49 protein-coding genes and 2 pseudogenes (2 of these 51 running past the window's edge) are annotated in these 56,487 nt (G+C 73.6%); 30 read left to right on the forward strand and 21 right to left on the reverse strand.

Features of this window, described 5'->3' with window-relative positions; translation table 11 throughout:
- Window positions 1-447 carry the start of a chromosomal replication initiator protein DnaA gene (gene dnaA / locus ACIOHG_RS12270; protein WP_400948750.1) on the reverse strand. Its footprint begins 1,449 nt before the window's first position, so only the first 447 of its 1,896 coding nucleotides appear in the window; the start codon lies at window positions 445-447; its stop codon lies off the left edge, out of view.
- A 431-nt stretch (window positions 448-878) separates the two neighbouring features.
- Between dnaA and rpmH the strand changes: the two genes are divergently transcribed.
- The 9 genes from rpmH to ACIOHG_RS12315 all read left to right on the forward strand — a co-directional run bounded on the left by rpmH (window position 879) and on the right by ACIOHG_RS12315 (window position 7,513).
- Window positions 879-1,016 (forward strand): 50S ribosomal protein L34, encoded by a 138-nt coding sequence (rpmH, locus tag ACIOHG_RS12275; protein ID WP_030457638.1) that lies wholly within the window; start codon window positions 879-881, stop codon window positions 1,014-1,016.
- Window positions 1,017-1,035: 19 nt separating this feature from the next.
- Window positions 1,036-1,464 (forward strand): ribonuclease P protein component, encoded by a 429-nt coding sequence (gene rnpA, locus ACIOHG_RS12280; protein ID WP_400948752.1) that lies wholly within the window; start codon window positions 1,036-1,038, stop codon window positions 1,462-1,464.
- Window positions 1,461-1,775, forward strand: a complete 315-nt coding sequence (yidD, locus tag ACIOHG_RS12285) for a membrane protein insertion efficiency factor YidD (RefSeq protein WP_400706641.1) — start codon at window positions 1,461-1,463, stop codon at window positions 1,773-1,775. Before rnpA ends, yidD begins: the two co-directional genes overlap by 4 nt.
- A gap of 3 nt (window positions 1,776-1,778) precedes the next feature.
- Window positions 1,779-2,942 (forward strand): membrane protein insertase YidC, encoded by a 1,164-nt coding sequence (gene yidC / locus ACIOHG_RS12290; protein WP_400948754.1) that lies wholly within the window; start codon window positions 1,779-1,781, stop codon window positions 2,940-2,942.
- 62 nt (window positions 2,943-3,004) lie between these two features.
- Window positions 3,005-3,526, forward strand: coding sequence for a protein jag (locus ACIOHG_RS12295; RefSeq protein WP_400948757.1), 522 nt, complete (start codon window positions 3,005-3,007; stop codon window positions 3,524-3,526).
- A 140-nt stretch (window positions 3,527-3,666) separates the two neighbouring features.
- The gene (gene rsmG / locus ACIOHG_RS12300) at window positions 3,667-4,443 is read left to right on the forward strand and encodes a 16S rRNA (guanine(527)-N(7))-methyltransferase RsmG (protein WP_400948759.1); all 777 of its coding nucleotides are present in this window, start codon (window positions 3,667-3,669) and stop codon (window positions 4,441-4,443) included.
- A gap of 247 nt (window positions 4,444-4,690) precedes the next feature.
- The gene (locus ACIOHG_RS12305; protein WP_400948762.1) at window positions 4,691-5,725 is read left to right on the forward strand and encodes a ParA family protein; all 1,035 of its coding nucleotides are present in this window, start codon (window positions 4,691-4,693) and stop codon (window positions 5,723-5,725) included.
- Window positions 5,722-6,783, forward strand: a complete 1,062-nt coding sequence (locus tag ACIOHG_RS12310; RefSeq protein ID WP_400948764.1) for a ParB/RepB/Spo0J family partition protein — start codon at window positions 5,722-5,724, stop codon at window positions 6,781-6,783. Before ACIOHG_RS12305 ends, ACIOHG_RS12310 begins: the two co-directional genes overlap by 4 nt.
- A gap of 112 nt (window positions 6,784-6,895) precedes the next feature.
- Complete coding sequence (locus ACIOHG_RS12315; protein WP_400948766.1) at window positions 6,896-7,513, forward strand: GNAT family N-acetyltransferase; 618 nt, start codon at window positions 6,896-6,898, stop codon at window positions 7,511-7,513.
- Between the two features lie 306 nt (window positions 7,514-7,819).
- Here the strand turns inward: ACIOHG_RS12315 and trxA are convergent, their stop codons facing one another.
- The 7 genes from trxA to ACIOHG_RS12350 form a co-directional block, all read right to left on the reverse strand.
- The gene (gene trxA / locus ACIOHG_RS12320; RefSeq protein ID WP_400948769.1) at window positions 7,820-8,146 is read right to left on the reverse strand and encodes a thioredoxin; all 327 of its coding nucleotides are present in this window, start codon (window positions 8,144-8,146) and stop codon (window positions 7,820-7,822) included.
- A 95-nt stretch (window positions 8,147-8,241) separates the two neighbouring features.
- On the reverse strand, window positions 8,242-9,216 hold the full coding sequence (trxB, locus tag ACIOHG_RS12325) for a thioredoxin-disulfide reductase (RefSeq protein ID WP_400948772.1): 975 nt from the start codon (window positions 9,214-9,216) through the stop codon (window positions 8,242-8,244).
- Between the two features lie 153 nt (window positions 9,217-9,369).
- Window positions 9,370-10,284 carry a hypothetical protein gene (locus ACIOHG_RS12330; protein WP_400948775.1) on the reverse strand — a complete coding sequence of 305 codons (915 nt, stop codon included), beginning with the start codon at window positions 10,282-10,284 and terminating at the stop codon, window positions 9,370-9,372.
- Window positions 10,281-11,129 (reverse strand): RNA polymerase sigma factor SigM, encoded by an 849-nt coding sequence (sigM, locus tag ACIOHG_RS12335; RefSeq protein ID WP_400948777.1) that lies wholly within the window; start codon window positions 11,127-11,129, stop codon window positions 10,281-10,283. The genes ACIOHG_RS12330 and sigM overlap by 4 nt, the downstream gene beginning before the upstream one ends.
- Before the next feature lie 145 nt (window positions 11,130-11,274).
- Window positions 11,275-13,530, reverse strand: a complete 2,256-nt coding sequence (locus ACIOHG_RS12340) for a hypothetical protein (RefSeq protein ID WP_400948779.1) — start codon at window positions 13,528-13,530, stop codon at window positions 11,275-11,277.
- Between the two features lie 310 nt (window positions 13,531-13,840).
- Window positions 13,841-16,189, reverse strand: a complete 2,349-nt coding sequence (gene murJ / locus ACIOHG_RS12345; protein ID WP_400948782.1) for a murein biosynthesis integral membrane protein MurJ — start codon at window positions 16,187-16,189, stop codon at window positions 13,841-13,843.
- A gap of 54 nt (window positions 16,190-16,243) precedes the next feature.
- Window positions 16,244-18,586 carry a DUF6049 family protein gene (locus ACIOHG_RS12350; RefSeq protein ID WP_400948784.1) on the reverse strand — a complete coding sequence of 781 codons (2,343 nt, stop codon included), beginning with the start codon at window positions 18,584-18,586 and terminating at the stop codon, window positions 16,244-16,246.
- Between the two features lie 258 nt (window positions 18,587-18,844).
- Here ACIOHG_RS12350 and ACIOHG_RS12355 point away from each other — a divergent pair, with 258 nt between their 5' ends.
- Window positions 18,845-20,287 carry a CCA tRNA nucleotidyltransferase gene (locus ACIOHG_RS12355; protein ID WP_400949263.1) on the forward strand — a complete coding sequence of 481 codons (1,443 nt, stop codon included), beginning with the start codon at window positions 18,845-18,847 and terminating at the stop codon, window positions 20,285-20,287.
- A gap of 12 nt (window positions 20,288-20,299) precedes the next feature.
- Here ACIOHG_RS12355 and ACIOHG_RS12360 read toward each other — a convergent pair whose 3' ends face one another.
- Window positions 20,300-20,878 (reverse strand): hypothetical protein, encoded by a 579-nt coding sequence (locus ACIOHG_RS12360; protein ID WP_400948787.1) that lies wholly within the window; start codon window positions 20,876-20,878, stop codon window positions 20,300-20,302.
- A 109-nt stretch (window positions 20,879-20,987) separates the two neighbouring features.
- Window positions 20,988-22,289 carry an MFS transporter gene (locus ACIOHG_RS12365; RefSeq protein ID WP_400948790.1) on the reverse strand — a complete coding sequence of 434 codons (1,302 nt, stop codon included), beginning with the start codon at window positions 22,287-22,289 and terminating at the stop codon, window positions 20,988-20,990.
- A gap of 167 nt (window positions 22,290-22,456) precedes the next feature.
- Between ACIOHG_RS12365 and ACIOHG_RS12370 the strand changes: the two genes are divergently transcribed.
- The gene (locus ACIOHG_RS12370) at window positions 22,457-23,227 is read left to right on the forward strand and encodes a peptidoglycan-binding protein (RefSeq protein ID WP_400948793.1); all 771 of its coding nucleotides are present in this window, start codon (window positions 22,457-22,459) and stop codon (window positions 23,225-23,227) included.
- A gap of 187 nt (window positions 23,228-23,414) precedes the next feature.
- On the opposite strand, the gene ACIOHG_RS12375 is transcribed toward ACIOHG_RS12370, so the two are convergent.
- Together ACIOHG_RS12375 and ACIOHG_RS12380 are read right to left on the reverse strand one after the other, a co-directional pair.
- The gene (locus ACIOHG_RS12375; protein WP_014136999.1) at window positions 23,415-24,497 is read right to left on the reverse strand and encodes an inositol-3-phosphate synthase; all 1,083 of its coding nucleotides are present in this window, start codon (window positions 24,495-24,497) and stop codon (window positions 23,415-23,417) included.
- 142 nt (window positions 24,498-24,639) lie between these two features.
- On the reverse strand, window positions 24,640-25,302 hold the full coding sequence (locus ACIOHG_RS12380; protein WP_400948796.1) for a PadR family transcriptional regulator: 663 nt from the start codon (window positions 25,300-25,302) through the stop codon (window positions 24,640-24,642).
- 296 nt (window positions 25,303-25,598) lie between these two features.
- Between ACIOHG_RS12380 and ACIOHG_RS12385 the strand changes: the two genes are divergently transcribed.
- Both ACIOHG_RS12385 and ACIOHG_RS12390 read left to right on the forward strand, forming a co-directional pair.
- Window positions 25,599-28,196, forward strand: coding sequence for a transglycosylase domain-containing protein (locus ACIOHG_RS12385; protein ID WP_400948798.1), 2,598 nt, complete (start codon window positions 25,599-25,601; stop codon window positions 28,194-28,196).
- An 85-nt stretch (window positions 28,197-28,281) separates the two neighbouring features.
- The gene (locus ACIOHG_RS12390) at window positions 28,282-29,862 is read left to right on the forward strand and encodes a glycosyltransferase family 87 protein (RefSeq protein ID WP_400948800.1); all 1,581 of its coding nucleotides are present in this window, start codon (window positions 28,282-28,284) and stop codon (window positions 29,860-29,862) included.
- Between the two features lie 90 nt (window positions 29,863-29,952).
- On the opposite strand, the gene ACIOHG_RS12395 is transcribed toward ACIOHG_RS12390, so the two are convergent.
- The 3 genes from ACIOHG_RS12395 to ACIOHG_RS12405 form a co-directional block, all read right to left on the reverse strand.
- Window positions 29,953-30,984 carry an alanine racemase gene (locus ACIOHG_RS12395; protein WP_400948803.1) on the reverse strand — a complete coding sequence of 344 codons (1,032 nt, stop codon included), beginning with the start codon at window positions 30,982-30,984 and terminating at the stop codon, window positions 29,953-29,955.
- A gap of 46 nt (window positions 30,985-31,030) precedes the next feature.
- On the reverse strand, window positions 31,031-32,149 hold the full coding sequence (locus ACIOHG_RS12400) for a lipid II:glycine glycyltransferase FemX (protein WP_400948805.1): 1,119 nt from the start codon (window positions 32,147-32,149) through the stop codon (window positions 31,031-31,033).
- Between the two features lie 185 nt (window positions 32,150-32,334).
- A complete protein-coding gene (locus ACIOHG_RS12405; RefSeq protein WP_400948808.1) occupies window positions 32,335-32,640 on the reverse strand; it encodes a hypothetical protein in 306 nt (101 codons plus the stop codon).
- A 237-nt stretch (window positions 32,641-32,877) separates the two neighbouring features.
- Between ACIOHG_RS12405 and rpsF the strand changes: the two genes are divergently transcribed.
- The 4 genes from rpsF (at window position 32,878) to rplI (ending at window position 34,623) form a co-directional block, all read left to right on the forward strand.
- Window positions 32,878-33,168 (forward strand): 30S ribosomal protein S6, encoded by a 291-nt coding sequence (gene rpsF / locus ACIOHG_RS12410; RefSeq protein WP_400706710.1) that lies wholly within the window; start codon window positions 32,878-32,880, stop codon window positions 33,166-33,168.
- A 98-nt stretch (window positions 33,169-33,266) separates the two neighbouring features.
- Window positions 33,267-33,854: a single-stranded DNA-binding protein gene (locus tag ACIOHG_RS12415; RefSeq protein WP_400948810.1), complete on the forward strand. Its 588-nt coding sequence runs from the start codon at window positions 33,267-33,269 to the stop codon at window positions 33,852-33,854.
- A 68-nt stretch (window positions 33,855-33,922) separates the two neighbouring features.
- Window positions 33,923-34,159, forward strand: a complete 237-nt coding sequence (gene rpsR, locus ACIOHG_RS12420) for a 30S ribosomal protein S18 (RefSeq protein WP_014136990.1) — start codon at window positions 33,923-33,925, stop codon at window positions 34,157-34,159.
- 17 nt (window positions 34,160-34,176) lie between these two features.
- Window positions 34,177-34,623 carry a 50S ribosomal protein L9 gene (gene rplI / locus ACIOHG_RS12425; RefSeq protein WP_400948812.1) on the forward strand — a complete coding sequence of 149 codons (447 nt, stop codon included), beginning with the start codon at window positions 34,177-34,179 and terminating at the stop codon, window positions 34,621-34,623.
- A 73-nt stretch (window positions 34,624-34,696) separates the two neighbouring features.
- Here the strand turns inward: rplI and ACIOHG_RS12430 are convergent, their stop codons facing one another.
- A complete protein-coding gene (locus ACIOHG_RS12430; protein WP_400948813.1) occupies window positions 34,697-36,046 on the reverse strand; it encodes an MATE family efflux transporter in 1,350 nt (449 codons plus the stop codon).
- 441 nt (window positions 36,047-36,487) lie between these two features.
- Between ACIOHG_RS12430 and dnaB the strand changes: the two genes are divergently transcribed.
- A complete protein-coding gene (gene dnaB, locus ACIOHG_RS12435) occupies window positions 36,488-39,193 on the forward strand; it encodes a replicative DNA helicase (RefSeq protein WP_400948815.1) in 2,706 nt (901 codons plus the stop codon).
- 34 nt (window positions 39,194-39,227) lie between these two features.
- Here dnaB and ACIOHG_RS12440 read toward each other — a convergent pair whose 3' ends face one another.
- Entirely contained in the window at window positions 39,228-40,448 is a 1,221-nt protein-coding gene (locus ACIOHG_RS12440) for a GNAT family N-acetyltransferase (RefSeq protein ID WP_400949265.1), read from the reverse strand.
- 114 nt (window positions 40,449-40,562) lie between these two features.
- Here ACIOHG_RS12440 and ACIOHG_RS12445 point away from each other — a divergent pair, with 114 nt between their 5' ends.
- A complete protein-coding gene (locus tag ACIOHG_RS12445) occupies window positions 40,563-41,120 on the forward strand; it encodes an HD domain-containing protein (RefSeq protein WP_400948817.1) in 558 nt (185 codons plus the stop codon).
- Window positions 41,121-41,130: 10 nt separating this feature from the next.
- Here the strand turns inward: ACIOHG_RS12445 and manA are convergent, their stop codons facing one another.
- On the reverse strand, window positions 41,131-42,321 hold the full coding sequence (gene manA, locus ACIOHG_RS12450; RefSeq protein WP_400948819.1) for a mannose-6-phosphate isomerase, class I: 1,191 nt from the start codon (window positions 42,319-42,321) through the stop codon (window positions 41,131-41,133).
- A gap of 229 nt (window positions 42,322-42,550) precedes the next feature.
- Here manA and ACIOHG_RS12455 point away from each other — a divergent pair, with 229 nt between their 5' ends.
- From ACIOHG_RS12455 to ACIOHG_RS12470, 4 genes and pseudogenes are all read left to right on the forward strand, one after another.
- Window positions 42,551-43,480, forward strand: coding sequence for an MBL fold metallo-hydrolase (locus tag ACIOHG_RS12455; RefSeq protein ID WP_400948821.1), 930 nt, complete (start codon window positions 42,551-42,553; stop codon window positions 43,478-43,480).
- Window positions 43,452-44,141: pseudogene (locus tag ACIOHG_RS12460) on the forward strand (molybdenum cofactor guanylyltransferase); the annotation flags it as partial. The gene ACIOHG_RS12455 and the pseudogene ACIOHG_RS12460, both read left to right, overlap by 29 nt.
- Window positions 44,142-44,246: 105 nt before the next feature.
- Window positions 44,247-44,513 (forward strand): annotated as a pseudogene (locus ACIOHG_RS12465) (DUF6457 domain-containing protein); the annotation flags it as partial.
- On the forward strand, window positions 44,510-45,733 hold the full coding sequence (locus ACIOHG_RS12470; RefSeq protein WP_400948823.1) for a molybdopterin molybdotransferase MoeA: 1,224 nt from the start codon (window positions 44,510-44,512) through the stop codon (window positions 45,731-45,733). The pseudogene ACIOHG_RS12465 and the gene ACIOHG_RS12470, both read left to right, overlap by 4 nt.
- A 46-nt stretch (window positions 45,734-45,779) precedes the next feature.
- Here ACIOHG_RS12470 and ACIOHG_RS12475 read toward each other — a convergent pair whose 3' ends face one another.
- The gene (locus ACIOHG_RS12475; RefSeq protein WP_400949267.1) at window positions 45,780-46,838 is read right to left on the reverse strand and encodes a potassium channel family protein; all 1,059 of its coding nucleotides are present in this window, start codon (window positions 46,836-46,838) and stop codon (window positions 45,780-45,782) included.
- A gap of 203 nt (window positions 46,839-47,041) precedes the next feature.
- Between ACIOHG_RS12475 and ACIOHG_RS12480 the strand changes: the two genes are divergently transcribed.
- From ACIOHG_RS12480 to ACIOHG_RS12500, 5 genes are all read left to right on the forward strand, one after another.
- Window positions 47,042-48,010, forward strand: coding sequence for an NAD(P)H-quinone oxidoreductase (locus ACIOHG_RS12480; RefSeq protein ID WP_400948825.1), 969 nt, complete (start codon window positions 47,042-47,044; stop codon window positions 48,008-48,010).
- A 141-nt stretch (window positions 48,011-48,151) separates the two neighbouring features.
- Window positions 48,152-49,132: a hypothetical protein gene (locus tag ACIOHG_RS12485; protein WP_400948828.1), complete on the forward strand. Its 981-nt coding sequence runs from the start codon at window positions 48,152-48,154 to the stop codon at window positions 49,130-49,132.
- Window positions 49,133-49,223: 91 nt separating this feature from the next.
- Complete coding sequence (locus tag ACIOHG_RS12490; protein WP_400948831.1) at window positions 49,224-49,832, forward strand: bacterial proteasome activator family protein; 609 nt, start codon at window positions 49,224-49,226, stop codon at window positions 49,830-49,832.
- A gap of 111 nt (window positions 49,833-49,943) precedes the next feature.
- Window positions 49,944-51,335, forward strand: a complete 1,392-nt coding sequence (locus ACIOHG_RS12495; protein ID WP_400948833.1) for a protein kinase — start codon at window positions 49,944-49,946, stop codon at window positions 51,333-51,335.
- Window positions 51,336-51,492: 157 nt separating this feature from the next.
- Window positions 51,493-53,172, forward strand: a complete 1,680-nt coding sequence (locus ACIOHG_RS12500; protein WP_400948835.1) for a protein kinase — start codon at window positions 51,493-51,495, stop codon at window positions 53,170-53,172.
- A 14-nt stretch (window positions 53,173-53,186) separates the two neighbouring features.
- Here ACIOHG_RS12500 and ACIOHG_RS12505 read toward each other — a convergent pair whose 3' ends face one another.
- Together ACIOHG_RS12505 and ACIOHG_RS12510 are read right to left on the reverse strand one after the other, a co-directional pair.
- Window positions 53,187-54,272, reverse strand: a complete 1,086-nt coding sequence (locus ACIOHG_RS12505; RefSeq protein ID WP_400948838.1) for a phosphotransferase enzyme family protein — start codon at window positions 54,270-54,272, stop codon at window positions 53,187-53,189.
- 67 nt (window positions 54,273-54,339) lie between these two features.
- Complete coding sequence (locus tag ACIOHG_RS12510) at window positions 54,340-54,999, reverse strand: response regulator (protein WP_400948841.1); 660 nt, start codon at window positions 54,997-54,999, stop codon at window positions 54,340-54,342.
- A 169-nt stretch (window positions 55,000-55,168) separates the two neighbouring features.
- Between ACIOHG_RS12510 and pdhA the strand changes: the two genes are divergently transcribed.
- Together pdhA and ACIOHG_RS12520 are read left to right on the forward strand one after the other, a co-directional pair.
- On the forward strand, window positions 55,169-56,461 hold the full coding sequence (pdhA, locus tag ACIOHG_RS12515; protein WP_400949270.1) for a pyruvate dehydrogenase (acetyl-transferring) E1 component subunit alpha: 1,293 nt from the start codon (window positions 55,169-55,171) through the stop codon (window positions 56,459-56,461).
- A protein-coding gene (locus ACIOHG_RS12520) for an alpha-ketoacid dehydrogenase subunit beta (RefSeq protein WP_400948844.1) crosses the window boundary here: on the forward strand, window positions 56,461-56,487 show its 5' end (the start). It continues 948 nt past the right edge of the window; the window shows 27 of its 975 coding nt (coding positions 1-27); it begins with the start codon at window positions 56,461-56,463; its stop codon lies off the right edge, out of view. The genes pdhA and ACIOHG_RS12520 overlap by 1 nt, the downstream gene beginning before the upstream one ends.

The raw sequence follows: 56,487 nt of genomic DNA on the forward strand, positions 1-56,487 counted from the left end.
CTGCTGGTGCGGGGGCTGGTGCTGGGGGGGCTGGTGCGGCTGGTGCTGCGGGGAGAGCTGCTGCGGGTAGGCCGGCCCGGCCTGGTAGCCGTGCTCCTGCTGCCGGGGGTGCGGCCACTCCGGGACGGGCTCCGGCTCCGGCTCCGGGTCGAACTCCGGCTCCGGGTCGACCGAGGGGGCCGCGTTGGCGTCCACCATCACGGCGATCCGCACCTGGCGGCCGAACTCCTGCGAGATGGCGTCGGTCAGCTGCGGCAGCAGCCGGCCCTCCAGCACCTGCTTGGCGAACTCGTTCGGGGCCGCGAGCAGGGCGGTGTCGTGCATCATCCACATCGGCTGGGTGCGGCGGACCCAGTTCTTGTCCTTCTCCACGACGTCGCTGTCGCCCACCAGTCGCTCGACGACCCTCGACCACATCAGGACGAGGTCGCTGTTGACATCAGCCACTGGTACACGCTTTCTCGTTCCCCGGCGCGGGGGAGTCAGGCAGGTCGGTGAGGCGGGGGTCGAGGTGGCGCGGTACGGAGCGACCACGAGCACAGAACAAAAGAGACAAGTCCTGCAACGGTAGTCAGCGCGCAGAGCTGATTCAAGTTGTTGTCCACAGGCTGTGGGCAACGGGGCGGCCACCACCTGGTTTGACCCTCGGACCCGCTCCCGCGTACCGTAACCAGGTCGAGTTGTCGATGGCCGCTGCCGCATGTCCGCGGGTCCGCCCGCTTCCATGACGCGCGCAGCACGGGCGCCGTGGTCGTCCCGTCCCAGCAGATCTGGGCCCCGGGACCGGATTTCCCAGTACGCAAGGGGAGATCGCGCGGACGCACGGTGACGGCCAAGCGACTCCGCGTCATCCTACGATTCACCCCAGGAGCCCCCGAGTGAGCAAGCGCACCTTCCAGCCGAACAACCGTCGTCGCGCCAAGACCCACGGCTTCCGGCTGCGCATGCGTACCCGTGCCGGCCGCGCCATCCTGGCGAACCGCCGCGCCAAGGGCCGCAGCGCCCTGTCCGCCTGATCCGCGCCAAGGGTCTGCAGTGCTGCCCACCGAGAATCGGCTGCGGCGGCGCCAGGACTTCGCGACCGCGGTGAAACGCGGCCGCCGCGCCGGTCGGCCCCTGCTGGTGGTGCATCTCCACAGAGGAGAGGCACCCGAGGGCGGGGCCGACCGGAACAGCGACTCCCACCCGCACGTCGCCGAGGGGCTTCCTTCGGCGCGTGCGGGTTTCGTCGTGAGCAAGGCCGTGGGGCCGGCGGTGGTGCGCAATCTGGTGAAACGTCGGCTGCGCCATCTGGTCCAGGAGCGTCTCTCCCGGTTGCCCGCAGGTAGCCTGATAGTGGTACGGGCGCTGCCCGCCGCGGCGACGGCCCAGTACCCGGAGCTCGGACACGACCTGGACGCGGCGCTCCGCCGACTGCTCAGATCCGAACCGACCGGCAGTGCCCCGACGGGAACAGGGCGATGAAGTACCTGCTGATGGGCCTGATCAGGCTCTACCAGTGGACGATCAGTCCGCTGCTGGGCCCGGTGTGCCGGTACTACCCCTCGTGCTCCCGCTACGGGTACGAGGCGATCCGCGTGCACGGCGCGATCAAGGGCACCGGCCTGACCGGCTGGCGCATCCTGCGCTGCAATCCCTGGTCTCCCGGTGGGGTCGACCACGTTCCGCCGCGAAAGCACCCGGTGTGGCACCGCCGGCTGCGCAATCTGCTGAGCCCCACGAGCGGGACCGCCGAGCCGGAGCCGGTGGCGAAGCCCGATGTCCAAGGAGTCTGACCGGTGACCTTCGGTTTTCTGAGTCCCCTCTACACAGCGGTGTCCTGGATCATCGTCCAGTTCCACGCGCTGTTCAGCCACGTCTTCGATCCGGACGGCGGCCTGGCGTGGGGCCTGTCCATCGTGATGATGGTGGTGGTCATCCGGATCTGCCTGATCCCGCTCTTCGTGAAGCAGATCAAGTCGACCCGGGCCATGCAGGCGATCCAGCCGAAGATGAAGGCCATCCAGGAGCGCTACAAGAACGACAAGCAGCGCCAGTCCGAAGAGATGATGAAGCTGTACAAGGAGGCGGGCACCAACCCGTTCTCCTCGTGCCTTCCGATCCTCGTGCAGTCGCCGTTCTTCATGGCTCTCTACGGGGTGCTGGCCTCGGTCGCCAACGACAAGAAGATCGGCGTCATCGACCAGTCGCTGCTGGAGAGCGCCAAGCAGGCGCACATCTTCGGCGCCCCGCTGTCGGCGAAGTTCGTGGGAGCGGGCAGCATCCACATCCAGATCGTCTGCGCGGTCATGATCGTGCTGATGTCGCTGTCGCAGTTCATCACGCAGCGTCAGATGATGACGAAGAACATGGACCTGACGGTCAAGACGCCGTTCATGCAGCAGCAGAAGATGCTGATGTACGTCTTCCCGGTCATGTTCGCGGTGATGGGCATCAACTTCCCGGTCGGTGTGCTGGTCTACTGGCTGACCACCAACGTCTGGTCGATGGGCCAGCAGCTGGTCGTCATCCGCAACAACCCGACGCCGGGCAGCCAGGCCTGGAACGAGCGCCAGGCCCGCCTGAAGAAGCAGGGCCGGATCAACCCGGACGGCTCGATCAAGAAGGGCGGCCTGCTGGCCTCCCTCACCGGCGGGAAGGGCACCGCCGCGGCGGACGCCCAGGCCGCGGTGGAGGAGAGCGTGCAGGTCCGCCGCCAGCAGCCGCGCAAGCAGAGCAAGTCGCAGCGGCAGGCGTCCGGCGGCCAGCACGCGCACGGCACGGAGCACGCGCAGAGTGCGGAGCCGGTCGACGCGGAACCCCAGAACGCGGCGGAGGCCGAGCCGGCCGGGGCCGGGCAGGCCGGTGCGAAGCCGGGCGGGGCGAAGCCGGCGGCCCGACCGGGGCAGCGGCAGCAGCCCCGGCGCGGCGGCCCGGGCGGCCAGCGGCCGAAGAAGAAGTAGTCCCGACCCCCTCCCTCTCCCGGCCCCACCCGAGGGCCCTGTAACTCCGAAGGAGTCCACCTGTGACGGATGGCACCATCTCCGCCGTCGACACCGCGCCGGCCGGTGAGGGCACCCTCGCGCGGCTGGAGCGCGAGGGTGACATCGCCGCCGACTACCTGGAGGGTCTGCTCGACATCGCGGACCTGGACGGCGACATCGACATGGACGTCGAGGGGGACCGGGCGCTGGTCTCCATCGTCGGCGAGGGCGACGACCGGACGCTGCAGCGGCTGGTGGGCCAGGACGGCGAGGTGCTGGAGGCGCTCCAGGAGCTGACCCGGCTGGCCGTGCACCGGGAGACCGGGGAGCGCAGCCGCCTGATGCTGGACGTCGCGGGCTTCCGGGCGCGCAAGCGGGCCGAGCTGGCGGAACTGGGCGCGGACGCGGCCGAACGGGTGAAGAGCAGCGGCGAACGGGTGAAGCTGCGGCCGATGACCCCGTTCGAGCGCAAGGTGGTGCACGACGCGGTGGCCGCCGCGGGGCTGCGCAGCGAGTCGGAGGGCGAGGAGCCCCAGCGCTGTGTGGTCGTGCTGCCGGCTTGATGTCGGTGGTGCCGCCGGAACAGGCGTCCGACCCCGCCCGCCTCTCGCGGGCGGGGTCGTCGCCTTTGCGGCGGAGGGATGTTTCACGTGGAACAGTGCTGGTACGGCGGGTGGACACGACGGTGAGCGGAGAGGCAGAGATGGACAGGGACGGCACGGCGTCCGAGGCGCCGCTGGAGGGGCCCGGCGAGGCGCCGGAGGCAGCGGGACGGATCTTCGGCGATCGGCTGCCGACGGCCGTGCGGTACACCGAGTTGCTGGCGACCGCGGGGGTGCAGCGCGGGCTGATCGGCCCGCGCGAGGTGCCCCGGCTGTGGGACCGGCACGTGCTCAACTGCGCGGTGCTGGCCGAGCTGCTGCCCGCCGAGGCCTCGCTCTGCGACGTCGGCTCCGGCGCCGGCCTGCCCGGCATCCCGGTGGCGCTGGCCCGGCCGGACGTGTCGGTCACCCTGCTGGAGCCGCTGCTGCGCCGCACGACCTTCCTGGAGGAGGTGGTGCGCGAGCTCGGGCTGGACAACGTCACGGTGCTGCGCGGTCGGGCCGAGGAGACGGTGGGCAAGCTGGCGGTGGACGTGGTGACCGCCCGCGCGGTGGCGCCGCTGGACCGGCTGGCCGGTTGGGGCATGCCGCTGCTGCGGCCGTACGGGCAGATGCTGGCGCTGAAGGGCGACACCGCCGAGCAGGAGCTGGCGGACTCGCGGGCGGCGCTGACCCGGCTGGGTGCGGTGAAGTGGTCGGTGATCGGGGTCGGCGAGGGCGTGCTGGAGACGCCGACCCGGGTGGTCCGGGTGGAGGCCGGGCAGAGTCCCGGCGGGGTGAAGGCGGCCACCCGGCGGGCCAAGGCGGCCCGGGCGGGGCGCGGTGGCAAGGGCGGCGAGGGCACGGGCCGGCGGGCCGGCGGGCGCGGCCGGCGCTGAGTCGAGCGGTCCCCGGTGGGGGCGGACAGCCGGTTCCGGCGGTCCGCCCCCACCGGCGTTCCTGGGCCCTGTCCGGCGAACTCCTGCCGGAATTCACCCGTCCGGCCGCGCCCCGGTGGCGCCGGCCCGGAGTGTCGGGCCCACGGAACCCGACAATCCGGGCATCGTGTTCCACGTGAAACGTCGCTTCCTGCTCACCGGCGTACTTGACCAAGGACTCAATCGGACGCGAGACCGTCATCCGGAGGTGACTGTCGCGGCCCCGGTTTCACGTGAAACACTGACCCCCATGCAGGAGTCGGAGATCGTCGACCAGGTGGATGAGACCCCCGTCGTGCGCGACGCGAGCGCCGCCGGTCGGCTCGGCGCGAGTACGGGGGAGGCGCTGCCGCGCCCCGCCACGACCCGGGTGATGGTGGTGGCCAACCAGAAGGGCGGGGTGGGCAAGACCACCACCACCGTCAACATGGCCGCCGCGCTGGCCATGCACGGGCTGCGGGTGCTGGTGATCGACCTCGACCCGCAGGGCAACGCCTCGACCGCGCTGGGCATCGACCACCACGCCGAGGTGCCGTCGATCTACGACGTGCTGGTGGAGGGCAAGCCGCTGGCCGAGGTGGTGCAGCCGGTGGTGGACGTGGAGGGTCTGTTCTGCTGCCCGGCCACGATCGACCTGGCCGGCGCCGAGATCGAGCTGGTCTCGCTGGTCGCCCGGGAGAGCCGCCTGCAGCGCGCCATCGCGGCCTACGAGCAGCCGCTCGACTACGTGCTGATCGACTGCCCGCCCTCGCTGGGCCTGCTCACCGTCAACGCGATGGTGGCCGGCCAGGAGGTGCTGATCCCGATCCAGTGCGAGTACTACGCGCTGGAGGGCCTCGGCCAGCTGCTGCGCAACGTGGAGCTGGTGCGGGCGCACCTCAACCCGGCGCTGCACGTGTCGACCATCCTGCTCACCATGTACGACGCCCGGACCAGGCTGGCCGCGCAGGTCGCCGAGGAGGTGCGGACGCACTTCGAGAAGGAGGTGCTGGCCACCGCGATCCCGCGGTCGGTGCGCATCTCCGAGGCCCCCAGCTACGGGCAGACCGTGCTGACCTACGACCCCGGTTCCAGCGGCGCGCTCTCCTACCTGGAGGCGGCCCGCGAGGTGGCGCTGCGGGCGGTCGTGAAGACCGGCGAGGGTCGGCACCGGGCGGGTACGGCGGCGGTGGTGCCGCCGCGCAACGGCGAGGAGCGGTCCGCGCCGATGGCACAGCACAGTTCGATGGAGGACAACCGGTGAGTGGCACGCGCAGGGGACTGGGCAGGGGTCTGGGAGCGCTGATCCCGGCGGCCCAGCCGGCGACCGAGGCAGCATCGGCGCCGGAGGCCCCGCCCGCCGTCACGGCGACGGCCGCGGTGCCGACCGACCGTGGCACGGTGGCCGCCAAGGCCGCGGCGGAGAGCCTGCGGGAGTTGGCGGGCGACCAGCGTCGCAGCGTGCTGGAGGCGGCGCTGGCCCCGGTGAACGGCGCCCGCTTCGCCGAGCTGCCGCTGGACGCGGTCAGCCCCAACCCGCGCCAGCCGCGCGAGGTGTTCGACGAGGAGAAGCTCGCCGAACTGGTCGCCTCGATCAAGGAGGTCGGTCTGCTGCAGCCCGTGGTGGTCCGTCAGACCGGGCCGGAGCGCTACGAGCTGATCATGGGTGAGCGCCGCTGGCGGGCCTCCCGGGAGGCCGGGCTCGACCTGATCCCGGCGATCGTCCGGGCCACCGAGGACGACAAGCTGCTGCTGGACGCACTGCTGGAGAACCTGCACCGGGCCGAGCTGAACGCGCTGGAGGAGGCGGCCGCGTACGACCAGCTGTTGCGCGACTTCGGGTGCACGCACGACGAGTTGGCGAAGCGGGTGGGCAAGTCCCGGCCGCACGTCTCCAACACGCTGCGGCTGATGAGCCTGCCGGTGTCGGTGCAGCTGAAGGTGGCGGCGGGGGAGGTCACCGCCGGGCACGCCAAGGCGATCCTGATGGTGCCGGACGCCGAGCGGCAGGAGAAGCTGGCCGTCCGGGTGGTGGCCGAGCTGCTGACGGTGCGGGCGACCGAGGAGATCGCCAAGCTGATGTCGGGCGCCGAGCCGAAGAAGAAGCGGGCTGCGCAGGCGCCGCAGGCGCCCTCCCCGGTCTTCGACGAGCTGGCCGGGCGGCTCTCGGACCGCTTCGAGACCCGGGTCAAGGTCGAGGTCTCGCAGCGGAACGGCAAGCCCGGCCGGGGCAAGGTGGTGCTGGAGTTCGGCTCGGTCGAGGACCTGAACCGGATCCTGGACAGCCTGGCCCCGGGGGAGCAGGGACTGCGGCTCTCCTGACGCCGGACGTACCGGAGGGCGAACGACGGGTGCATGTTTCACGTGAAACGTGCACCCGTTCTGCTGGGCGGAGCAGACTGGAGTGTCGCCGCGTGGAGGAGGAGGTGCGGGCGTGGGACGGAGGGTGGTTCCGCTGACGCTGGACAACCTCACGGATCTGCCGAACACCTGCCGCTCCTGCGTCTTCTGGGAGCTCGACCCGGTCAGCGGGCGGGACGCGCAGGAGGCGGGCAAGGGGGAGCTGGAGAAGGAGGGGTGGATCTCGGCGGTGCTGCTGGACTGGGGTTCCTGCGGGCGGGTCGCCTACGTGGACGACCGCCCGGCGGGGTTCGTGCTCTACGCCCCGCCCGCGTACGTGCCGCGCGGACAGTCCTTCCCGACCAGTCCGATCGCGCCGGACGCCGTGCAGCTGATGGTGTCCCGGGTGCTGCCGGAGTTCCAGGGGCAGGGTCTGGGGCGGGTGCTGGTGCAGGGGGTGGCCAAGGACCTGATCCGGCGCGGCTTCCGGGCGATCGAGGCGTTCGGCGCCCAGGGGCGGGAGATACCGAGCTGCGTGCTGCCCGCCGAGCACCTGCTCGCGGTGGGCTTCAAGACCGTCCGCCCGCACCACCGGTACCCGAGACTGCGGTTGGAGGCGCGCACCACGCTCTCCTGGAAGGGCGACGTGGAGGGCGCGTTGGAGCGGCTGCTCGGCGGGCGGCGCCAGGAACCGGCGCTGCGGCCGTTCTGACGGTGCGTCCGGACGGTGCGTCCGGGAGCTCTCGGGAGTTCTGTGAGAACGATTCTCCGCTCGGGGCCCTCCGGCGGCCCCGGCCGGATTCCGGGCACGGGGCGGCTGGGCGAAGGCCCGGAAACGTGGGGGCGGGCCCCCCCCGGGGGGCCCCGGGGGCGGCGCGCCCCCCCCGGGGGCCGCCCCCCCCGGGGGGGGGGGGGGGCGGGGGGGGGGGGGCCCCCGCCCCCCCCCCCCCCGGGGCCCCCGGGGGGGGGCCGGGGGGGGCCCCCCCCCACGACCGGGAGGCCGGACCGGCCGGTGGGCCTAGAGGTACTCGGCCAGCTCGCGCAGCAGCGCGGCCTTCGGACGGGCGCCGGTGATGGTCTTCACCAGCTGGCCGTTCTGGTAGACGTTCAGCGTCGGGATCGAGATCACGTTGTACGCGGCCGCGGTCTCCTGGTTGGCGTCCACGTCGAGCTTGACGATGCTGAGCTTCTCGCCGTGCTCGGCCGCGATGTCCTCCAGGACCGGGGCGACCTGGCGGCACGGGCCGCACCAGGTGGCCCAGAAGTCGACCAGGACGGGCTTCTCGCTCTTGAGCACCACTTCGTCGAAGGTGGCGTCCGTAACTTCCTTGGTGGCGCCGGCCACGGGAACTCCTTGGGGTCGGAGGAGAGATGCGTCAGTGACAACAACGATGGGGGCGGCTTTTGTTTCTGCCCCGTCGGGGGTGAGCTGTCGGTCCGTCAGACCGCGGCGGCGGTGGCGGCCTCGCCGGCGGCCAGCAGCTGGTCCTGGGCGGCCAGGTAGCGCTCGGCGTCCAGCGCGGCGGAGCAGCCGGTGCCGGCCGCGGTGATCGCCTGGCGGTAGGTGTGGTCGACCACGTCGCCGGCGGCGAAGACGCCGGGGAGACTGGTCCGGGTCGAGGGGGACTCGACCCGCAGGTAGCCCTCGGCGTCCAGGTCGAGCTGGCCCTTGAAGAGCTCGGTCCGCGGGTCGTGGCCGATCGCGATGAACAGGCCGGTGACCGGCAGCTCGCGCAGGTCGCCCGTGGTGGTGTCGCGCAGGGTCACGCCGGAGAGCTTCGGGTCGCCGTGGATCTCCTCGACCGCGCTGTCCCAGGCGAAGGAGATCTTCGGGTCGGCGAAGGCGCGCTCCTGCATCGCCTTGGAGGCGCGGAGCGAGTCCCGGCGGTGCACGATCGTCACGCTGCGGGCGAAGCGGGACAGGAAGGTGGCCTCCTCCAGAGCGGTGTCACCGCCGCCGACCACCGCGATGTCCTGGTCGCGGAAGAAGAAGCCGTCGCAGGTCGCACACCAGGAGACGCCGCGGCCGGAGAGCTTGTCCTCGTTGGGGAGGCCGAGCTTGCGGTGCTGCGAGCCGGTGGCGACGATCACCGCGCGGGCCCGGTGCACGGTGCCCTCGGAGTCGGTGACGGTCTTGATGTCGCCGCTCAGGTCGACCGCGACGACGTCGTCCGGCACCAGCTCGGCGCCGAAGCGCTCGGCCTGGGCGCGCATGTTGTCCATCAGCTCGGGGCCCATGATGCCGTCGCGGAAGCCCGGGAAGTTCTCCACCTCGGTGGTGTTCATCAGCGCGCCGCCGGCCGTGACCGCGCCCTCGAACACCAGCGGCTTCAGGGAAGCGCGCGCGGTGTACAGCGCAGCGGTGTACCCGGACGGGCCGGAACCGATGATGATCACGTTACGGACGTCGCTCACTGCATCTCCTGGTTCGCCTGTCGTCCCGCTCGCGCGGGGGAGGGCGGTCTGCTCCGCCGCCCCGGACAACGACTCCCCAGTCTCCCGCATTCCCAGGCCCGGACGCACCCACCGCCCGCACTCCGGTCGTCGGCGGCCCGGGCCGGCGAGGAATCAGGGGGCCGGGACGGTGCTGTGCAGCAGGATCGTCGATCCGGGGCAGTCCGGGGTGGCCAGGTAGACGTCGAGCGGGCCGGTGCCGCCCGGCGGCCGGTAGACCAGGGCCAGTACCGGACGGCCCGCGTAGCGGCCCGGCGCGGCGGCCAGCGGCGGTTCGCCGGGGTGCCCGGCGGCGGCGGGCAGGCAGGCCGGGACGTCCGGCGCGTCCGTCGCGGGCGGGTCCGCCGCGCCGAGCTTCGGGACGTTCTTGCCGCCGAGCAGCTGGTGCACCTGGGCGGGCAGCAGGTCGGCGGTGAACTCCGGGCCGTCGGCACTGGCGGCGGTCGCTCCCTGGGTGCCCGTGGCGGCCGGGCCGCCGGTGCCGAGCGCGGGGTGCTTGGCGCTGCTGTCCGCGACGGCGGAGGAGGCGGTGGCGTTCCCGGCCGGGCGGTTCAGGTTCAGCAGGATGCCGCCGGTGGCGGCGGCGACCGCGAGGAAGGCGGCGGTGAGCAGCAGGACGGGGCCGCGCCGGCGGCGGGTGGACCGGCCGGGGCCGGTGGCGCCCGCCCGCGGGGTGCCCGCCGGGCCGCCGGTACGGGCCGGTCCGGTGGGGGAGTTCTCCCGGCGGGCCGCGGGGCGCTGCACGGACGGCTCCGGCGGGCGGGCCGCGGCCCGGGCCTCGGTGCGGGCGGCGGACTCGGCGGCCAGTGCGGCGGTGAGCCGGTCGGCGACCTCGGCGGGCATCGGCGGGACGGGGGAGTCGGCCAGCAGTTCGGGCAGGCCGCACAGCGCGGCGTAGTCCTCGGCGCAGGAGGGGCAGTCGGCCAGGTGCCGGTGCAGCGACTCGGCCCGCTCGGGCGGCAGCAGCTCCTCGGCGAGGTCGGCGAGTACGTCCGGGCCGGGGTGGTCGGAAGGCGGGTGCGGCGTCATCGCGGGGGCGCATCTCCTTCCAGGGCGGGTGCGGAGTCTGAGGGTGGGACGGGCGCGGGCCGGTTCGGGTTCCCGTCCCGGGGGACGGGCGGGGCGGTTCCACGTGGAACGCCGGCCGGGTCGGCCGCAGCCGGTGTTCCACGTGGAACACCCGTGCGGTCGGCGGGACGGCGCGCTCCGCCGGGAGCCTGCCCGGCGGGCCGCCCGGGAGCCTGCCCGGCGGGCCGCCCGGGAGCGGCGGTCCGGTCGTCCCCCGCCGCTGTTCCACGTGGAACCGCGGCGGCCGGGCCGAGGTGGCGCAGCAGGGGCAGCAGCCGGGCCCGGCCGCGGGCGCAGCGGCTCTTCACGGTGCCGACCGGGACGCCGAGCACCTCCGCCGCCTCGGCCACCGGGTAGCCCTGCATGTCGACCAGCACCAGGGCGGCCCGCTGGTCCGCGGGGAGTTCGGCGAGCGCCTCGGCCACCTCGCGGCGGGTCTCGGCGCGCACCGCGTGGCTCTCGGCGCCCTCGGCGGTGCCGAGCGCACCGGCCAGCGGGGCCGGGTCCCGGTCCAGCGACTCGGCCCGGCGGACGGCGCCGCGGCGGGCCCGGTCCAGGCAGGCGTTGACCACGATCCGGTGCAGCCAGGTGGTGACCGCCGAGCGGCCCTGGAACCCGGCGGCCGCCCGGAAGGCGGAGACCAGGGCGTCCTGGAGCGCGTCGGCGGCCTCCTCGCGGTCGCCGAGGGTGCGCACCGCGACCGCCCACAGGCGGTCCCGGTGGCGGTGCACCAGCAGCCCGAAGGCGTCGGGGTCGCCCGCGGTGTGCCGGGCGAGCAGCTCGGCGTCGGTGGGCTCCTCGGCCATCCTCCCCCTCCTCGCGGTCGGGCCGTCCGCTCCGGCGGCCCCGGTCACATCGTTGGGGATCCGGTCGGACGGATCAAGGGGTGCGGACGGATCAAGGGGTGCGGACGGACCGAGGGGTGCGGACGGACCGAGGGATGCGGGCGGGTCAGCCGTTCACCTGGATCTCGGCGACCTTGCCGCGGTAGCCGCCCTCGTCGTTGCTGGGCAGGCCGGTGAGCCAGAGCAGCAGGTACCGGGTGGACACCGGGCTGCCGGGCTTCAGCGCGAGCCTGGTCCCGGAGCCGTTGGCGATCGCGGGCCCGAAGGAGCGGAAGCCGTTCTCGTCGGCGCTCGGGGCGTTGGCGGCGCCGGTGGGGGCGGCCCGCAGCTCGACCTTGGTGTCGCCGATCAGCTGGACGTCCACCGAGCCGACGGTGCGGACCGAGCCGAGGTCGATCAGCAGGCCGGTGCCGGGCCGCCAGGCGCCGAACTGGTCGTTGTAGCGCTGGGTGGTCCAGGCGGTGGCGGGGTTGCCGTCCGTCGCGTTCGGGACTTCGCCGCTGTGCTCGTCCTTGGTGTCGCCGTAGGCGTTGAACGGACTGAGGGCGCTGATGCCGATCTTCTGGCCGGTCAGCGCCGGACCGGCGGCGGTCGGGGTGGGCGCGGGGGCGGTCCGGCCGTCGGTGGGGCTCGCCGCCGCCCGGTCGTTGACGTACTCCACCAGCTGCCAGGAGCCGACGGTGACGGCGGAGAGCGCCACCAGCGAGGCCGTCCAGCGCAGCGCGCGGCGCAGGCCGCGGCGGCGGCGCGGGGCGGGCCGGGGGCCGACCGGGCGGTCCGGCGCGGGCTCGGCGACCGGGGGGAGCACCTGGGTGGGGGCGCCGGAGGAGTACCGGGGCCGGGCGGCCGGGAGCGCCCGCAGGGCCGGCGGGGCGGGCTGCTCCGGGGGCCGGACCTTGGGCATCGCGGCGATCGCCGCGGCCAGCTCGGCGGGGCCGGTGAGCTGCCCCTTGGGGTGCGGCTCGCACAGGATGCGGGCGGCCAGCTCGGCCAGGCCCTTGTGGACGCCCGCCCGGACCTGGTCCGGGGGGACGCAGCCGAGGTCCTCGGGCAGGCCCTGCAGGTCGTACCGGTTCTCGGGGTAGGGCCAGCGGTGGGTGAGCGCGGCGTACAGCAGGGCGCCGATCGCCCGGACGTCGGTCCGCTCGGCGTCCTCGGTGGGGAGGCCGCGCAGGGCGGCGTCGACCGCGATGCCGTTGATCCGGTACTGGCCGCCGTCGGTGCGCAGCACGCACTTGGGGGTGAGCCGGAGGTGGGCCTGGCCGCGCTCGTGGGCGGCGGCGATCGCGTCGGTGACCTGACGGACCAGCTGGTAGGCGTCGTAGGGCTCCATCGGGCCGTCCGCCAGCAGCTCGCCGAGGTCGCGGGCGCCGGGCAGCCACTCGCGGACCACGTAGACCAGCTCGCCCTCCTGCACCGCGTCCAGCACCTGGACGAAGCGCGGGTCGCCGAGCAGGGCGGCGCTGCGGGCGGCGGTCAGCACCGACTTGGCGCGGCGGTGGCCGGCCGAGAGCAGGTGGACGCCGACGGCGCGGCGCAGCTTCTCGTCGACGGCGCGCCAGCTGGTGAAGGACTCCGACTCGGAGATGCACTCCTCCAGCCGGTAGCGGCCGCCGATCCGGTCGCCGCTGTGCCGCTGCGGGGCGGGCAGCACGGCGGGCAGGGTGGCGGTGTCCGCGTCCAGGGTCTCGGTGCTGGTGGCCGGGGCGGGTTCGGTGGGCTCGACCGGCGGCAGCGGGCGGCGCACGCCGCGGCTGCGGGAGGGGCGCTCCGGGCGGGCGCCGCGGGCGGTCAGTTCGGCGTCGATCTCCTGGGCCGAGAGCGGGGCGGTGGCCTCGGCGGGCAGGTCGGTGTCGTCGGTGGCGGGAGTGCCGGGAGCGCCGTGGGTGGCAGCCCCGGCGGGCAGGTCGGCGTCGTCGATGGTGGCGGCGGGGGAAGCGGTGGCCTCGGCGGCGGTGGTCACGGCGGCCTGCGCGGCGGCCTCGGCGGCGGCCGCCGCGGGGCGGGGGTCGGGCTGCGGGGCGGCGGGCTTGAGCGCGGGGGCCTTCGGCGGGGCTGGTTTGAGCGCCGGTGCCGCCCCGGTGGCCCTGGTGACGGCGCCGTTCGGCGCGCCCTTGGCCGGGGCCTTGGCGGCTGCCGCGGCCGTGCCGTTGGCCGCGCCGGTGCGCTTCGCGGGGCCGTTCGCGGCACCCTTGGCGGGGGCCTTGGCCGGTGTCCTGGCGGCGCTCTTCGCGGCGCCCTTCGCGGGGCTTCCGGCGGCCCGGCCGGGGCCGGTCTGCTGCTCCGGAGTTCCGGGCTCGGCCCGGGACGCCGCGCCGTCCGTCCCGGACGTGTCGACGATCGCCTTGGTGCCGTCAGCCACCGTGGTCCTGCCTCCCCTTGTGTCGCCCCGGACGGTCCCGGGACGGTCGACGCCCCGTTGCCGGGGGTGGTCGGCCGTGCAAGGTCAATTGTGCCCACTCCGGGCCGTCCCGTACGACCTCTGAGAGTGCCTGGGGGTTGCCCGATTACCCACTTCCGGTGGAACGGCAGACGAATGGGCCGGAATCGGGGTACACCCCGACTCCGGCCCACGGAAAGCGGACTGAGGGTCCGACGGATCGACTCCACCCGGTTGAGGCGGCGTCAACCCCGGTGCGGCCTCCGGTGCGGTCTCCGGTGCGGCGCCCGGATCAGCGGCCGAGCTTGCGGCGGAGCATGCCGGTGAGGGAGCTCAGCTCCTCGATCCGCATCCGGCGGGCCACCACCAGGAACACCGAGAGCTGCGCGCCGGCCGCCACCAGCAGGGTCAGCACGCTGCCGAACCACCCGTCCAGCACCTGCAGGGCGAGCACCTCCAGGACCAGGCCGACCACGGCGGCGGGCAGCGAGGCGATCGCCAGCCGGACGTAGGTCTTGGTGATCCGGCCGGTGTCCAGGCCGCCGATCTTCGCCTTCAGCTTGGGCACCGCCACGGTCACGCCGACCGCGTACGACAGGCCGTAGCCCAGCGCCATGCCGGTGACCGCCCACTGGGCGGGCAGCACCAGCCAGCACAGCAGCGCGATCAGGGCCTGGGTGACCGCCACCCAGACCGTGTTGGAGAACGGTGTCCGGGTGTCCTCGTAGGCGTAGAAGCCGCGCAGCAGCACGTACTGCACCGAGTACGGGATCAGGCCGAGGGCGAAGGCGGAGAGCATGAAGCCGACGCCGGTGGCGCCGTGCGCGACCGCGCCGCCGTTGCCCAGGCCGTAGATCGAGGAGCCGATCACCGGGCCGAGTGACAGGAACAGGAACGCGGCCGGGACGATCGCCACCGCCGAGGTGCGCAGGCCGTACGAGAGGTCGTCGCGGACCGCGCCGCCGTCCTCGTCGGCCGCCGCCCGGGAGAGCCGGGGGAGCACCGCGCTCATCACCGAGACGGTGATCACCGCCATCGGCAGCTGCCAGATCAGCAGCGCGTTGGAGTAGGCGGCCAGGCCGACGCCGAGGTGGCCGTCATCCTCGGCGGCCTTGCCGGCGGCGGTGGCGAGCTGGGTGATGACCAGGAAGCCGGCCTGGTTGGCCAGCACGAACAGGAAGGTCCACTTGGCCAGCCGGGCGGCCTTGCCCAGGCCGTGCCCGCGCCAGTCGAACCGGGGCCGGAAGGAGAAGTCCGCCGCCCGCAGGTACGGGATCATCGACAGTGCCTGCACGGCCAGGCCGAGCATGGTGCCGATGCCGAGCAGCCGGACGCCCTCGGGGGAGATGGTCTGCGGGGTGACCTCGGTGTGCTGGAAGGTGCCGTACACCGCGATGTACATCACGAAGGTGAAGATCACCACGACGTTGTTCAGGACCGGCGTCCACATCATCGCGCCGAACCGGCCGCGGGCGTTGAGGATCTGGCCCATCACCACGTGCACGCCCATGAAGAAGATGGTCGGCAGGCAGTAGCGGGCCAGCGCCACCGTGGTGTCGGCGCTGGCCCGGTCGCGCATCAGCGCGTGCGAGATCAGCTGCACCAGCACCGGCGCGGCCAGCACCGCGACGAACACCACGCCGGCCAGGCCGGTCACCACCAGGGTGAGCAGCCGGTTGGCGTACGCGGTGCCGCCGTCCTCGTCGTTCTTCATGCTGCGCACCAGCTGCGGCACGAACACCGCGTTCAGCGCGCCGCCGCCGATCAGGATGTACAGCAGGGTGGGCAGCGTGTTGGCGGCGTTGTACGAGTCGCCCATCGAGGCCACGCCGATCGCGGCGGCGATCACCATGGTGCGCAGGAAGCCGGTGCCGCGGGAGACCAGGGTGCCGGCCGCCATGATGGCGCTGGAGTTCAGCAGGTTGGCGACCTTGCTGCCACCGCCGCCGCTGTTCTCGGCGGCGGGTGCGGCGGGTGCGGCGGGCGCGGGCTGCGGTTCGGCGGGCGGAGCGGCGGCCGCGTCGGCCTCCAGCACCGCGGCGTCGGCCCGCAGCAGCGCCTCCTCCTCGGACAGCGGCGGGTCGAACTCGATCGGCGGCACGTACGGGTGCGGGCCGGGCCCGGCGGGGGCGGCGTTCGCGGCGGCGCCGGACAGCAGGGAGTCCACCCCGACGTACTCCACTTCCTCCGCCGGCCGCCCGAGGTCCCACCGCCGGTCGGCCGGCGGCGCGGCCGGGGCGGCAGCGGGCTCCACCGGCTCCGCCGCGACCGGCTCGGCGGTCTCGGCTGCTCCGGTGCCGACCCCGGCCGCGGCCTCGGCGGCGGCCGACGCCCAGCGCGGGGCCGGGGCGATCAGCTGGAGGGTGCTCTCCGGGTCCTGGCCGGGCGGCGGCGCCGCGCCCTCCGCGGGATGCGGCGCGGGGGCGTCCGCCCCGTACGGCGCGGCCGGCCCGGGGACGGCGCCGTACGGGTCCGCGGCGCCGTAGGCCCCCTCGGCGTACGGGTCGTGGGCGTAGGTGTCGGCGACGTACCAGTCGGCGCTGGGGTCCGCGGGCGCGGCGGCGGACCGGGGGCCGCCCGGGCCGTCCTGGGGCCGGCCGCCGCCCTGGTCCTGTGCTGCTCGCTCGCTCCGCTCGTTCATGCCACCAATCCACGTCAGAAGAGAGGGGGGTGTGGGCCCCCGGGGTGGGACGGCCTAGTGATCCACCTTCTCATCACCGGCCACCCGATCCGTGTCACCCGAGCCGGACGGCGGCTCCGCGTCGGACGGCGCTCCCTCGGCACCGTCCAGCGGGCGGTCCGGGTCCTCGTCCGCCTCACCCGTCGCCCTGCGCTTCTTGCGCTGCAGGGAGAACCGGACCCCGGCCAGGATCATCAGCACGGTACCGCTGGCGATCACGTACGTCACGCCGCTGGCCACCGAGGTCACGTCGACCGTGAACACCACCGGCTCGCCATAGGGCTGGGCGTTCGGGCCGGTGGTCCAGAGCTGCGCGGTCACCAGGACCGGGCCGTTGACCTGGGCCTCGGCGGGGAAGCGGAAGGTGCGGCTGGTGGTGGCGTCCAGCACCACCGGCTGGATCGGGTAGTCGATCTTGAGGCGGTTCTGCTGGGCCGAGCTGATCCGCAGCTCCAGGTTGCCGACCGACTGGGTCAGGTCGTTCTTCACACTGACCAGCAGCGTCGCGTTGTCGCCCGGCAGCGTCACCATCGTCTTCGTCGGCACCCGGACCGCCGACTTCAGGTTGGTCAGGTAGCGCTGCACCCCGGCCCGGTACTCCCGGCCCTCCTGCGGCCGGTCCCGCCACTCGGTCGACATCGCCCGGACCATGGCCGCGCCGAACGAGCCGCGCACCCGCTCCGGCTGGGTCAGGATCGTCAGCAGCTGGTCCACGCCGTCCTGCAGCGACATGGTCTCCGCCAGCTCGGCCGAGGACAGCTCCGAACCCGCGGCCTCCGGCGGGTAGGTGCCCGGGACGTCGGCGTTGGCGTTCGGGTCCGGCTTCTCCTCGGCGACCTTCTGCAGCGTCACCGGCGTCACCCAGCCGCCGTTGCCCGAGGCGCTCTGCATCGCGTCGTGCAGCGCCTGCGCGGTGCCGACGGTCAGTGCCCGGGCCGGCAGCACCAGCAGGCCGCGCGGGTGCTCGGGCTCCTGGTGGGCGATCGCCAGGCTCTCGGCGAGGAAGCGCTGCTCGGCCGCGGTGCGGTCGCTGTCGGCGGCCAGGTCGTGCTGGAACGGACCGGCCAGCACGGGGTCGGAGACCACCGCGGTCTGCCCGTTGCCGATCGACCGGGCCGCGCCCGGGGTGTACGACAGCTTGTCGCTCTCCGGCATCGAGTCGCCGTTCACCAGCAGCACCCGCCCGCCCGCGGCGGCGGACACCGCGGCCGTCCGCTGGTCCAGCCAGCCCTGGTACGGCCAGGCCACGTCCGAGTGGGCGTCCACCGACAGCCGCAGCTCGGTGGTGATCTGACCTGCCGTCACGGCCTTGCGCAGCGCGGCGTCCATGCCCTTCAGACCGGCCCCGTTGTGCGCGATCGAGGCCAGGTCCGGGTCGGCGTACGGCAGCGACACCACCTCGGTGCCGGGCGCGGACAGCGCCTGCCGCAGCTTCGCCAGCCAGGCCGTGGCCGCGTCCCGGCCGCCGCCCTGCACGGTGTTGTCCTCGCGCGCGGAGTCGCCCAGGGTGCCCGGCTTCTGCACCCGGTACGCCTTGGTCATCGCGTACACGGTGTCCAGCAGGTTCGGGTCGATCGCCCAGGTCAGCCCCGGCATGGTGGCGCCGATCTCGACCAGCCGGTTCAGCCGGCCGTCGCCGGTGAGCTCGGCGGCCAGGCTGTCGTCGCGCAGCACCGGCGTCTGGTCGGCGTCCGGCATGGTCTGGGCGACCAGCACCGGGGTGTGGGTCAGCGGCCAGACCACCGCCACCTCGGACGGCTTCGCGGCGGTCCGCCCCTGGAACGGCAGGTAGGTGCGGGCGATGCCCAGCGAGTGCGGCTTCTCGTCGCCGGTGCTGCCCCAGACGTCCACCGCCAGCTCGTAGCTGCCGGTCTCCTTGGCCCGCAGCGCCGACACCGGCAGCGAGACCGGCACCGTCCGGCTCTGCCCCGGCTCCAGGTCGCCGAGCTCCGGCGCCGGACTGTCCAGCGCCACCCCGTCGTAGGTGTTGCTGGGGGTGGAGCGGGTGGCGACCAGGGCGAGCTCGCTGCGCGCCGTCATCGGTCGGGACTGGTTCGGCTGCCGGACCTTCAGGGTCGGCGACTTCAGTTTCTCCGCACCGGAGTTGGCGACCGTGACGGTCACCGTCACGGTGTCGTTCTCGTGCGCGGTCCGCGGCGAGACGGTGTCGATCCGGACCGTCGCCGGGTAGTCGCCGGCGGCGGTCGCCAGCACCGGGGCCGCGGCCGCCGCCGGGGCGCCCGCGATCGCCGCGACCAACCCGCCCGCCAGCAGGGCCGCGGCGCTCCTGACCGACCGGCCCGCCCGCCGTCCGCGGCGCCCGGTCGCCGCTGTACCCCGCCCGGTCCGCTCGTCCACGCGCGTCCTCGCCGTTCCCGATCGTCTCGATCACTCCACGCACCCGCCGCGGCCGACCCGACCGGCGGTCTCCCACGAGGAGCGTTCACCCGGCATGGTAACGACGCCTCCCGGCCCGTAGTGCTGCGGGCCGGGAGCTGTCCGGGCGGGCCGGGGGAGCGAAACGGGAGGGCGGCGGGTCAGGCCGGGCACGTACCCTTGTGAGCCGTGTCCACTGCCAATGCGTCCAGCGCCAATCATTCCAGCTCCGCCGACCCGATCGCCCTGCCGGGGCTGACCGAGGCGCAGACCCGCGGCCTGCAGGAGCTGCTCCGGGTCTCCCCGGTCGCCGACGAGATCGCCCGCCGCTTCCAGGAGGCCGGCCACCGGCTGGCGCTGGTCGGCGGCTCGGTCCGGGACGCCCTGCTCGGACGGCTCGGCAACGACCTCGACTTCACCACCGACGCCCGCCCGGAGCAGATCCTCAAGCTGGTCAAGGGCTGGGCCGACGCGGTCTGGGACGTCGGCATCGCGTTCGGCACCGTCGGCGCCCGCAAGGACACCCCGGAGGGTTCGTTCCTGATCGAGATCACCACCTACCGCAGCGAGGCCTACGACCGGACCTCCCGCAAGCCCGAGGTCAGCTACGGCGACTCGATCGAACAGGACCTGGTGCGCCGCGACTTCACCGTCAACGCGATGGCCGTCGACCTGCCCGGCCGGGGCTTCGTCGACCCGCACCGCGGCCTGGAGGACCTGGAGGCCCGGGTGCTGCGCACCCCCGCCACCCCCGAGGAGTCCTTCTCCGACGACCCGCTGCGGATGATGCGCGCGGCCAGGTTCGCCGCCCAGCTGGACTTCGACCCGGCGCCCGAGGTGGTCGCCGCGATGACCGCGATGGCCGACCGGATCGGCATCGTCTCCGCCGAGCGGGTCCAGGCCGAGCTCAACAAGCTGCTGCTCGCCGAGCACCCGGTCAAGGGCCTGCGCCTGCTGGTCGACACCGGCCTGGCCGACCACGTGCTGCCCGAACTCCCCGCGCTGCGGCTGGAGAGCGACGAGCACCACCGGCACAAGGACGTCTACGAGCACTCGCTGACCGTCCTGGAGCAGGCGATCGCGCTGGAGACCGACGGCCCCGACCTGGTGCTGCGGCTCGCCGCCCTGCTGCACGACATCGGCAAGCCGCGCACCCGCCGCTTCGAGTCCGACGGCCGGGTCTCCTTCCACCACCACGAGATGGTCGGCGCGAAGATGACCCGCAAGCGGATGCGCGAGCTCAAGTACTCCAACGACCTGACCAACGAGGTGTCCCGGCTGGTCGAGCTGCACCTGCGCTTCCACGGCTACGGCGGCGGCGAGTGGACCGACTCCGCGGTGCGCCGCTACGTCGCCGACGCCGGGCCGCTGCTGAGCCGCCTGCACAAGCTGACCCGCTCCGACTGCACCACCCGCAACAAGCGCAAGGCCGCCGCGCTGGCCCGCACCTACGACTCGCTGGAGGAGCGGATCGTCGCCCTCCAGGCGCAGGAGGAGCTGGACGCGATCCGGCCCGCGCTGGACGGCAACGAGATCATGGAGCTGCTCGGGCTGCGCCCCGGCCCCGCGGTCGGCCGCGCGTACAAGCACCTGCTCGAACTGCGCCTGGAGCACGGCCCGATGGAGCACGAGGCCGCGGTGGCCGCCCTGCGCGAGTGGTGGGCGGCCCAGCCGCAGGACTGACGTCCGCCGGGCTCAGCGCACCGAGGCGGTGGGCTTCGGAACGCCGGTCGCGGCACCGGTCGGGGCGGGCTTCACCGTCCCGCCGGTCGTCCCGCCCGGGGTGCCGCCGGTCGTGCCGCTGGTCGTGCCGTTCGCCGGGACCAGGCACAGCCGGTACTTCTTGGTCTTGCCGCTCTTCCGGTACCGGCCGTCGTGTGCGGTCGAACCCGGGTGGCTCTTGGCGCAGTTGACCGGGCTGGCGATGTAGTTGTCCCTGGCCTGCACCTTCCAGGCGGCCTCCGGGGCGGTGCACGCGACCTTGCCGTGCTTGGCGTTCAGGCACTCGCCGACGGCCGGGCCCTTGTCCGGCTTGAAGACCGCGTACAGCGCGAACAGGCCGCCGATCAGCACCGTCACGATGCCGATCTGCCACAGGCAGCCCGCCTTGCGCTTCGTCTTCGCGGACGGCTCGGGCGGCGGCGGGTTCTGGCCCCAGGACTGCGGCTGGCCGTAGCCGGAGGGCTGCTGCCCGTACGGCGGCGGCTGCTGGGCGCCGGGCAGGCCGTACGGGTTGGGCTGCCCGTACGGGCCGGGCGGCGGCGGATTGCTCATCTGTTCTTCCCCCATGAGACATGCGACGGAAACGCGGTGCCGTGCGCCCACGACCCTAGCGCCCGCCCGTGATCCCGTCAGGCCGTGGCCCCGTCGGGCTGGGCCCCCGTCAGGCCGGTTGCCCGGCCCGGCGGGAGGCCCGGAAGTAGAGCAGCGCCCCGACCGCGTACAGCACGCCGAGGCCGACCAGCACCGGGACCGAGCGCCCGTGCAGCGGCAGCACCAGGGCGGTCACCCCGGCCGCGGCCACGAACGCGACGTTCACCAGCACGTCGTAGAGGGCGAACACCCGGCCGCGGAACTCGTCCTCCACCGACTCCTGGACCAGGGTGTCCGCACAGATCTTGGTGCCCTGGGTGGCCACCCCGAGCAGCAGTGCGGCGGCCATCACCGGAACCTGCCGGAAGCTGGTGCCGAGCGCGGGGACGATCACCGCGGCGCCGGCCAGGCAGACCGCCATCCAGCCGGACAGGCCCAGCCGCCGGGTGCACCACGGGCTGACCAGCGCGGCCAGGCCGAAGCCCACCGCGGACATGCTGACCGCCAGGCCGAGGGTGGCCAGTCCGCCGTCCACGTCCGACGGGTCGTTGAAGGTGTACCGGGACAGCATCAGCACCACCACGGTCAGCACCCCGTAGCCGAACCTGGCCAGGGTCACCGCGGCCAGCGCGTGCACCGCCGGACGGCAGTCCCGCAGCAGGTGCCGCACCCCGCCCAGCAGGTCGTGCCAGGTGGTCGACAGGGCCTCGCGCAACGGGAGTTCGCTGCGCCGCTCGGGGCCCAGCTCGTCCGGCCCGATCCGCCGGGCGGCCAGCGCGGCGGACAGGTACAGCAGGGCGGACAGCGCCACCATCGCGGCGTTCGCGCCCGGGCCGGGCGACATCACCAGCCGGATCAGGACACCGAGGCCCGCGCCGCCGGCCGCCGCGACGGTGCCCAGGGTCGGTGACACCGCGTTGGCGGTGACCAGTTCGGAGGCGGTCACCACCCGGGGCAGCGCGGCGGACAGGCCGGCCAGGATGAACCGGTTGAACGCCATCAGCAGCAGCGCCGCCGTGTAGACCAGCCCGCGCGGCGCCTCGATCAGCACCAGGGCGGTGGTCAGCAGGCCGATGCCGAACCGGGCCAGGTTGCCCCTCAGCAGCACCTGGCGCCGCCGCCAGCGGTCCAGCAGCACCCCGGTGAACGGGCCGATCACCGAGAACGGCAGCGTCACCACGGCCAGGGCCGCGGCGATCTCGACCGGGGAGGACTGGTGGTCCGGCGAGAAGATCGCGTAGGTGGCCAGCGAGGCCTGGAACACCCCGTCCGACAGTTGCGAGAGCAGCCGGACCGTCAGCAGCCGCCGGAAGCCCGGCCCGTGCAGCAGCCCGCTGAGGGTGGCCTCCCGCGGGGGCCGTTCGGTGATCACCCGCCAAGGGTGCCACGAGCCCGGCGGCGTTTCACGTGAAACATCCGCCAACGGACGGCGACCGGTCACCGGCGCGGCACCGATGTCCTGGACGCCGTCCGGTCGTTGAGCACCCGGGGAGGAACCCGGGGGAGGGACCGACGCACCACGCACCACGAGAGGCTCCCATGCGCGACGAGTTCACCGCCCTGCTGCTCGGCCAGGTCGGTCAGCACGAGGGACGCGACCCCGACGGCAGCTGGAACAACCACCAGCGCTACAGCACCGAGACCCCCGGCCTGGAGTGGTCCGACGGCCAGCCCTGGTGCGCGACCTTCGAGTCCTGGGGTGCCCACCAGGTTGGCATGGACGGGCTCTGGCCGATCACCGCCTCCTGCCTCTACGCCGTCAACTGGTGGAAGCAGCAAGGCCGTTGGACCGAATATCCGGTGCTCGGCGGCCCGTTCTACCTCGGCCCCGACGGCGGCACCCACACCGGCGTGGTGGTCGCCTACGACGCCGACACCATCACCACCGTCGAGGGCAACACCAACACCGGCGGCTCCCCGCAGGGCGACGGCGTCTACCGCCGCACCCGCAACCGCCGCGGCCCCGGCTCCCCGTACGGCTACGGCGTCCCCGCCTACCCCGAGGGCACCGTCTCCGCCGACCCGGGGCTCGGCGGCGTGCCCTCGGCGCGGACCTCCGGGCAGGCGACGGCGCCGGCGGCGCAGGCCCCGCGCTGGCCCGGGCGGTACCTGCAGCTGCAGACCCCGATGCTGCACGGGGACGACGTGCTGATGTGGCAGAGCCGGATGGCGGCCCGGGGCTGGGCGATCACCGCGGACGGCTGGTACGGCCCGGCCTCGGCGCAGATCTGCCGGGCCTTCCAGCAGCGCCACGGCCTGGGCGTGGACGGCATCGTCGGCCCGATCACCTGGAACGCGACCTGGTCCTGACCCGCCGGTGAAACGCCGGAGGGCCGCCCCGTTCGAAAACGGGACGGCCCTCCGGCACCGCCTGGCAGAACGTCGGATCACCGGAAAATCAGCACCCGGTGCTCAGTGCTCAGCGCTCAGCCATGACAGCGAGCAGGCTTCGCTGCGCTCAGCGCTCACCGGCAACAGCGAGCAGGCTTCGCTGCGCTCAGCGCTCGACCTCGCCGCGGATGAACTTCTCGACGTTCTCCTTGGCCTCGTCGTCGAAGTACTGCACCGGCGGGGACTTCATGAAGTACGAGGACGCGGAGAGGATCGGGCCGCCGATGCCGCGGTCCTTGGCGATCTTCGCGGCGCGCACGGCGTCGATGATGACACCGGCCGAGTTCGGGGAGTCCCAGACCTCGAGCTTGTACTCGAGGTTCAGCGGGACGTCGCCGAACGCGCGGCCCTCGAGGCGGACGTACGCCCACTTGCGGTCGTCGAGCCACGCCACGTAGTCGGACGGGCCGATGTGGACGTTCTTGGCGCCCAGCTCGCGGTCGCGGATCTGCGAGGTGACGGCCTGGGTCTTGGAGATCTTCTTGGACTCCAGGCGCTCGCGTTCGAGCATGTTCTTGAAGTCCATGTTGCCGCCGACGTTCAGCTGCATGGTGCGCTCGAGGATGACGCCGCGGTCCTCGAAGAGCTTCGCCATCACGCGGTGCGTGATGGTCGCGCCGACCTGGGACTTGATGTCGTCGCCGACGATCGGGACACCGGCCTCGGTGAACTTGTCGGCCCACTCCTTGGTGCCGGCGATGAACACCGGGAGGGCGTTCACGAAGGCGACCTTGGCGTCGATGGCGCACTGGGCGTAGAACTTGGCGGCGGCCTCGGAGCCGACCGGCAGGTAGCAGACCAGGACGTCGACCTGGCGGTCCTTCAGGACCTGCACGACGTCGGCCGGAGCCTCGTCGGACTCCTCGATGGTCTCGCGGTAGTACTTGCCCAGGCCGTCGAGGGTGTGGCCGCGCTGCACGGTGACGCCGGTCGGCGGCACGTCGCAGATCTTGATGGTGTTGTTCTCGCTGTTGCCGATGGCGTCGGCCAGGTCGAAGCCGACCTTCTTGGCGTCCACGTCGAAGGCGGCGACGAACTCGACGTCCTTCACGTGGTAGTCGCCGAACTGGACGTGCATCAGGCCCGGGACCTTACCGGCCGGGTCGGCGTCCTTGTAGTACTCGACACCCTGCACCAGCGAGGCGGCGCAGTTGCCCACGCCGACGATGGCTACGCGAACCGAACCCATTCCGGTTGCTCCCTGAATCTCATGAGGTCCGCCGTGCTGTGGCGGGGTCCTCGTTCCACATGTTCTGTCTGTCAGACGGGCGCGCGGGGCGCCCACGCCTCGCCGCGGGCGGCGGAGCCGGCGCGGTGCTGCGGCACTCCGGTCAGGAGCGCCCCGGGCGGTCGTACGGTGGCCCGGTCGGGTCCGGGGACCCGGCGGCCGGGCCACGGCCGTCCGAAGTGTCGGGGGACGCGGGTCCGCGTCCGGTCCTGGTGGCCCGCTCGGTCTCGATCAGCTCGTTGAGCCAGCGGACCTCGCGCTCCACCGACTCCAGGCCGTGGCGCTGGAGTTCGAGGGTGTAGTCGTCGAAGCGCTCGCGGGTGCGGGCGACGGAGCTGCGCATCCGCTCCAGCCGCTCCTCCAGCCGGCTGCGGCGGCCTTCCAGCACGCGCATCCGGACGGCCCGGTCGGTCTGCCCGAAGAAGGCGAAGCGGACGCCGAAGTGCTCGTCCTCCCAGGCCTCCGGGCCGGAGTCGGCGAGCAGCTCCTCGAAGCGCTGCTTGCCCTCCGGGGAGAGCCGGTAGGTGATCTTCGACCGCTTGCCGTTGAGCGCGGTGGCCGGGACGTACTCGACGTCCGGGTTGTCCTCGACCAGGAAACCCTGGGCGACCAGGCTCTTCAGACAGGGGTAGAGCGTTCCGTACGAGAAGGCCCGGAAGGAGCCCAGCAGCACGTTGAGCCGCTTGCGCAGCTCGTAGCCGTGCATGGGCGCGTCGTGGAGCAGGCCGAGGACGGCGAATTCGAGGACGCCGGAGCGTCGGCTCATGCCGCCTTCCTCCTTCCGTGAGGGTCCTGCTCGTCCGGACCGGGGGCCGGCCCGGCAGAGTATGCCGGGCCGATGTGTCGCGCCGATGTATCGGCTCGATATATCGGCCACACTAATCCCGGGTCACGAAAGGAGCAAGGGGGGCACGCGTAACCGCGATCACAAGGGGTTTGGGCAACGGGCGTGTAATGAATCCCGGTCGGTTCGTCCCGGTTGGCTCGTAATGCCCGATTGGAGACCTTTTTTGGGGCCGTACTCTTTCGCCTGTGCACCCTGGACCGAGGAGCTGCTGAGAGATGAGCGAACACCGGCGCAGGTCGGCCGACCCCGGGGGCGAGCAGCCACCCCGGAACGCCGACGCGGGCAGGCCGTATGCCTACGGCAACCCGGTCGAGGGCGCACCCGAGTACGGAAGCGGCCCCGGCGGTGAGCCGGGTCTGCGACGGGCGGTCCGGCAGACCCCCGAGCAGCCGCGGCCGACCCGGGCGGAGATGCGCAAGCAGTCCCGCAAGGGTGGCGGCTCCGGCGACGGCGGTTCCGGTGGCTCCGGCGGCGGCCGGGCGGCCGGTCGCGGCGGCAGGCCCGGCAAGCCGGGCAAGAAGCGGCTGATCGACTACCCCCGGTTCGGCAAGCAGGGCTTCCGGCGCTGGATGCCCTCCTGGAAGCAGGTGCTGAGCCTGTTCCTGGTCTTCTTCGGCGGCGGCGTGGCGGCGATAGGCACCGCCTACGCGCTGGTCGAGGTGCCGAACGCGAAGAAGGCGCTGGAGATCCAGAGCAGCACCTACTACTGGGCCGACGGCTCCGAGATGGTCCGCAAGGGCTCCACCAACCAGCAGCTGGTGGAGCTCTCGGCGATCAGCCGGTCCGCCCAGGACGCGGTGATCGCGGCGGAGAACTCGACCTTCCGCACCGACTCCGGCATCGACCCCAAGGGCATCGCCCGCGCCGTCTACAAGATGGCCACCGGCGGGGAGACCCAAGGCGGTTCGACCATCACCCAGCAGTACGTGAAGAACGTCTACCTGTCGCAGGACCAGACCCTGTCGCGGAAGGCGAAGGAGTTCTTCATCACGCTGAAGGTGAACGGGTCGAAGACCAAGGAGGAGATCCTCGAGGGCTACCTGAACACCAGCTGGTTCGGCCGCGGCGCGACCGGCATCCAGGCCGCCGCGCAGGCGTACTACGGCGTGGACGCCAGCAAGATCGACAACTGCCAGGGCGCCATGCTGGCGGGCCTGCTGAAGGGCGCGGGCCTCTACGACCCCAGCCTCAGCAAGGAGAACCACGCGCGCATGGTGGAGCGCTGGAACTGGATCCTGGACCGGATGGTCACCACCAAGGTGCTGTCCGCCGAGGACCGGGCCAAGTGCAAGGACTTCCCGGAGCCGATCCAGGTCAAGGCGAACGCCGACATGAACGGCGAGATCTCCTACCTGGTCGACACCGCCAACAAGTACGTGATGGCCCAGGACCCGAGCATCACCCAGGCGGCGCTGGACCGCGGCGGCTTCGAGATCCACACCACCTTCCAGAAGGACAAGGTCGACGCCCTGAAGAAGGCCGTCGACGACTTCCAGGCGGCCCGGCTCCACCCGGACAAGGAGCCGAAGGACCAGAACATCCAGATCGGCGCGGCCTCGGTGGTGCCCAACGACGGCGCCATCGTGGCGATCTACGGCGGCCCGGGCATCGACAAGAACCACTTCACCAACAACGCCGACGCCAAGGGCGTCCCGGTCGGCTCGACCTTCAAGCCGATCGTGCTGGCGACCGCGATGGAGAACGGCGTCCTCACCAAGAACGGCGAGGACGGCCAGCCGGCCAAGATCAACCCGAACTCGCGCTACCTGGCCGAGAACATGTCGGTGATCCGCCGCCCGGACGGCACCCCGGCCATCGGCGACGACGGCAAGCCCTACAAGCAGCGCAACAGCGACGGCGGCGGCAAGGGCTACGTGACGCTCCGCCAGGCCATGCAGTGGTCGTACAACGTGCCGTTCGTGCAGCTCGGCCAGGACGTCGGCGGCAAGAACGTCGAGAACATGGCGCTCAAGCTGGGCCTGCGCAAGGAGAGCCTGGCCCCGTCCAGCACGCTGACCTTCCCGCTGGGCACCTCGACCCCGAGCGCGATCCGGATGGCCTCGGTGTACTCGGTGTTCGCCGCCCGCGGCCAGCAGACCGACCCGTACTCGGTCACCTCGGTGAAGTACCACGGCAAGGACCTGCCGAACATCGGCAAGCCGGCGCCGAAGACCGCGCTGGACCAGGCGGTCGCGGACAACATCACCGACGTGCTCTACAACGTGGCGAAGAACGGTACCGGTACCAAGACCAACGAGCTCGGCTTCCCGGTGGCGGGCAAGACCGGCACCACCGACGACGGCATGTCGGCGTGGTGGATCGGCTTCACGCCGACCCTGTCCACCTCGGTCAGCATGTGGCGCGAGGACCCGGCCACCAAGGCGGGCCTGCAGTCGCTGGACGGCACCGGCGGCAAGAGCGACGTGCACGGTGGTGACTTCCCCGCGGAGATCTTCACCCGGTACATGAAGGTGGTCGGCCCCGGGAACCCGAAGGCCTTCCCGACCCCGGCGCCCTGGGGCGACCAGGTCGACTCCTCGGGCGCCCCGGCCACCGCGTCCGCCTCGGCCTCGGCCCCGGCGTCCGCGCCCCCGGTCGAGCAGCCGCCGACGATGCCCTCCATGCCCACGGAGAGCAGCACGCCGCGCCCGCCGACCCCCGGCCCGACCTCCAGCAAGACCCCGGACTGTCTGCTCGGTCTCTGCCCGAGCACCGGCAACACCAAGCAGCCGACCTCCCCGCCCACCAAGACCGGCGGCCCCGGGGGCGGCGGCCCCGGCGGTGGTGGCGGCGGCGTCAACACCGGCGGCTAGCGCCGGGAGGCACCGATCCGGAGGGGCACGGGGACGCGAGCGCGTCCCCGTGCCCCTCTTCGATTGCGCGGGGCCGTGCGGCAGTATGTGCGCCATGACGTCCAGCCTTCGTGACGAGACCTCAGCGCCCGGCCCCGCCCAGGCCGAGGGACCGCTGCCGAATACCGTGGTGGTGCCCGCGGACGAGGACCCGGTCGCGGCGGCCGGCAGCGAACTGCTCGGCGGCCCGCCCGGGCGCCGGGCGCTGCTCGGGGTGTCCTGGTGGACGCCGGCCAAGTTCCTCGCGCTGGCGGTGATCGCCTGCTACGTGATCGGCCTGTTCCAGAAGGCCCCGTGCTACACCGACGGCTGGTTCCACGGCGCCGCCACCCAGTACACCAAGGCCTGCTACAGCGACATCCCGCACCTGTTCACCGGGCGCGGCTTCGCGGACGGGCTGCACCCGTACCTGGACCCGATCCCGCAGAGCTCGCCGGACATGCAGTACCTCGAGTACCCGGTGCTGACCGGCCTGTTCATGCAGATCGCGGCCTGGCTGACCACCCGCACCGGCGACGTGATGAGCCGTGAGCAGTGGTTCTGGATGGTCAACGCCGGGATGCTGATGATCTGCGCGGTGGTCGCCGTGGTCGCCACCTCGCGCACCCAGCGCCGCCGCCCGTGGGACGCCCTGCTGTTCGCGCTGGCCCCGGCCCTGGCACTGAACTCCACCATCAACTGGGACCTGCTCGCGGTGGCGCTGGCCGCCGTGGCGATGGCCTACTGGTCGGGCTCCCGGCCGGTCTGGGCGGGCGTGTTCATCGGCCTGGCCACCGCCGCCAAGCTGTACCCGGTGCTGCTGCTCGGCCCGCTGCTGATCCTCTGCCTGCGGGCCGGCCGGTGGAAGGAGTTCGGGCAGGCGCTGGGCGGCGCGGCCGGCGCCTGGCTGGTCGTCAACCTGCCGATCATGCTGGCCAACTGGAAGGGCTGGGTGACGTTCTACAGCTTCAGCCAGACCCGCAAGGAGGACTTCGGCTCCTTCTGGCTGATCTTCATGCAGAGCGTCAACAAGGGCCGGAACCTGGAGACCCTGAACACCTGGATCGCCGTCCTGCTGGTGCTCTGCTGCCTGGCGATCGCCTGGCTGGGCGTCAGCGCCGCCCGCCGCCCGCGCTTCGCCCAGCTGGCCTTCCTGGTGGTGGCGGCCTTCGTGCTGACCAACAAGGTCTACTCGCCGCAGTACGTGCTCTGGCTGGTCCCGCTGGCCGCGCTGGCCCGGCCGCGCTGGCGCGATTTCCTGATCTGGCAGGCCTGCGAGGTGCTGTACTTCCTCGGCGTCTGGTCGTACCTGGCGAACATCAGCGACAACAAGCACCACGGCATCGACCAGGACTGGTACCACTTCGCCATCGCGCTGCACCTGGTCGGCACCCTGTACCTCTGCTACGTGGTGGTCCGCGACATCCTGTACCCGGACCGCGACCCGGTCCGCTGGGACGGCAGCGACGACCCGTCCGGCGGCGTGCTGGACGGCGCCCCGGACCGGTTCGTCCTCGGTACCGCACGCGGCCTGCGCGAGGAGGCGAGCTACGCCGCGTACGCCCCGCAGGACGACTGGCTGGCGAAGCCCCTCCCCGCCACCGGCACCACCGCCGTGGAGCCGGAGCCCGGTCCGCGCCCCGAGTAGGCCCGCCCGGCCCCGCACGCGAGGAAGCCTGCCCGCCGTCCCCGGCGGGCAGGCTTCCTGCCGTCGTACCGCTGCTGCGCCGCGGTCGGCTCAGCGCTCGACCACCCGGTCGAAGTGGGTGGTGGTGTGCCGGATCGTCAGCTTCAGCTCCTCGCCGATCGCCGGCGGCGCGATCTCGCCGGGCAGGAACAGGATCGACACCTGCATGTGCGGCGGCTCGGCGAACCACAGCTGCTTGCCCTGCCACGAGTACGGCGAGAGCGTCCGGTTGACGGTGGCCAGGCCGGCCCGGGCCAGCCCCTTCGCCTTGTCGACCGCCCGGCTCACGTACTTGGGCGCCTCCAGGCCGACCCCGTGCGCGGTGCCGCCGGTGACCACCAGCAGGTGGCCGTCCGACTTGGCCTTGTTCTGCCGGTAGCCGTAGCGCTCGCCGGAGGCGATCGGGGTGACGTCGAGGACGGTGGCCCGGGAGGCCAGCGCCGCCACCTCGCCCAGCCAGAGCCGGGTGCCGATCCGGGACCGGAACTCGGTGCCGGGGTACTGGCCGGCCAGCCGCTGGACGTCCTTCGCGGCCAGGTGGCTGAGGTAGATCCGGCCGGTGGGCAGCCCGGCGTCGGCGATCGCCCGGACCACGCCGGCCACCTCGTCGACCGGGTCGCTGCCGTCCGGCCGGTCCAGCGGCAGGTGCACCGCGAAGCCCTCCAGCACCAGGTGCTGCACCGGCAGTTCGGCCAGCCGCGACAGCGCCACGCCGTGCCGCCGCATGCTGGTCATGCACTCCACCACCACCCGGGTCCCGGGCGGCAGCGCGGCGAGCGCCTCGGGGTGCGCGACGGTCCGCACCACCCGGCCGGCCGGCAGCCGGACGTCCGGCTCGCCGGGCCGGAACGGGGTGAGCACCAGCAGGTCGCCGGGGAAGACGGCGGCCAGCGCCGCCGCCTCGTCGGCGGTGCCGGCCGCCAGCATCGGCACACCGAGCCGGACGGCCTCGCCGGCCAGCCGGGCGTTGCCGAAGCCGTACCCGTTCCCCTTGGCCACCGGGACCAGCCCGGGGAACTCGGCCAGCAGCCGCTGCTGGTGCGCCCGCCAGAGGTCGGTCTCCACGTACATCGTCAAGGACACGGCGTTCTCCCCGGGGTGGTGGGCGCGGTGGTGGTGGGCGCGGTGGTCACCGGCGCGACATGTAGATGTCGAGGGCCTTGTGCAGCAGCTTGTTGAGAGGGAAGTCCCACTCGCCGAGGTACTCGGCGGCCTGGCCGCCGGTGCCGACCTTGAACTGGATCAGGCCGAACAGGTGGTCGTCCTCGTCCAGGGTGTCGCTGATGCCGCGCAGGTCGTAGACGCTCGCCCCGAGCGCGTACGCGTCCCGGATCATCCGCCACTGGATCGCGTTGGACGGCTTCACCTCGCGCTTGTGGTTGGCCGAGGCGCCGTAGGAGTACCAGACGTGCTCGCCGACCGTCAGCATGGTGGTCGCGGCCAGCGCCTCGCCGTCGTGGTAGGCGAGGTAGAGCCGCATCCGGTTCGGGTCCTCGGCGGACAGCGCCTTCCACATCCGCTGGAAGTAGGACAGCGGGCGCGGGGTGAAGCGGTCGCGCTCGGCGGTCACCAGGTAGAGCTGGTGGAAGACCGCCAGCTCCTCGTAGCCGCCCTGGACGACCTCGACGCCGCTCTTGTCGGCCTTCTTGATGTTGCGCCGCCACAGCTGGTTGAAGCCGCGCTGCACGTCGTCCAGCGAGCGGTTGCCGAGCGGCACCTGGAACACGTAGCGGGGCTGCACGTCGCCGAAGCCCGCGCCGCCGTCCTCGCCCTGCAGCCAGCCGGAGCGGCGCAGCTGCTCGGCGGTCTCCGCCGCGCGCGGCTCGTACCAGTCCGGCTCGACGTCGCGCAGCCGCTTGGCCTGCTTGCCGGCGATCGCGTCCTTGATGGTCTGCGCCTCCCAGCGGCGGATCACCACCGGCGGGCCCATCTTCACCGTGAACGCGCCCTGCGCCTTCAGGTGGGCCAGCATCGGCTTCAGCCAGCCGTCCAGGTCGCCGTCGAACCAGTCGATCACCGGGCCCTCCGGCAGGTATGCCAAGTACCGCTTCACCTTGGGAAGTTGGCGGTACAGCACCAGTCCGGCCCCGACGATCCGGCCGGACGCGTCGAACCAGCCCAGGCTCTCCGACCGCCACTCCGCCTTGACGTCCGCCCAGGACGGCACCTGCATGTGACTGGCCGAGGTCCGGCTCTGCACGAAGGCGAGGTGCTCCTCACGCGTGATCGTCCGCAACCGCAGGCTCATGCTCCGTGCTCCTCCTCGTCGGGTCTACCCAGGGGTGACCCTATCGCCGCCCGAATCCCCGCTCCGGCCCGGACCGGGCCGGACGTGGCGGCGCCCCCCGTTCGCACCCGTGCAGGGGGTGCGTCCGGAGGGCACCGGAGGTCGAGCGGACCGGTTCCCGGGCTAGCCGGGGCCGCGCCCGGGGGTCACCACACGCCGCCGAACAGGCCGCCGTGCGCCACCCCCAGGAACAGGCCGAACGCGGCCGCGCCGGTGCCCAGCACGACCAGGAAGCGCTCCGCGGTGGTCACCGAGAGGAACAGTCCGGTCAGGCCGGCGGCGACGCCGAACAGGCCGGTCCAGGAGGTCAGCAGGTGCAGGTGGTGGAAGAACGAGGTGATGAAGGCGATCGCGCCGAGCAGGACGGTCACGCCCACGAGGGCGTTCTCCCGCGGGTGCGGGTGGCCGTCGGTGTTGAGGGTGAACTGCGGCCGGTGCGCGGTCTGGGCCATGGGGCTCACCTCCGGGGGAGGGGGAACGTTCGTTCTGTCCAGGTTGCGACCGATGTGACCGAAGTGACAACCCCGGGAGGGCGCTGTTTTGTCCACCGGTCGGCCCACCCGGTAGGCTGGCCCCTCTGCACCGGTGTAGGGGCGTGCCCGCATGCCCGCCACCACCGGTGCCGACGCGCAAAGCCCTCCTGCCACGGAGACACCGTGGCCGTTGAGTCCAAAGGAGGTGGGTTACACATGCGTCACTACGAGGTGATGGTCATCCTCGACCCCTCGGTCGAGGAACGCGCTGTCTCTCCCCTGATCGAGAGCTTCCTCAACGTCGTCCGCACCGGCGGTGGCAAGGTTGAGAAGGTCGACACCTGGGGTCGTCGTCGCCTGGCGTACGAGATCAACAAGCAGTCCGAGGGCATCTACTCGGTCATCGACCTCAAGGCCACGCCCGAGGTCGTCAAGGAGCTCGACCGCCAGCTCAGCCTGAGCGAGTCGGTTCTGCGGACCAAGGTCCTGCGCCCGGACACCCACTGAGCCCTTCCGGCGCCCGCGCCGGAGGCTCGCGTCCGGTGTTCCCCGTGGAACACCGCTGACGAGCACCGCAGAACTTCTTTCCGAGAGGTCATCACCACATGGCAGGCGAGACCGTCATCACCCTCGTCGGCAACCTCGTCGACGACCCCGAGCTCCGCTTCACCCCGTCGGGTGCGGCGGTGGCCAAGTTCCGCATCGCGTCCACTCCGCGCACCTTCGACCGCCAGACCAACGAGTGGAAGGACGGCGAGAGCCTCTTCCTCACGTGCAACGTCTGGCGTCAGCCCGCGGAGAACGTGGCCGAGTCCCTGCAGCGCGGCATGCGCGTGATCGTGCAGGGTCGGCTGCGCCAGCGGTCCTACGAGACCAAGGAGGGCGAGAAGCGGACGGTCTTCGAGGTCGAGGTCGATGAGGTCGGCCCGAGCCTGCGTTCGGCGACCGCCAAGGTCACCCGCGCCAACCGGACCGGTGGTCCGGGCGGTGGCGGCGGCTTCGGCGGCGGCGGTCAGCAGGGTGGCGGCTACGGCGGCGGCGGCAACCAGGGCGGCAGCTGGGGTGGCAACTCCGGCGGCCAGTCGGCTCCGTCCGACGACCCGTGGGCGTCCAGTGCCCCCTCGTCCAACCAGGGCGGCGGCAGCTGGGGTGGCAACTCCGGCGGCGGCTACTCGGAAGAGCCCCCGTTCTAAGCGGTGCGGGCCGGGCCTCCTGAGGCCCGGCAACGCTGACAGATCTCGTACTCAACGGAGCACACACCATGGCGAAGCCGCCCCCCCGCAAGCCGAAGAAGAAGGTTTGCGTCTTCTGCAAGGACAAGGCCACGTACGTGGACTACAAGGACACGAACCTGCTGCGGAAGTTCATCTCCGACCGTGGCAAGATCCGTGCCCGCCGGGTCACCGGCAACTGCACCCAGCACCAGCGCGACGTCGCCACGGCTGTGAAGAACAGCCGTGAGGTGGCGCTGCTGCCCTACACGTCCACCACGCGCTAAGAGAGGGTGACCCAAGCATGAAGATCATCCTCACTCACGAGGTCCCCGGCCTCGGCAGCGCCGGCGAGGTCGTCGAGGTCAAGGACGGCTACGCCCGCAACTTCCTGGTCCCGCGCGGCTTCGCCATCCGCTGGACCAAGGGCGGTCAGAAGGACGTCGACGCCATCCGTCGCGCCCGGAAGATCCACGCCATCCAGACCCTCGAGGCCGCCAACGAGGTCAAGGCCAAGCTCGAGGGCCTGCAGGTCAAGCTGGCCGTCCGCTCCGGCGACGCCGGCCGCCTGTTCGGCTCGGTGACCCAGGCCGACGTCGTGGAGGCCATCAAGGCCGCCAGCGGCCCGGCCGTGGACAAGCGCGCCGTCGCGATCGCCTCGCCGATCAAGACCGTGGGCACCCACAAGGTCTCGGTCAAGCTGCACGCCGACGTCCAGGCCAACCTCGACGTCAACGTCGTCGCCGCCTGAACGCAGCAGTAACGCAGGCCGGAGGGCCGGACCCCGTTCGCGGGGTCCGGCCCTCCGGCCGTTCTCCCGGCGCTCAGGTCCGGACGGCGCCGGTGACCATCCAGTGGCCGGTGCGGACCCGGCCGGCCAGGAACGCGGCCCGGGTCAGCATGAACAGGTTCATCGCCCACCACAGCCCGGCCAGCCCCAGGCCCAGCGCCGGCACCGCCAGCGCCGCCGGGACGAACACCAGCAGGGTCGCCAGCATCGCCCGGGCCAGGTAGCGGCCGTCGCCCGCGCCCATCAGCACGCCGTCCAGCACGAACACCAGCCCGCCGACCGGCTGGGTCAGCGCGGCCAGCAGCAGGGCGGTGGACAGCTGCCCGCGCACCGCCGGGTCGGCGCTGAACAGCGGGACGTACAGCGGCCGGGCCAGCACCATCAGCAGGCCGAACAGCACGCCCGCGCCGACGCCCCACTCGATCATCCGCCGGGTCGCCCCCCGGGTGCCGGGCAGGTCGCCGGCGCCGAGGTAGCGGCCGATGATCGCCTGGCCGGCGATCGCCACCGCGTCCAGCGCGAAGGCCACGAAGGACCAGACGGTCATGGTGATCTGATGGGCCGCCACCTCCGCGTCACCCAGGTGCGCGGCGACCGCGGTGGCCAGCAGCAGCACCGCCCGCAGGCTCAGCGTGCGCACCAGCAGCGGGCCGCCGGCCCGGGCCGAGGCCCGGATGCCGGTCCGGTCGGGGCGCAGCGCGGCGCCCTCCCGGCGGGCGCCGCGGACCACCACCGCCACGTACACCGCGGCCATCGCGTTCTGCGCGAGCACGGTGCCCCAGGCCGAGCCCGCCACCCCGAGGCCGGCGCCGTAGACCAGGCCGAGGTTGAGCAGCAGGTTGGCGGTGAACCCGCCGATCGCCACCAGCAGCGGGGTCCGGGTGTCCTGGAGGCCGCGCAGCACGCCGGTGGCGGCCAGCACCAGCAGCATCGCGGGCACCCCGAGGGCGCTGATCCGCAGGTACGCCACCGCGTACGGCTCGGCGGTGGGGGAGGCGCCGAGCAGCCGGGCGGCCTGCGGGGCGAACGCCAGCGTCAGCACCACCAGGGCGGCGGAGAGCAGCAGCGACAGCCAGATCCCGTCGACGCCCTGCTGGATCGCGGCCCGGCGGTCGCCGGCCCCGATCCGGCGGGCCACCGCGGCGGTGGTGGCGTAGGCGAGGAAGGCGAACACGCCGACCACGGTGGTGAGCACGACCGAGGCGATGCCCAGGCCGGCCAGCTGGGCGGTGCCGAGGTGCCCGACGATCGCGGAGTCGGCCATCAGGAACAGCGGCTCGGCGACCAGGGCGCCGAAGGCCGGGACGGCCAGGGCGAGGATCTCCCGGTCGTGCCGGCGGCGGTCGGCGGCGGGCCGGGCGGGGGCGGGCGTTCTTACGGGCATGGGCCCAGCCTACTCATCCACAGGTAATGGATGCTAACCCTTTATGACACTTACTCGATCCGGGGTGGAGAGTGTGTCGAACGCCTCTTCGGGTCGAGTCCGGTTTGTGTGAATAATTTCTCATGCACAGGCCGAAGAGTGATTATCCCCAGCTCAATGGGGGTGGCGTTAGGCCGATTGGATGGTTATCCACAGGGTTGTGCACAGCTTTGCCGGGGTTCTCCACAGGCTGGGGACGGTTATCCACACACCCTGTGGATAACCGTCCGGGTCCGAGGGCGCCACGTACCGTGACACGGGCCGGACCTGACGGCCGTTCAGCGCCGACCCGGGCGAGGCGGACACTGTCGGATCGGTACCGTAAGAAGGACAGGCGCCGACGACGGTACGCACCGGACAGGCCCGCACCGACTCGCACCATTCGCTGAACGGGGAACACGCGTGACCGGCCCCCAGTACGACGACCACGACGCCCCGCCGCCCCCGGAGGACGACTGGCAGCCGTCGGACGACGCCTTCCCGCCGGACGCCTTCCCCGACGTCCCCGGCGACCGGCTGCCCGTCACCCGCCGTTCGAACGCCCCCGGCACCCAGGGCGGCGGCTCCGGCGGCGGTTTCCAGCGCCGGGACGGCAAGGGCGGCGGACGCGACGGCAAGGGCGGCGGACGGGACCGGGACGGCGACCGGGAGTCCGGCTTCGGCGGCGGCGAGGGCTTCGAGCGGGTCCCCCCGCAGGACCTGGCGGCCGAGCAGTCGGTGCTCGGCGGCATGCTGCTCTCCAAGGACGCCATCGCCGACGTCGTCGAGGTGCTCAAGCCCGCCGACTACTACCGCCCCGCCCACGAGCTGATCCACGGCGCGATCCTCGACCTCTACGCCCGCGGCGAGCCCGCCGACCCGATCACCGTGGCCGGCGAGCTCACCAAGCGCGGCGAGCTGGTCCGCGTCGGCGGCGCCTCCTACCTGCACACCCTGGTCAACTCGGTCCCCACCGCGGCCAACGCCGAGTACTACGCCGAGATCGTCCACGAGCGCGCCGTCCTGCGCCGCCTGGTCGAGGCCGGCACCCGGATCGCCGGCATGGGCTACGCCGCCGAGGGCGACGTCGACGACATCGTCAACGCCGCCCAGGCCGAGATCTACGCCGTCACCGAGCAGCGCACCAACGAGGACTACGCCCCGCTCGCCGACATCATGGAGGGCGCCCTCGACGAGATCGAGGCCATCGGCTCCCGCTCCGGCCAGATGTCCGGCGTCCCCACCGGCTTCGCCGACTTCGACGCCCTCACCAACGGCCTCCACCCCGGCCAGATGATCGTCATCGCCGCCCGCCCCGCCATGGGCAAGGCGCTCGCCCTCGACACTCCGCTGCCCACGCCCGGTGGCTGGACCACCATGGGCGAGGTGGCGGTCGGCGACCTGTTGCTCGACGCGGACGGCCGCCCGACCCGGGTGGTCGCGGCCACCGAGGTGATGACCGACCGCCCCTGCTACGAAGTCACCTTCGACGACGGCACCGCGGTGGTCGCCGACGCCGACCACCAGTGGCTCACCGAGACCCGGGCCGCCCGTCGTACGGGCGCCCCCGGACGGATCGTCACCACCAAGGAGATCGCGGCCACCGTCCGCTGCGTGACGGAGGACGGCCGCGCCAACCACTCGGTGCGCACCACCGCCCCGCTGGACCTGCCCGAGCAGGACCTGCCCGTCCCGCCGTACGCCCTCGGCGCCTGGCTGGGCGACGGCCACACCGACGCCGCCCGGATCACCACCACCGACCCGGAGGTCCTGGAGCGCCTGGCCGCGGACGGCCTGACGGCCCGCCGGATCGGTGACACCCCGACCTACGCGCTGCGCTACGACGTGCCGGAGCCCGAGACCTTCGAACGGGCCTGCGCGGTCTGCGGCACCCCGTGCACCTCGCCGTTCTCCGAGCCCCGCTGCGCCGACTGCTCGCGGCGGCACGGCAGCCTGCTGACCACCCTGCGCGATCTCGGGGTGCTGGGCCGCAAGCACATCCCGGCGGCCTACCTGCGCGGCTCCGTCGCCCAGCGGCGGGCCCTGCTGGCCGGGCTGCTGGACACCGACGGCACTGTCAACGCCACCGGGTCGGTGCAGTTCGCGGTGACGAGCCGAGAACTCGCCGAGGGTTTCCGGGAGTTGATCGTCGGCCTCGGACACCGCTGCGGCCTGGCCACCAGACGGGTGAACGGCCGCTCGGAGCAGTCCTCGACCCTGTACACCATCACCTTCACCCCGACGGGTGAGGTCTTCGGGCTGTCGCGCAAGCGCGCGGTGCACGCCGAGCGCCGCCGTCCGGCCGGGCCGAAGCTGCGGCAGCGCTACATCGTGGAGGTCCGCGAGGTCGACAGCGTGCCCGTCCGGTGCGTCGAGGTCGACAACCCCGACCACCTGTACCTGGCCACCCGCTCGATGGTGCCCACCCACAACTCGACGCTCGCGCTGGACTTCGCGCGGGCCTGCTCGATCCACAACAACCTGCCGAGCGTGATCTTCTCGCTCGAAATGGGGCGCAACGAGATCGCCATGCGACTGCTGTCGGCGGAGGCGCGGGTGGCGCTGCACCACATGCGGTCGGGCAACATGACGGACGACGACTGGACGCGGGTGGCCCGGCGGATGCCCGAGGTGAGCGCGGCGCCGCTGTACATCGACGACTCGCCGAACCTGTCGATGATGGAGATCCGGGCCAAGTGCCGGCGGCTGAAGCAGCGCAACGACCTGCGGCTGGTGGTGATCGACTACCTGCAGCTGATGCAGGCCGGCGGGTCGAGACGGGCCGAGAGCCGGCAGCAGGAGGTCTCGGACATGTCCCGGAACCTCAAGCTGCTGGCGAAGGAGCTGGAGATCCCGGTGATCGCGCTCTCCCAGCTGAACCGAGGCCCCGAGCAGCGCACCGACAAGAAGCCGATGGTCTCCGACCTGCGCGAGTCCGGCTCGATCGAGCAGGACGCCGACATGGTTATCCTGCTGCACCGCGAGGACGCCTACGAGAAGGAGTCCCCGCGCGCGGGCGAGGCCGACCTGATCGTCGCCAAGCACCGAAACGGCCCGACGGCCACCATCACGGTCGCCTTCCAGGGCCACTACTCGCGCTTCGTCGACATGACCAGGGACGTGACCTGACGGGCCGTCGGGGTCGGCGGGAGCCGGCCGCCCGTCAGAACCAGTGCAGGCAGTGCGGGTCGCGCTCGGCGCGGAACAGGGCGTCGGCGCGGGCGGCGGCGTCCGGTCGGTGGGCGCGGAGGTGGCCGGCCCGGGCGAGGGTGCCGGGGGAGGTGCCGCCGAGCAGGATCGAGCCGAGGTCGCTGATGTCGAGCGAGAGGTCGGGCTCGCGGTCGGTGCGGACGCACTCGGCCCGGCCGTCGCGGACGGCCAGCAGGTGGCGGTGGTGCTCGCCGAGGAACGGGTCGGTGACGTCGAGGACGAGTTCGCCGTCGGTCTGCCAGCCGCGGGCGGTGAGCGCGCCGGGCACGTCCAGCACCCGGGCCCAGAGCCAGTCGGTGTGCTTGCCCGGCACCCCGGCCTTGTAGTCGGCGAGCTGCCAGGGCAGCGGGTGCCCCGGCGGGAAGTGCTTGAACACCACCTCCTGGACCAGGTCGTGGTTCAGCAGGTAGGAGGCGAGCGCGGTGTACGCGGCGTCGGTGGCGGCGACCGTCTCGTCGACCACCAGCGAGCGCGGGTCCTCGATCGCGTAGCAGGCGTAGCCGTCGGGGGTGCCGTCGGCGTCCCGGTGCAGGGCGATGTAGCGGGGCTTGGCCGAGGAGACCGGCGGCTGGCCCGCGCCGAGCGCCCACCAGCGGTGCGGCCGGGAGACCGCGCCGGGCTGGGTGCGCCGGTAGCGGTCGTAGACCTGTTCCAGCAGGTCGACGGCGTCTTCCCGGCGGAGCAGTTCGACCGTGCCGGCGGTGTCGGCGGGGGCGGCCCCGCCGCGCGGCGGGGTGAGCGCGGCCCGGTGCCTGGGCACCGTGTAGCACTGGGTGTAGGTGGCGGGGCCGTAGCCGTAGCGCCGGTAGATCAGCGCCTCGGAGGCGAGCAGCACCGCGAGCGCCTCGCCGCGGGCCCGCAGCTCGGTGAGTTGACGGCGCATCAGCTCGGTCAGGATGCCTCGCCGCCGGTGCGAGGGCAGCACGCCGACGCCCGTCACCCCGGAGACCGGGACGACCGCCGGGCCGGGCAGCGTCAGTTCCAGGGTGTACGCGCCCGCGGTGCCGACCGGACGGCCGTCCTCCGCCAGCGCGAGCAGCCCGCGGTCCAGCTCGAAGGCCGACCACCAGGCCCCGCTCCGGCCCTCCCCGGCCTCGCGGAACAGCGCGAACGCGCCGTGCATGGTGTCGACGAAGGTGTCGAAGTCCTCGTCGGTGGTCGGCCTGATCTCGATCACTGCCACTGCCTCCCCGCGCTGCCCCTGCCCTGTCGGCTTCAGTGCAGCCCGGGCCCCCGTTCCGGTCAAGCGATTTACCGCTCCCCGGTCCGCCGGGTAGCCTCGCCCGTCGTGGACGGGGAACTCGGGCTGCGCCCGCTGCCGGACGGTGTGCCGGAACTGCTGGCGGAGGTGGGCGCGCCGCCGCGGCTGGTCGCGCACCTGCGGCTGGTGCACGACGTGGCGGTCCGGCTGGCCGACTGGACGGCGGTGCACTGCCCGGAGCTGGCCTTCGACCGGGCGGCGGTGCTGTTCGGCGCGGCCACCCACGACATCGGCAAGGCGGTGCACCGCGCGGAGCTGTCCGGCCCGGGCTCGGCGCACGAGCCGGCCGGGCGGGAGCTGCTGCTGGCGGCAGGCACGCCCCCGGAGCTGGCCCGGTTCGCGGCCGGCCACGCCTCCTGGGGCCCGGCGTCCGGGGTGGAGGACCTGCTGGTGAGCCTGGCCGACAAGGTGTGGAAGGACAAGCGGCTGCCGGAGCTGGAGGACCTGCTGCTGGACGCCCTGGTCCGGGCCGGCGGCGGTGAGCGTTGGTCGCACTTCCTGGCGCTGGACGAGGAGTTGACCGCGATCGGCGCGGCCGCCGGGGCGCGCCTGGCGTACCAGGCGCGCTTCCCGGTGGCGGGGTAGGGCCGGCTGGCTAGAGCGTGACGGTGCTGCGGAAGACGGTGGCGCCGGGGCCGGTGAGCACCGTCGCGGCGCCGTCGGCCGGGAGGAACGCGGACTCGCCCGGACGGAGCGTCAAGGTCTGTTCGTCGGTGGCGAGTTCGACCGTTCCGGCGGTGCAGAGCAGGATCTGCGGGGCGTCGCCGGGCAGCGTGGCGGGCCGCTCGGCGAGGTCGTAGCGGGAGAGCCGGAACTCGTCGATCGGCACCGGGTAGAGCCGCTCGCCGTCGGCGCCCGGCTCGGGGCGCAGCACCTCCGGGCGGCCGCCGCGGAAGGTGACCACCTTCGTCAGCTCGGGGACGTCGACGTGCTTGGGCGTGAAGCCGCAGCGCAGCACGTTGTCGGAGTTGGCCATGATCTCCACGCCGAGGCCGTGCAGGTAGGCGTGCGGGAGGCCGGCGCCCAGGTACAGCGCCTCGCCGGGCTGCAGGCGGACGTGGTTGAGCAGCAGCGCGGCGACCAGGCCGGGGTCGCCGGGGCACTCGGCGGCGGCGAAGGCGTAGCCGGCCAGTGCACCGGTCGGGTCGGACGGCGCGGCGGCGGTGACGGCCCGGGCGACGGCCTCGACGGTCTCCCGGCCCGCGGCGTCGGTCAGCCCGAGCGCCCCGGCGAGCGCGCCGGCCAGCGCCTCGTCCTCCGGCTTGCTCCGCAGCAGCTCGATCAGCGGGTCGAGGCCGGGGACGCCCAGCGAGGCCATCAGGTCGGCCGCCTCGGCGGGCGGGCGGAAGCCGCACAGGCCCTCGAACTCGCTGAGCGCGCAGATCAGTTCGGGCTTGTGGTTGTCGTCCTTGTAGTTCCGGTGCGGGGCGTCCAGCGGGATGCCCCGGGCCTCCTCGTCGGCGTACCCGGCGCGGGCCTGCTCCCGGGTCGGGTGGGCCTGGATCGAGAGCGGGGTGGCGGCGGCGAGCACCTTGGCCAGGAACGGCAGGGTGGGCCCGAAGCGCTCGACGCTCGCCGCACCGAGCTCGCCGACCGGGTCGGCGGCGATCACCAGGTCCAGCGGGACGGGTCCGGCGCCGCGGTCGACCCGGGACGGGGAGCCGGGGTGGGCGCCCATCCACAGCTCCGCCTGCGGCGTCCCGTCGGCAGGACGTCCCTGCAGCTCGGGGATGGCCGTGACCGACCCCCAGGCGTAGTCGCGGACGGTGGTGTGGAGCCGGTCCATCAGGAACTCCCGGAGGCGTCGGTGTGGGATGCGGGCCGCGCGGGCCGGTGCGCGGGACCACCGACAATAGCCGACCCGCCGTGCGCCCCCGGCCGACGGGTGATCACCCTCCTGGGCGCGTACACCCGGCGTTCCGGGGGCCTTCCGGCCAGGCTGGACGGGACGGGTCGAGCGCGGCCCGGGACCGATCGCACCGACCGCACCGACCGCATCGACCAGGGGAGCAGCCGTGACCGAGGAGAGCGCCCACCGCGGCGGCGCGGACGCCGCACCGGACTTCCGCCCGCTGGAGGTGGAGGTGTTCACCGGTCCGGAGAGCGACTTCTTCGCCACCTCCACCCTGATCATGGGCGAGCGCTCGGCAGTCCTGGTCGACGCCCAGCTGACCCGCAGCGCGGGCCGGGAGCTGGCGGAGTGGATCGCGGGCAAGGGCCGGCAGCTGCTGGCGATCGTGATCACCCACCAGCACCCCGACCACTACTTCGGCGCGGAGGAGGTGCTGCGGCTGTTCCCCGCCGCGCAACTGCTGGCCGCGCCCTCGGTGGTGCAGGGCATCGGGGAGACCGCGGCGGCGAAGGTGGCCGAGTGGAAGCCGGTGTACGGCGACGACATCCCGGACCAGCCGCTGCTCCCGGCGGCGCTGCTGCCGCAGCCGCTGATGATCGACGGCCAGCTGATCCGGGTGCTGCAGCTGGGCCAGGGCGACTGCGCGGGTTCGACCGTCGTCCACCTGCCGAGCGTCCGCACCGTGGTGGCCGGCGACTTCGCCTACAACGGCACCCACGTGTGGACGGCGGACACCGACCCGACGGCCCGCGACCGGTGGTCGCACAACCTGGGGCGGATCGCCGACCTCGGCGTCGACCGGGTGGTCGCCGGGCACCGGGCCCCCGGCGCGGACGACGCGGCGCACCGGGTGCTCTCCTTCACCGCCGGGTACCTGCGGGACTTCGACGAGGCGCTGCACGACCACTCCACGGACCCGGAGGCGCTGGTCGCCGCGGTGAACGAGCGCTACGGCGGCCTGACCCTGCCCGCCATCCTGGAGCTCGGTGCGGCCGCGAACGTCCGGCGGGCGGAGGTGCCGGGGCAGGACGAGGAGGAGCACGACGCGGACAACGGGATCGTCGATGCGGAGATCGTCGACGGCGAGCAGTGATACTGCCGGGGTGACGCGGACGCAGGCGGAGTACGACGCGGTGGTGGCGGCGGGCGGGGCGGCGGACCGGCTCGGCGGGGCGGACAAACCGGGCCTGACGGTCGGCGGGCGCCCGCTGCTGGACCGGGTGCTCGCCGCCTGCCCGGACGCCCGCCGGGTGCTGGTGGTCGGCCCCGAGCGGGCCACCGAGCGGACCGGGGTGCGCTGGCTGCGCGAGGACCCGCCCGGCGGCGGCCCGGTCGCGGCGGTCGCGGCCGCGCTGCCGGAGGTCACTGCCCCGCTGGTGCTGCTGCTCGCCGCCGACCTCCCGTTCCTGGACGGGGCGACGGTCCGCCGGCTGCTGGCGGCGGTCGGCCCGGCGGACGGCGCCCAGCTGGTCGACGCCGACGGCCGCGCCCAGCCGCTCGCCGCCGCCTACCGCACCGCCGCCCTGCGCACCGCCCTCACCGCCCTCGGCCCCCCGTCCGGCCGCCCCCTGCGCCACCTGACCGCCCCGCTGCACCTGATCCCGGTCCCCGACCGGGCCGACGCCTCCTTCGACTGCGACACCTGGGAAGAACTCGCCGAAGCCCGCCGCCGCGCGGGAGGCCCCTGACCCCGAAGACCCGCCCCGACCCGCCGCAGCCGGCTCCTGTGCTGCGCTCCGGCCCCGCCGCACGGCGGTGCTCACCGGGGCCGACCGGGGCCGGTGAGCGAAACGAACCGTGGTGCTCATCGGGGAAGCGGCCGTCCGGGGCCCGGATCGGGCAGCATGGGCCCCATGGAGCGCACATTGGACGAGTGGATGGCCGCGGCCGGTGCCGAACTGGGGCTGGACCTGGCGGTGGACGTCCGGGGGTTGCTGGACATGACCCGGGTGGTCGCGCACGGCGTCGAGCGGCCGGCCGCGCCGCTGACGGCGTTCCTGGTGGGGTACGCGGCGGCCGCGAGCGGTGGCGGGGCGGCGGCGGTGGCCGAGGCGAACGCGAAGGTGACGGCGCTGGCCGAGCGCTGGGCGGCGCGGTCCGGGACCGACGGCACGGCCGAGCGGTGAACGGCGGGGCGGGGACGGTGGACGGGCTGCGGTTGACCTCGGTGGCGCCGACGCTGCGCGGTTGCCCGTGGCCGCTGGCCCGGAGCACCGCCCGGGCGGCGGCCGGTCCGCTGCCGGTGGAGCGGGTGGAGCTGGCCGCGGCGGCGGGGCGGACGCTGGCGGAGCCGCTGGTGGCGCTGACCGACCTGCCGGCCTTCGACACCTCGGCGATGGACGGCTGGGCGGTGGCCGGTCCGGGCCCGTGGCGGGTGGCCGGCCGGGTGCTGGCGGGACGGTCGGGCGCCCCGCTGGCGGACGGCGCGGCGGTGGAGATCGCCACCGGTGCCCCACTGCCGCCGGGGGCCACCGGGGTGCTCCGCCGCGAGTACGGGACGCTCAGCGAACTCGCCAGTGGCGCACCGCTGTTGCGCGGGGAGGTCGGTCCCGGGCAGGACATCAGGCCGCGCGGCCAGGAGTGCGGCCGGGGCGAGGAACTGCTGCCCGCCGGGGTGCCGGTGACCCCGGCGGTGCTCGGGCTCGCGGCGGCGGCCGGGCACGACCGGCTGGCGGTGCACCGCCGCCCGACCGTCGAACTGCTGGTGCTGGGTGACGAGTTGCTCACCGCCGGGCTGCCGGGGTCGGGCGGCCGGGTGCGGGACGCGCTGGGCCCGCTGCTGCCGCCCTGGCTGGCGGCGGCGGGGGCGGAACTGCTCGGCGGTCGGCACGTCCGGGACGACTTCGGGCTGCTCCGGGACGCGATCCGGCACTCGCCCGCCGACCTGGTGCTGACCACCGGCGGGACGGCGGCCGGGCCGGTGGACTTCCTGCACGCCGCGCTGGAGGCGACCGGCGGGCATCCGCTGGTGGACGGGGTGGCGGTGCGGCCGGGGCACCCGATGCTGCTGGCGGCGCTGCCGGGCGGCCGCCACCTGGTGGGCCTGCCGGGCAATCCGCTGGCGGCGGTGGCGGGCACCGTCACGCTGGCGCTGCCGCTGCTGCACGCCCGCTCCGGCCGGGAGGTGCCCGCCACCGGGGCGCTGGAGCCGCTGGCGGCCGCGCTGCCGGGGCACCCGTCCGACACCCGGCTGCACCCGGTGCGCCGGAGCGCGGCCGGGTTGGTCCCGCTGCCGCACGACGGCCCGGCCATGCTGCGCGGGCTGGCCCGGGCCGAGGCGCTGGCGGTGGTCCCGCCCGGCGGCCTGGCGGCGGGGGAGCACGCCGAGGTGCTGGCGCTGCCGTGAGCCCGCGGCCGACCGGTGTTCCACGTGGAACACCGGCCGGGCCGGGTCAGTGCGTGACGGGCACGCCGGGCTTGATGACGATCAGCCGGTCGGTGAGCTGCAGCACCGCGGCCTCCGGCTCGGTGTAGTTGAGCACCCGGCGGCCGCGCACCACGGCCACCACCAGGTCGTCCAGTTCGCGCGGGCTGCGCCCGGCCTCGGCCTTGGTGACGGGGCGCTCGGCGACGTCCAGGCCGTTGCCGTAGGTGAGCAGGTCCTCCATCACGGCGCCCGCGTTCGGGCTGAGCATCGACATGCCCAGCAGCCGGCCCGCCGAGCTGGACGAGGTGACCACCACGTCCGCGCCGCTCTGCCGCAGCAGCGGGGCGTTCTCGTCCTCGCGGACGGCGGCGACCACGGTGGCGCCCTTGTTCAGCTGGCGCGCCGTCAGGGTGATCAGCGCGGCGGTGTCGTCGCGCTCGGGGGCGACCACCACCTGGGCGGCGCGCGGCAGTTCGGCCCGGACCAGGGTGGCGGCCCGGGTGGCGTCGCCGAGCACGCCGACCAGCCCGTCGTGGGTGGCCTGGTCGATCGCCTTGGCCTGCGGGTCGACCACCACGATCGACTCCTTCGGGACGCCCTGCCCGAGCAGGGTGTCGACGGCGCTGCGGCCCTTGGTGCCGTAGCCGATGACGACGGTGTGGTCCCGCACGGTCTGCCTCCAGCGTTCGATCCGCCACTGCAGGCGGGTGCGTTCGGTGAGCACTTCGAGAGTCGTGCCGACCAGGATGATCAGGAAGAGCACGCGCAGCGGGGTGATCACGAAGATGTTCACCAGCCGCGCGGTGTCGCTCACCGGGGTGATGTCGCCGTACCCGGTGGTGGAGAGGGTGACGGTGGCGTAGTACGCCGCGTCGATCAGGCTGACCGAGTCGTCCGCGTTGTCGCGGTAGCCGGCGTGGTCGGCGTACACGATCAGCGTGGTGGCGGCCAGCACGCCCAGCGCGAGCAGCAGGCGGCGGGCCACCTGGCGCAGCGGCGGGCGGGTCGGCCGGGCGGGCAGCGCGATCCGGCGGGTGGGGTCGGTGGTGTCGGCGGCGCCGCTGTCCCGGAAGCGACTGAGCATCGGACGGGACGGCCGGGCACCCTGGTCGTCGGGCGGGTTCGAGTTCGGCACAGGCACAAGGATGGGGGGTGCAGCGTCCGCCGACCGACCCCGGGGGCGGAGTGTCGCCACCCTGTCGGAACGGCCCCCGCAAGCCTTGACGGTCTGTCTGTTGACGGCGGGGGGACGGGGTGCGCCGCCCCCGGGGGCGTAGCGTGGCGACCATGCGAGCCATCACGATTCCCGAGCCCGGCGGCCCCGAGAAGCTGGTCCTGGCCGAGGTGCCCGATCCCGTCCCGGCGGCCGGTGAAGTGCTGGTCGAGGTCGCCGCCACCGCGGTCAACCGGGCCGACCTGCTGCAGCGTCAGGGCTTCTACGACCCGCCGCCCGGCAGTTCGCCCTATCCCGGCCTGGAGTGCGCGGGCCGGATCGTCGAACTCGGCCCCGGGGTCGCGGGCTGGGCCGTCGGCGACGAGGTGTGCGCGCTGCTCGCGGGCGGCGGCTACGGGTCGAAGGTTGCCGTCCCGGCCGGCCAACTGCTGCCCGTGCCCAAGGGGTTGACACCGCAGCAGGCCGCTGCGCTGCCCGAGGTGGCCTGCACGGTCTGGTCGAACGTCTTCCAGGTCGCGCACCTGCGCCCCGGCGAGACCGTCCTGCTGCACGGCGGGGCCAGCGGCATCGGCACCATGGCGATCCAGCTGGCCAAGGCGGTCGGTGCCCGGGTCGCCGTCACAGCCGGCAGCCCGGAGAAGCTCGCCCGCTGCGCCGAGCTGGGTGCGGACGTGCTGATCGACTACCGGCAGCAGGACTTCGTCGCCGAGCTCACCGCGCTCGGCGGCGCGGACGTGGTCCTCGACATCATCGGCGCCAAGTACCTGCAGCGGAACGTCGACGCCCTGGCGGTCAACGGCCGCCTGGTGGTGATCGGCCTGCAGGGCGGCGTCAAGGCCGAGCTGAACCTCTCCACCCTGCTGTCCAAGCGCGCCGCCGTGGTCGCCACCAACCTGCGCGGCCGCCCGTTGGGGGAGAAGGCCGCGATCGTCGCCGCCGTCCGCGAGCACGTCTGGCCGCTGGTCGAGGCGGGCGTGGTCCGCCCCGTGGTCGACCGGGTGCTCCCGATCGCCGAGGCCGCCGAGGCCCACCGGGTGGTCGAGGCGGGTGAACAGGTCGGCAAGGTGGTCCTGGCCTTCTAGGCACGCTGCGCGCACTGGGCGGCGGGGCAACCGGGTGGCGGTGGAAATGCCCTGAGTGTCCGAGTATGTGAGTCTGGTCACAAGCTGTTCCGCCGCCGCCCGCGCCCCGGTGCGGGCGGCCGTCGGGAGGACCTGCCGTCGATGCCTGCTCACCGTCGCTCCGCCGTGCCCCCGGTGCCGTCCCGGGGCGTTGACCGTCCGCTCCCGCTGCGCCGTTGGGCGGTGCTGACCGGTGCCGCCCTGCCGTTCCTGCTGCCGCTGCCCGCGCTGGCCGCCGACCCCGCCGCCGGGGCCCGCGAGCAGGCGCAGGCCCAGCTGGACGCCGCCCGGCAGCAGGCCCGGGAACAGCTGGCGGCGGCCCTCGGCAGCCCGGCGCCCGCCGCGGAGCTGCCGGGCGGCAGCGTGATATCCGCCGCGCCCTCCCCGGCCGGGACCCCGAGCGCCCCCACCGGGGCCACCGCGACCCGGACGGCCGCCTCGCCCACCGCCCAGGCTCCGACCCCGACCCCGACCCCGACCCCGGCGCCCGCCCCGGCCCCCGCTCCGGCGAGCGTCCCGGTGCAGGTGCCCGAGGCGCCGTCGCCGTCCCGGACCCCCGCCCCGGTGACCGCGTCCCCCGCCCCGTCCTCCTCCTCCTCCGCGCCGTCCGCGCCAGCTGCGCCGAGCGGGCGGCCGCAGGGGCCTTCGGCGTCCCCGTCGCCCGACCGCGAGCACGGGCACGGGCACCAGCAGCCGGTGCCCGCGGTGCCGGCCGCCCCAGAGCCCTCGCCGTCCGTGGCGCCATCCCCGCTGCTGCCCGGGCCCGCGCCCGCCCCGGTGCCCGTGCCCTCGGCGGCGGCGGTGGCGTCGGCCGGTGCGCGGGCGGAGCGGTCGGTGCCGGTGGCCCCGGCGGAGCCGGTGGCGCCCGAGTGGGGCGGGGACGCGGACGCGGTGGCGCCGGCCGTCCCGCTGGAGGACGGGCAGTCGGCGGTGGCGGGGGAGGAGCTGGCGGCCGGCCCGCTGGTGCCGGCGGTGCCGACCCGCTGGAGCGACCCGTCGGCGCTGCAACTCCCGCTGGGGGTCGGCCTGGGGATGATGGGGTTGGGCTTCGGGCTGGTGGGTCTGAAGCTGCGCCGCAAGTGAGCGGCGGGACGGCCGGTCGCGGCCCGGTCCCGGGACTTTCCGGGGGGCGGGTTCGTTGACCTGTGCGGTGGACGAAGCATATGAAGGAGCCATGACCTACCCGATGAACGAGCGGTCGCAGCAGGAGCCCTACCAGGCGTCGAGCGGGGATTCCGAGGACAGTCCGAAGGTGCTGATCGTCGGTCCGGACGGGATGGCGGTCGGCACCGCGCCGGCCGGCGGGTTCGGGCGGGGCGAGGACGGCGAGCCGCGCGAGCTGCCGGTGACCGAGATGGTCGAGCAGCCGGCCAAGGTGATGCGGATCGGCAGCATGATCAAGCAGCTGCTGGAGGAGGTGCGGGCGGCGCCCCTGGACGAGGCGAGCCGGGCCCGGCTGAAGGAGATCCACGCCAGCTCGATCAAGGAGCTGGAGCTGGGCCTGGCGCCGGAGCTGGTCGAGGAGCTGGAGCGGCTGTCGCTGCCGTTCGCCGAGGACGTGATCCCCACCGAGGCCGAACTGCGGATCGCGCAGGCGCAGTTGGTGGGCTGGCTGGAGGGCCTGTTCCACGGCATCCAGACCGCGCTGTTCGCCCAGCAGATGGCGGCCCGGGCCCAGCTGGAGCAGATGCGGCGGGCACTGCCCCCCGGTCTGCAGGGGGCGGAGGGCGACGCGGAGGAGGCCGGTCCCGGCCGCGGCATCCGCTCCGGTCCGTACCTGTAGCCGTACCCTCGGTGGCCTTGCGGGGGCCGCGCCTCGGCGCGGCCCCGACCCGCTACCCTGACCCCTAGTCCGGTAGTCCGGAAGTGCGGCGTGCCGAGGGGGAGCTGGGACATGACAGAGGGCAGCACCGAGGGCCACTCGCTCGGCCACGGCAGGTACGTGCTGCAGCGGATGCTCGGCCAGGGCGGCATGGCGTCCGTCCACCTCGCCCACGACACGGTGCTGGACCGTCAGGTCGCGGTGAAGACGCTGCACACCGAGCTGGGCCGGGAGGCCTCGTTCAAGGAGCGGTTCCGGCGCGAGGCGCAGGCCGTGGCCCGGCTCCAGCACACCAACATCGTCTCGGTGTTCGACTCCGGCGAGGACGTCGCGCCGGACGGGGCGACCACGCCGTACATCGTGATGGAGTTCGTCGAGGGCCGTTCGCTGAAGGACGTGCTGGACGAGCAGGTCACCACCCTCGGGGCGATGCCCAACGAGCAGGCGCTGAAGATCACCGCGGCGGTGCTGTCCGCGCTGGAGGCCTCGCACGACCAGGGGCTGGTGCACCGCGACATCAAGCCGGCGAACGTGATGGTGTCCGCCAAGGGCGTCGTCAAGGTGATGGACTTCGGCATCGCGCGGGCCCTGCAGTCGGGCGTCACCTCGATGACGCAGACCGGCATGGTGGTCGGCACCCCGCAGTACCTGTCGCCGGAGCAGGCGCTCGGCAAGAGCGTGGACGCCCGGTCCGACCTGTACTCGGTGGGCTGCATGCTGTTCGAACTGCTCAGCGGGCAGCTGCCGTTCGACGGGGACTCGGCGTTCTCGATCGCCTACAAGCACGTCCAGGAGACCCCGCCGGCGCCGTCCACGCTGAACCGGGCGGTCACCCCGGGGATCGACGCGCTGGTCGAACGGGCGCTGCGGAAGGACCCGGCGCACCGCTTCCCGACCGCGGAGGCGATGCGCGAGGAGGTGGAGCGGGTCCTGGCGGGCGAGCAGGGCGGCGGCAACACGCCGCTGCAGGCGTCCACCCCGCTGGTGATCGGCGAGGGGCCGCGGTCGGTGCACGCCGCGCCGTCGCTGACCAACTTCCCGCCGGTCTCCGGCGACCTGCGCACCCCGCCGCCGTCCGTGCAGCAGCCGTACGCGCCCGGCCCGCAGACCCCGCCGCCGTACGCGGCGCAGACGCCGCCGCCCTACCCGCAGGCCCCGCAGACGCCCCGGCCGTTCCCGCAGGCGCCGCACACGCCGCAGCCGTTCCCGCAGGCCCCGCAGCCGTTCGCGAAGCCCGGCTTCCCGCAGCCGCAGTTCCCGCAGAACACGCCGCCGCCGTTCCCGCAGCAGCCGCACGGCCCGCTGCCCGGTCCCGGCCCGCTGCCGTACCGGCCGCCGGCCAGCAACAGCAACGGGTGCTCGACCGCGCTGATCGTGGTCGGCGTGGTGTTCGGCGTGATCATCCTGGCGATCATCATCGTGGCGATCGCGGTCTCGGGGAACACCGGCTCCTCCGGCTACTGACCGGTGCCCGGGCCCGGTCGCGGGGCGGGCTCGCAGCGGCCGTCCCGCGCCCCGCGCACGCCGTCCCGTGCCACGCCGGGTCGTGCGAGACGGTAGCGTGCGGGGAAGGAACCGACAGGGCGAACGCGCGCCGAGCGGGTGCCCGGGGCGAGGAGCGATGGGTCAGAGCGAACGACCGGACGACGACGGGGCGGAGCACGGGGACGTGCCCGCCGGGGGCGACGCGGGTCGGCCCGCGCACACCGACGGCCCGGCCGGAGCGGCCCCGGCCGGGGCCGGAACTCCCGCCCGGGGCAGCGCCGTTCCGTTCGCCACCGTCGGCGACGGCCGCTACCGGCTGACCCGGCGGCTGGGCCGCGGCGGGATGGCCGAGGTGTTCGCCGCGCAGGACGTCCGGCTCGGCCGGACGGTCGCGGTCAAGCTGCTGCGCTCGGAGCTGGCCGAGGACGACACCGCCCGGCTGCGCTTCACCCGCGAGGCGCACGCCGTCGCGGCGCTCAACCACCACTCGATCGTCGCGGTCTACGACACCGGCGAGGAGCAGCACGGCGGGGAGTCCACCCCGTACATCGTGATGGAGCTGGTCGAGGGCCGGACCGTGCGCGAGCTGCTGGTGGACGAGGAGGCGCCGCCGGTCGACCAGGCGCTGATCATCACCGCCGGGGTGCTGGAGGCGCTGGCGTACAGCCACCGGCACGGGATCGTGCACCGTGACATCAAGCCCGCCAACGTCATCATCACCACCGGCGGCGCGGTGAAGGTGATGGACTTCGGCATCGCCCGGGCGCTGGCCGGCGGCGCCACCACCATGACGCAGACCGGCATGGTGATGGGCACCCCGCAGTACCTGTCGCCGGAGCAGGCGCTCGGCAAGCCGGTCGACCACCGCTCCGACCTGTACGCGGCCGGCTGCATGCTCTACGAACTGCTCACGCTGCGGCCGCCGTTCACCGGCGAGACGCCGCTGTCGGTGGTCTACCAGCACGTCCAGGACGCCCCGGTGCCGCCGTCCCGGGTGAACGACCGGGTGCCGCCGCAGCTGGACGCGCTGGTGCTGCGGGCGCTGGAGAAGAACCCGGACGACCGGTTCCAGAGCGCCGACGAGTTCCGTGCCCACGTGCAGCACGCGCTGCGGCAGATGCACGGCGCGGTCGGCGCGGGCTTCCCGACCGGTCCGACCGGCCTGGCGGCCGCCGCGGCGGCCGGCGGCTGGGACACCGACCCGCCGAGCGGGTCCGGTGCGCTGACCGCGCCGCTGAACCCGGTCACCGGGACCGGCCCCACCGAGGCGCTGCCGTACCAGGTCACCTCGGCGTACGCGACGCCCGCGCAGCCCTACCCGGCGGCGGGCGGCGGCGCGGGCGGGGACGGGCCGGACGAGCGGCCGCCGGACCGCCGCAACCCGTGGGGCTGGGTGCTGGGCGCGGTCGCCCTGGTGCTGGCCGCCGCGATCGGGGTGGCGGTGGCGCTGACGGCCAACGGCGGCAAGAGCAAGAACAAGGACGAGGAGACGCAGACGCCGAAGCCGACCGCCACGGCGACCGCCCCGGCCACGGTGCCGGCCGAGCGGCCCAGCGCGCCGACCGCGACCCGCAGCCAGGGCACCGGTCACCAGACCGAGGCGCCCAGCACGCCGACCCCGACGTCGTCCCGCTCGGCCACCGCCTCCGCGTCGCCCTCGGCCTCGGCCACCGCCTCGCACTCGCCGACCGCGACCGCGACCGCGACCGCCAGCGAGAAGCCGACCACCGCGCCGCCGACCGGCACCGTCCCGCCGCCGCCGAAGGGCACCAACGCGGGCGGGCCGCTGCCGCCGTCGCTGGGCATCGGCCAGTAGCCGCCGCGGGCGGGTCAGTTGGCGAAGGCGTCCATGACCTGCTCGTAGTCCTGGCACCAGCGGGCGAGCTGGCCGGCGGCGGCCGGGAACAGCGGGTCGGCCCGGTGGTCGCCGCGCTGGTAGTGCCACTGCAGCATCCACAGGTCGTTCAGCCGCTCCCACCAGACCCGGTGGACGGCGCGGGCGACCTGTTCGGCGTCCGCGGCCCCGGTGGCCCGGTAGGCGCGGGCCCAGTGCCGGACCCGGGCCAGGTCCAGCACCCCGGTGGCGCGGTCGTTGAACAGCAGGGTGGCGGCCCGGACCGCCTCCTCGGCGATCGGGTGCGGGGCGAGCTTGTCCCAGTCCAGGACGGCGGTGACGGTGTCGCCGCGGTGCAGCACGTTCAGGCCGTGGAAGTCGCCGTGCGTCCAGCCGGTGGGCGGCGCCGCGGTCGGGCCGGGGCGGCGGTGCCGGTGGGTGGCGAGCAGGTCCAGCCGCTCCGTCAGGTGCTGTTCGGCGAGCCGGTCGAAGGGCCCGTAGGGGCGGTGGGCGCGGGCCAGCGCCCGCAGGTCGGCGACGATCCGCTCGGTCTCCTCGGCCTCGGCGCTGAGCACCCCGTCGGGCTGCCGCAGCGGGGCGCACACCTCGGCCAGCGCGCCGTGCAGTGCTCCCAGCAGCGTGCCGAGTTCGCCGCACCGGGCGAGGTCCAGTTCGGTGCCGTGCCGGTGGCTTCCGGCCACCCACGGGTAGAGCGCGAACAGCCGCCCGCGGTACGCCGTCACGGTCCGGCCGTCCCGGTCGGGCACCGGCGCGGGGACCGGCAGGCCGCGGGCGGCGAGCGCGGTGGTGGCGCGGTGCTGGGCGGTGATCGCGGGCCGGTTGGCGGTGGCCCGGTCCACGTAGCACTTGAGGAACCAGTCGCCGTCGGCGGTGGAGACCCGGTAGCCCCGGTTCAGCAGGCCCTCCGCGACCGGGACCACCGCGGTCGGCGGTGCGGTGCGATGGGCCCGCAGCACCTCGGCCACGGCGGAGCGCGGTACCGGGGGGCTCAGGGTGCCGACGGGGGGAGCGGTGGCGTCCGGGCGGGCCGGCGCGAGGGAGATGGTCTGACCGTCCGTCACCAGCAGAGCGTATTACTCGGCGTGATGTCGGCTTGACACAGCGTATGCGATTCTGCTCTCGCCGCGGTCAGTGCTGCGGGTCGACCTGCCGCCGGGCCACGTAGGCGGCGGCCTGGGTGCGGCGCTCCATGCCCATCTTGGCCAGCAGGCTGCTGACGTAGTTCTTTACCGTCTTCTCGGCCAGGTGCAGCTGGTTGCCGATCTGCCGGTTGGTCATCCCCTCGCCGATCAGGTCGAGGATGCGGCGCTCCTGCTTCGTCAACTGCGCGATCCGCTCGTCCTCCTTCTCACCGCCGTCGCGCAGCCGGGCCAGCACCCGGCTGGTGGCCACCGGGTCGAGCAGCGACTTGCCGGCCGCGACATCGCGCACCGCGGAGAGCAGGTCGGTGCCGCGGATCGCCTTCAGCACGTACCCGGAGGCCCCGGCCATGATCGAGTCGAACAGCGCCTCGTCGTCGGAGAAGGAGGTGAGCATCAGGCACTTCACCGACGGGTCCTGCGAACGGATCTCCCGGCACACCTCGACGCCGTTGCCGTCCGGCAGCCGGACGTCCAGCACGGCCACGTCCGGGTGGACCGCCGGGACGCGGTTGAGCGCCTCGGCGGCCGTCCCCGCCTCGCCCACCACCTCGATGTCGCCCTCCATCGACAGCAGGTCGTGCACGCCGCGTCGGACCACTTCGTGATCATCAAGGAGAAAGACCCGGATTTGTCCGTTATCAGTCATTTGCAAAGGGTCGCACAAATCGATGCCCGTTACCCCCTTTCGCAGCGGCCCATGCCCGGATACCGTGCGCTGGTGTCCTGAGCGGAACGGGTAAGCCGCGTCACACCGGCGGTTTCCCCACCCCGAGAACAACTAGGACGTCCTAGCGCAAGGGCGCTGCAGGGCGGCGCTGGGTAACGTTCTCGTGAGGGACGCCGTCGGAAAGGGAACACCGTTCGCCCGCACCTGTGCGCACACCCACGCGCACGAGCCGGGGGGACGACCGGACCGGCCACCGGCGACCCCGGGCGGCCGGACAGACCGAGGAGTGAACGTGACCGTCAAAAGCACGGCGAGGGCGCGCAAGAAGGCCGCCCCCGGCGTCCCTGACAAGCCTTCCGCAAACCCGGCCGAGCCGCAGCTCGTCCAACTGCTCACCCCGGAGGGCGTCCGGGTCGAGCACCCGGACTTCCCGCTGACCGTCGCGCCGGAGGAGCTCCGCTCGCTCTACCGCGACCTGGTCCTGGTGCGGCGCTTCGACGCGGAGGCCACTTCGCTCCAGCGGCAGGGCGAACTCGGCCTGTGGGCCTCGCTGCTGGGCCAGGAGGCGGCCCAGGTCGGCTCCGGCCGCGCGATGCGCCCCGGCGACTACGCCTTCCCGACCTACCGCGAGCACGGCGTGGCCTGGTGCCGCGATGTCGACCCGCTGAACCTGCTCGGCATGTTCCGCGGCGTGAACAACGGCGGCTGGGACCCGAACGAGAAGAACTTCCACCTCTACACCATCGTGATCGGCGCGCAGACCCTGCACGCCACCGGTTACGCGATGGGCATCACCAAGGACGGCGCGGACGACGCGGTGATCGCCTACTTCGGCGACGGCGCCTCCAGCCAGGGCGACGTCAGCGAGGCCTTCACCTTCGCCTCGGTCTACAACTCGCCCGTGGTGTTCTTCTGCCAGAACAACCAGTGGGCGATCTCCGAGCCCACCACCGTGCAGACCCGCATCCCGCTGTACCGCCGGGCCTCCGGCTTCGGCTTCCCCGGCGTCCGGGTCGACGGCAACGACGTGCTCGCCGTCCTCGCGGTCACCCGCTGGGCGCTCGACCACGCCCGCACCGGCCAGGGCCCGGTCCTGGTCGAGGCGTTCACCTACCGGATGGGCGCGCACACCACCTCCGACGACCCGACCCGCTACCGGCAGTCCGAGGAGACCGAGGCCTGGAAGGCCAAGGACCCGATCCTGCGGCTGAAGGCCCACCTGGAGGCCGAGGGCCTGGCCGACGAGGCGTTCTTCGCCGAGGTCGAGGCCGAGAGCGAGAAGCTGGGCCTGCGCGTGCGGGAGGGCGTCCGCTCGATGCCCGACCCGGACCCGACGCTGATCTTCGAGCACGCCTACAGCGAGCCGCACCCGCTGGTCGACGAGGAACGCGCCGAGTACGAGGCGTACGCCGCCTCCTTCGAGGGTGGGGAGCACCACTGATGGCCGGTCAGCTCAGCATCGCCAAG

This window comes from Kitasatospora sp. NPDC088134, assembly GCF_044741705.1.
Taxonomy (GTDB): Bacteria; Actinomycetota; Actinomycetes; order Streptomycetales; family Streptomycetaceae; genus Kitasatospora.

Excerpts from the sequence above, each read along its gene's own strand:
- ACIOHG_RS12385 (WP_400948798.1), top strand. The coding sequence starts at position 25,599 with ATGAGCGAACACCGGCGCAGGTCGGCCGACCCCGGGGGCGAGCAGCCA.
- ACIOHG_RS12480 (WP_400948825.1), top strand. The coding sequence starts at position 47,042 with ATGCGAGCCATCACGATTCCCGAGCCCGGCGGCCCCGAGAAGCTGGTC.
- rplI (WP_400948812.1), top strand. The coding sequence starts at position 34,177 with ATGAAGATCATCCTCACTCACGAGGTCCCCGGCCTCGGCAGCGCCGGC.
- murJ (WP_400948782.1), bottom strand. The coding sequence starts at position 16,189 with ATGAACGAGCGGAGCGAGCGAGCAGCACAGGACCAGGGCGGCGGCCGG.
- ACIOHG_RS12510 (WP_400948841.1), bottom strand. The coding sequence starts at position 54,999 with ATGACTGATAACGGACAAATCCGGGTCTTTCTCCTTGATGATCACGAA.
- ACIOHG_RS12390 (WP_400948800.1), top strand. The coding sequence starts at position 28,282 with ATGTGCGCCATGACGTCCAGCCTTCGTGACGAGACCTCAGCGCCCGGC.
- ACIOHG_RS12485 (WP_400948828.1), top strand. The coding sequence starts at position 48,152 with ATGCCTGCTCACCGTCGCTCCGCCGTGCCCCCGGTGCCGTCCCGGGGC.
- ACIOHG_RS12415 (WP_400948810.1), top strand. The coding sequence starts at position 33,267 with ATGGCAGGCGAGACCGTCATCACCCTCGTCGGCAACCTCGTCGACGAC.
- manA (WP_400948819.1), bottom strand. The coding sequence starts at position 42,321 with ATGGACCGGCTCCACACCACCGTCCGCGACTACGCCTGGGGGTCGGTC.
- rsmG (WP_400948759.1), top strand. The coding sequence starts at position 3,667 with ATGGACAGGGACGGCACGGCGTCCGAGGCGCCGCTGGAGGGGCCCGGC.
- rpsF (WP_400706710.1), top strand. The coding sequence starts at position 32,878 with ATGCGTCACTACGAGGTGATGGTCATCCTCGACCCCTCGGTCGAGGAA.
- ACIOHG_RS12430 (WP_400948813.1), bottom strand. The coding sequence starts at position 36,046 with ATGCCCGTAAGAACGCCCGCCCCCGCCCGGCCCGCCGCCGACCGCCGC.
- ACIOHG_RS12360 (WP_400948787.1), bottom strand. The coding sequence starts at position 20,878 with ATGAGCAATCCGCCGCCGCCCGGCCCGTACGGGCAGCCCAACCCGTAC.
- sigM (WP_400948777.1), bottom strand. The coding sequence starts at position 11,129 with ATGGCCGAGGAGCCCACCGACGCCGAGCTGCTCGCCCGGCACACCGCG.
- ACIOHG_RS12495 (WP_400948833.1), top strand. The coding sequence starts at position 49,944 with ATGACAGAGGGCAGCACCGAGGGCCACTCGCTCGGCCACGGCAGGTAC.
- ACIOHG_RS12490 (WP_400948831.1), top strand. The coding sequence starts at position 49,224 with ATGACCTACCCGATGAACGAGCGGTCGCAGCAGGAGCCCTACCAGGCG.
- ACIOHG_RS12380 (WP_400948796.1), bottom strand. The coding sequence starts at position 25,302 with ATGAGCCGACGCTCCGGCGTCCTCGAATTCGCCGTCCTCGGCCTGCTC.
- ACIOHG_RS12475 (WP_400949267.1), bottom strand. The coding sequence starts at position 46,838 with ATGCTCAGTCGCTTCCGGGACAGCGGCGCCGCCGACACCACCGACCCC.
- ACIOHG_RS12370 (WP_400948793.1), top strand. The coding sequence starts at position 22,457 with ATGCGCGACGAGTTCACCGCCCTGCTGCTCGGCCAGGTCGGTCAGCAC.
- yidD (WP_400706641.1), top strand. The coding sequence starts at position 1,461 with ATGAAGTACCTGCTGATGGGCCTGATCAGGCTCTACCAGTGGACGATC.
- ACIOHG_RS12330 (WP_400948775.1), bottom strand. The coding sequence starts at position 10,284 with ATGACGCCGCACCCGCCTTCCGACCACCCCGGCCCGGACGTACTCGCC.
- rpsR (WP_014136990.1), top strand. The coding sequence starts at position 33,923 with ATGGCGAAGCCGCCCCCCCGCAAGCCGAAGAAGAAGGTTTGCGTCTTC.
- ACIOHG_RS12405 (WP_400948808.1), bottom strand. The coding sequence starts at position 32,640 with ATGGCCCAGACCGCGCACCGGCCGCAGTTCACCCTCAACACCGACGGC.
- ACIOHG_RS12500 (WP_400948835.1), top strand. The coding sequence starts at position 51,493 with ATGGGTCAGAGCGAACGACCGGACGACGACGGGGCGGAGCACGGGGAC.
- ACIOHG_RS12375 (WP_014136999.1), bottom strand. The coding sequence starts at position 24,497 with ATGGGTTCGGTTCGCGTAGCCATCGTCGGCGTGGGCAACTGCGCCGCC.
- ACIOHG_RS12400 (WP_400948805.1), bottom strand. The coding sequence starts at position 32,149 with ATGAGCCTGCGGTTGCGGACGATCACGCGTGAGGAGCACCTCGCCTTC.